This is a genomic window from Streptomyces sp. NPDC088733 (assembly GCF_044751185.1).
Taxonomy (GTDB): Bacteria; Actinomycetota; Actinomycetes; order Streptomycetales; family Streptomycetaceae; genus Actinacidiphila.
The window spans coordinates 680,097-729,452 of sequence record NZ_JBIVLH010000001.1 but is presented as its reverse complement, the minus strand read 5'-3'; the positions used below and the strand labels follow the sequence as shown (position 1 = coordinate 729,452).

Annotated in this window: 52 protein-coding genes and 1 pseudogene (1 of these 53 cut by a window edge); 27 read left to right on the top strand and 26 right to left on the bottom strand. The window is 73.0% G+C overall.

The window, feature by feature from the left end:
* Positions 1-316 precede the first annotated feature (316 nt).
* From ACIP64_RS03350 to ACIP64_RS03340, 3 genes are all read right to left on the bottom strand, one after another.
* Positions 317-1,021 carry a hypothetical protein gene (locus ACIP64_RS03350; protein WP_401581075.1) on the bottom strand — a complete coding sequence of 235 codons (705 nt, stop codon included), beginning with the start codon at positions 1,019-1,021 and terminating at the stop codon, positions 317-319.
* Positions 1,022-1,218: 197 nt separating this feature from the next.
* Positions 1,219-1,959 carry a hypothetical protein gene (locus ACIP64_RS03345; RefSeq protein ID WP_401581074.1) on the bottom strand — a complete coding sequence of 247 codons (741 nt, stop codon included), beginning with the start codon at positions 1,957-1,959 and terminating at the stop codon, positions 1,219-1,221.
* Complete coding sequence (locus ACIP64_RS03340; protein WP_401581071.1) at positions 1,956-2,507, bottom strand: RNA polymerase sigma factor; 552 nt, start codon at positions 2,505-2,507, stop codon at positions 1,956-1,958. Before ACIP64_RS03340 ends, ACIP64_RS03345 begins: the two co-directional genes overlap by 4 nt.
* 140 nt (positions 2,508-2,647) lie before the next feature.
* Between ACIP64_RS03340 and trpS the strand changes: the two genes are divergently transcribed.
* From trpS to ACIP64_RS03315, 5 genes are all read left to right on the top strand, one after another.
* The gene (gene trpS / locus ACIP64_RS03335) at positions 2,648-3,661 is read left to right on the top strand and encodes a tryptophan--tRNA ligase (protein WP_360902195.1); all 1,014 of its coding nucleotides are present in this window, start codon (positions 2,648-2,650) and stop codon (positions 3,659-3,661) included.
* Positions 3,662-3,878: 217 nt separating this feature from the next.
* Positions 3,879-4,481: a 2'-5' RNA ligase family protein gene (locus ACIP64_RS03330; RefSeq protein ID WP_401581068.1), complete on the top strand. Its 603-nt coding sequence runs from the start codon at positions 3,879-3,881 to the stop codon at positions 4,479-4,481.
* 96 nt (positions 4,482-4,577) lie between these two features.
* Positions 4,578-5,990, top strand: a complete 1,413-nt coding sequence (locus ACIP64_RS03325; RefSeq protein ID WP_401581066.1) for a pyridoxal phosphate-dependent decarboxylase family protein — start codon at positions 4,578-4,580, stop codon at positions 5,988-5,990.
* 33 nt (positions 5,991-6,023) lie between these two features.
* Entirely contained in the window at positions 6,024-6,911 is an 888-nt protein-coding gene (locus ACIP64_RS03320; protein ID WP_360902186.1) for a YihY/virulence factor BrkB family protein, read from the top strand.
* Positions 6,908-7,372 (top strand): hypothetical protein, encoded by a 465-nt coding sequence (locus ACIP64_RS03315; RefSeq protein ID WP_401581064.1) that lies wholly within the window; start codon positions 6,908-6,910, stop codon positions 7,370-7,372. Before ACIP64_RS03320 ends, ACIP64_RS03315 begins: the two co-directional genes overlap by 4 nt.
* 18 nt (positions 7,373-7,390) lie before the next feature.
* On the opposite strand, the gene ACIP64_RS03310 is transcribed toward ACIP64_RS03315, so the two are convergent.
* Together ACIP64_RS03310 and ACIP64_RS03305 are read right to left on the bottom strand one after the other, a co-directional pair.
* The gene (locus tag ACIP64_RS03310) at positions 7,391-7,963 is read right to left on the bottom strand and encodes an exonuclease domain-containing protein (protein WP_401581180.1); all 573 of its coding nucleotides are present in this window, start codon (positions 7,961-7,963) and stop codon (positions 7,391-7,393) included.
* A gap of 87 nt (positions 7,964-8,050) precedes the next feature.
* A pseudogene (locus ACIP64_RS03305) lies at positions 8,051-8,422 on the bottom strand (ATP-binding protein); the annotation flags it as partial.
* Between the two features lie 70 nt (positions 8,423-8,492).
* Between ACIP64_RS03305 and ACIP64_RS03300 the strand changes: the two are divergent.
* Positions 8,493-9,305: a Scr1 family TA system antitoxin-like transcriptional regulator gene (locus tag ACIP64_RS03300; protein ID WP_401581062.1), complete on the top strand. Its 813-nt coding sequence runs from the start codon at positions 8,493-8,495 to the stop codon at positions 9,303-9,305.
* Positions 9,302-9,505 carry a DUF397 domain-containing protein gene (locus tag ACIP64_RS03295; RefSeq protein WP_401581059.1) on the top strand — a complete coding sequence of 68 codons (204 nt, stop codon included), beginning with the start codon at positions 9,302-9,304 and terminating at the stop codon, positions 9,503-9,505. Before ACIP64_RS03300 ends, ACIP64_RS03295 begins: the two co-directional genes overlap by 4 nt.
* A gap of 19 nt (positions 9,506-9,524) precedes the next feature.
* Here the strand turns inward: ACIP64_RS03295 and ACIP64_RS03290 are convergent, their stop codons facing one another.
* On the bottom strand, positions 9,525-9,743 hold the full coding sequence (locus tag ACIP64_RS03290) for a hypothetical protein (protein ID WP_384294810.1): 219 nt from the start codon (positions 9,741-9,743) through the stop codon (positions 9,525-9,527).
* A 146-nt stretch (positions 9,744-9,889) separates the two neighbouring features.
* A complete protein-coding gene (locus ACIP64_RS03285; protein ID WP_401581057.1) occupies positions 9,890-11,194 on the bottom strand; it encodes a D-alanyl-D-alanine carboxypeptidase family protein in 1,305 nt (434 codons plus the stop codon).
* Between the two features lie 270 nt (positions 11,195-11,464).
* Between ACIP64_RS03285 and ACIP64_RS03280 the strand changes: the two genes are divergently transcribed.
* Positions 11,465-11,713, top strand: a complete 249-nt coding sequence (locus tag ACIP64_RS03280) for an SCO4848 family membrane protein (protein WP_401581054.1) — start codon at positions 11,465-11,467, stop codon at positions 11,711-11,713.
* 63 nt (positions 11,714-11,776) lie between these two features.
* On the opposite strand, the gene ACIP64_RS03275 is transcribed toward ACIP64_RS03280, so the two are convergent.
* Together ACIP64_RS03275 and ACIP64_RS03270 are read right to left on the bottom strand one after the other, a co-directional pair.
* Complete coding sequence (locus tag ACIP64_RS03275; RefSeq protein WP_401581052.1) at positions 11,777-12,802, bottom strand: UbiA prenyltransferase family protein; 1,026 nt, start codon at positions 12,800-12,802, stop codon at positions 11,777-11,779.
* Entirely contained in the window at positions 12,799-12,978 is a 180-nt protein-coding gene (locus tag ACIP64_RS03270; RefSeq protein ID WP_401581049.1) for a hypothetical protein, read from the bottom strand. Before ACIP64_RS03270 ends, ACIP64_RS03275 begins: the two co-directional genes overlap by 4 nt.
* Positions 12,979-13,217: 239 nt before the next feature.
* Here ACIP64_RS03270 and ACIP64_RS03265 point away from each other — a divergent pair, with 239 nt between their 5' ends.
* A complete protein-coding gene (locus tag ACIP64_RS03265; RefSeq protein ID WP_401581177.1) occupies positions 13,218-13,613 on the top strand; it encodes an ATP-binding protein in 396 nt (131 codons plus the stop codon).
* Between the two features lie 30 nt (positions 13,614-13,643).
* On the opposite strand, the gene ACIP64_RS03260 is transcribed toward ACIP64_RS03265, so the two are convergent.
* The 4 genes from ACIP64_RS03260 to ACIP64_RS03245 form a co-directional block, all read right to left on the bottom strand.
* On the bottom strand, positions 13,644-14,351 hold the full coding sequence (locus ACIP64_RS03260) for a TetR/AcrR family transcriptional regulator (RefSeq protein ID WP_401581047.1): 708 nt from the start codon (positions 14,349-14,351) through the stop codon (positions 13,644-13,646).
* 10 nt (positions 14,352-14,361) lie between these two features.
* Complete coding sequence (locus tag ACIP64_RS03255; RefSeq protein ID WP_401581045.1) at positions 14,362-14,928, bottom strand: thiol-disulfide oxidoreductase DCC family protein; 567 nt, start codon at positions 14,926-14,928, stop codon at positions 14,362-14,364.
* Positions 14,929-14,933: 5 nt separating this feature from the next.
* Positions 14,934-15,344, bottom strand: coding sequence for a hypothetical protein (locus ACIP64_RS03250; protein ID WP_401581043.1), 411 nt, complete (start codon positions 15,342-15,344; stop codon positions 14,934-14,936).
* Positions 15,345-15,415: 71 nt separating this feature from the next.
* Positions 15,416-16,699, bottom strand: coding sequence for an MFS transporter (locus ACIP64_RS03245; RefSeq protein WP_401581041.1), 1,284 nt, complete (start codon positions 16,697-16,699; stop codon positions 15,416-15,418).
* 68 nt (positions 16,700-16,767) lie between these two features.
* On the opposite strand from ACIP64_RS03245, the gene ACIP64_RS03240 reads away from it, so the two are divergent.
* Entirely contained in the window at positions 16,768-17,343 is a 576-nt protein-coding gene (locus ACIP64_RS03240) for a MarR family winged helix-turn-helix transcriptional regulator (RefSeq protein ID WP_401581039.1), read from the top strand.
* 159 nt (positions 17,344-17,502) lie between these two features.
* A complete protein-coding gene (locus tag ACIP64_RS03235; protein WP_401581038.1) occupies positions 17,503-17,940 on the top strand; it encodes a DUF4234 domain-containing protein in 438 nt (145 codons plus the stop codon).
* A gap of 28 nt (positions 17,941-17,968) precedes the next feature.
* On the opposite strand, the gene ACIP64_RS03230 is transcribed toward ACIP64_RS03235, so the two are convergent.
* Positions 17,969-19,195 carry a D-alanyl-D-alanine carboxypeptidase family protein gene (locus ACIP64_RS03230; RefSeq protein ID WP_401581036.1) on the bottom strand — a complete coding sequence of 409 codons (1,227 nt, stop codon included), beginning with the start codon at positions 19,193-19,195 and terminating at the stop codon, positions 17,969-17,971.
* 127 nt (positions 19,196-19,322) lie between these two features.
* Here ACIP64_RS03230 and ACIP64_RS03225 point away from each other — a divergent pair, with 127 nt between their 5' ends.
* Positions 19,323-20,570 carry a DUF4132 domain-containing protein gene (locus ACIP64_RS03225; protein WP_401581034.1) on the top strand — a complete coding sequence of 416 codons (1,248 nt, stop codon included), beginning with the start codon at positions 19,323-19,325 and terminating at the stop codon, positions 20,568-20,570.
* The gene (locus ACIP64_RS03220; RefSeq protein ID WP_401581033.1) at positions 20,567-21,565 is read left to right on the top strand and encodes a hypothetical protein; all 999 of its coding nucleotides are present in this window, start codon (positions 20,567-20,569) and stop codon (positions 21,563-21,565) included. The genes ACIP64_RS03225 and ACIP64_RS03220 overlap by 4 nt, the downstream gene beginning before the upstream one ends.
* A 65-nt stretch (positions 21,566-21,630) precedes the next feature.
* Here ACIP64_RS03220 and ACIP64_RS03215 read toward each other — a convergent pair whose 3' ends face one another.
* From ACIP64_RS03215 to ACIP64_RS03195, 5 genes are all read right to left on the bottom strand, one after another.
* Entirely contained in the window at positions 21,631-22,389 is a 759-nt protein-coding gene (locus tag ACIP64_RS03215; RefSeq protein WP_401581032.1) for a succinate dehydrogenase iron-sulfur subunit, read from the bottom strand.
* Entirely contained in the window at positions 22,389-24,143 is a 1,755-nt protein-coding gene (sdhA, locus tag ACIP64_RS03210) for a succinate dehydrogenase flavoprotein subunit (protein WP_401581030.1), read from the bottom strand. The genes ACIP64_RS03215 and sdhA overlap by 1 nt, the downstream gene beginning before the upstream one ends.
* A gap of 27 nt (positions 24,144-24,170) precedes the next feature.
* Positions 24,171-24,641, bottom strand: coding sequence for a succinate dehydrogenase hydrophobic membrane anchor subunit (locus ACIP64_RS03205; RefSeq protein WP_401581028.1), 471 nt, complete (start codon positions 24,639-24,641; stop codon positions 24,171-24,173).
* Positions 24,642-24,649: 8 nt separating this feature from the next.
* Positions 24,650-25,030 (bottom strand): succinate dehydrogenase, cytochrome b556 subunit, encoded by a 381-nt coding sequence (gene sdhC / locus ACIP64_RS03200; protein WP_319658631.1) that lies wholly within the window; start codon positions 25,028-25,030, stop codon positions 24,650-24,652.
* A gap of 128 nt (positions 25,031-25,158) precedes the next feature.
* Complete coding sequence (locus ACIP64_RS03195; protein WP_401581026.1) at positions 25,159-25,974, bottom strand: 2-oxo-4-hydroxy-4-carboxy-5-ureidoimidazoline decarboxylase; 816 nt, start codon at positions 25,972-25,974, stop codon at positions 25,159-25,161.
* A gap of 993 nt (positions 25,975-26,967) precedes the next feature.
* Between ACIP64_RS03195 and ACIP64_RS03190 the strand changes: the two genes are divergently transcribed.
* The 3 genes from ACIP64_RS03190 to ACIP64_RS03180 all read left to right on the top strand — a co-directional run bounded on the left by ACIP64_RS03190 (position 26,968) and on the right by ACIP64_RS03180 (position 29,212).
* Positions 26,968-27,600 (top strand): RNA polymerase sigma factor, encoded by a 633-nt coding sequence (locus ACIP64_RS03190; RefSeq protein WP_401581025.1) that lies wholly within the window; start codon positions 26,968-26,970, stop codon positions 27,598-27,600.
* A complete protein-coding gene (locus ACIP64_RS03185; protein ID WP_401581023.1) occupies positions 27,597-28,532 on the top strand; it encodes a hypothetical protein in 936 nt (311 codons plus the stop codon). The genes ACIP64_RS03190 and ACIP64_RS03185 overlap by 4 nt, the downstream gene beginning before the upstream one ends.
* Positions 28,533-28,774: 242 nt before the next feature.
* Positions 28,775-29,212 carry an SRPBCC family protein gene (locus ACIP64_RS03180; protein WP_401581174.1) on the top strand — a complete coding sequence of 146 codons (438 nt, stop codon included), beginning with the start codon at positions 28,775-28,777 and terminating at the stop codon, positions 29,210-29,212.
* Positions 29,213-29,229: 17 nt separating this feature from the next.
* On the opposite strand, the gene ACIP64_RS03175 is transcribed toward ACIP64_RS03180, so the two are convergent.
* Entirely contained in the window at positions 29,230-30,132 is a 903-nt protein-coding gene (locus ACIP64_RS03175) for a L,D-transpeptidase family protein (protein WP_401581021.1), read from the bottom strand.
* 124 nt (positions 30,133-30,256) lie between these two features.
* On the opposite strand from ACIP64_RS03175, the gene ACIP64_RS03170 reads away from it, so the two are divergent.
* The gene (locus tag ACIP64_RS03170) at positions 30,257-31,846 is read left to right on the top strand and encodes a methylmalonyl-CoA mutase (RefSeq protein ID WP_401581019.1); all 1,590 of its coding nucleotides are present in this window, start codon (positions 30,257-30,259) and stop codon (positions 31,844-31,846) included.
* Positions 31,847-31,853: 7 nt separating this feature from the next.
* Here ACIP64_RS03170 and ACIP64_RS03165 read toward each other — a convergent pair whose 3' ends face one another.
* A complete protein-coding gene (locus ACIP64_RS03165; protein ID WP_401581184.1) occupies positions 31,854-32,219 on the bottom strand; it encodes a hypothetical protein in 366 nt (121 codons plus the stop codon).
* On the opposite strand from ACIP64_RS03165, the gene ACIP64_RS03160 reads away from it, so the two are divergent.
* Positions 32,163-32,555, top strand: coding sequence for a TetR/AcrR family transcriptional regulator C-terminal domain-containing protein (locus ACIP64_RS03160; RefSeq protein WP_401581017.1), 393 nt, complete (start codon positions 32,163-32,165; stop codon positions 32,553-32,555). The two genes, ACIP64_RS03165 and ACIP64_RS03160, sit on opposite strands and share 57 nt — an antisense overlap.
* 19 nt (positions 32,556-32,574) lie before the next feature.
* Here ACIP64_RS03160 and ACIP64_RS03155 read toward each other — a convergent pair whose 3' ends face one another.
* Together ACIP64_RS03155 and ACIP64_RS03150 are read right to left on the bottom strand one after the other, a co-directional pair.
* Complete coding sequence (locus ACIP64_RS03155; RefSeq protein WP_401581015.1) at positions 32,575-33,924, bottom strand: polysialyltransferase family glycosyltransferase; 1,350 nt, start codon at positions 33,922-33,924, stop codon at positions 32,575-32,577.
* On the bottom strand, positions 33,924-34,904 hold the full coding sequence (locus ACIP64_RS03150; RefSeq protein WP_401581013.1) for a glycosyltransferase family 2 protein: 981 nt from the start codon (positions 34,902-34,904) through the stop codon (positions 33,924-33,926). The genes ACIP64_RS03155 and ACIP64_RS03150 overlap by 1 nt, the downstream gene beginning before the upstream one ends.
* A 186-nt stretch (positions 34,905-35,090) precedes the next feature.
* Here ACIP64_RS03150 and ACIP64_RS03145 point away from each other — a divergent pair, with 186 nt between their 5' ends.
* From ACIP64_RS03145 to ACIP64_RS03130, 4 genes are read left to right on the top strand one after another with little or no spacing between them, the layout of a single operon-like run.
* Positions 35,091-36,401: a DUF6716 putative glycosyltransferase gene (locus ACIP64_RS03145; RefSeq protein ID WP_401581011.1), complete on the top strand. Its 1,311-nt coding sequence runs from the start codon at positions 35,091-35,093 to the stop codon at positions 36,399-36,401.
* Between the two features lie 26 nt (positions 36,402-36,427).
* On the top strand, positions 36,428-37,744 hold the full coding sequence (locus ACIP64_RS03140) for a cytidylyltransferase domain-containing protein (RefSeq protein WP_401581009.1): 1,317 nt from the start codon (positions 36,428-36,430) through the stop codon (positions 37,742-37,744).
* Complete coding sequence (locus ACIP64_RS03135) at positions 37,741-38,694, top strand: N-acetylneuraminate synthase family protein (RefSeq protein WP_401581007.1); 954 nt, start codon at positions 37,741-37,743, stop codon at positions 38,692-38,694. Before ACIP64_RS03140 ends, ACIP64_RS03135 begins: the two co-directional genes overlap by 4 nt.
* 3 nt (positions 38,695-38,697) lie before the next feature.
* On the top strand, positions 38,698-39,819 hold the full coding sequence (locus ACIP64_RS03130; RefSeq protein ID WP_401581006.1) for a hypothetical protein: 1,122 nt from the start codon (positions 38,698-38,700) through the stop codon (positions 39,817-39,819).
* A gap of 35 nt (positions 39,820-39,854) precedes the next feature.
* Here the strand turns inward: ACIP64_RS03130 and ACIP64_RS03125 are convergent, their stop codons facing one another.
* Genes ACIP64_RS03125 through ACIP64_RS03115 form a run of 3 tightly spaced genes read right to left on the bottom strand, consistent with a single transcriptional unit; the run spans position 39,855 to position 42,974 of the window.
* Positions 39,855-40,709 carry a SecDF P1 head subdomain-containing protein gene (locus tag ACIP64_RS03125; RefSeq protein ID WP_401581004.1) on the bottom strand — a complete coding sequence of 285 codons (855 nt, stop codon included), beginning with the start codon at positions 40,707-40,709 and terminating at the stop codon, positions 39,855-39,857.
* On the bottom strand, positions 40,702-41,091 hold the full coding sequence (locus tag ACIP64_RS03120) for a hypothetical protein (protein WP_401581002.1): 390 nt from the start codon (positions 41,089-41,091) through the stop codon (positions 40,702-40,704). Before ACIP64_RS03120 ends, ACIP64_RS03125 begins: the two co-directional genes overlap by 8 nt.
* Positions 41,088-42,974 carry a hypothetical protein gene (locus tag ACIP64_RS03115; protein WP_401581000.1) on the bottom strand — a complete coding sequence of 629 codons (1,887 nt, stop codon included), beginning with the start codon at positions 42,972-42,974 and terminating at the stop codon, positions 41,088-41,090. The genes ACIP64_RS03120 and ACIP64_RS03115 overlap by 4 nt, the downstream gene beginning before the upstream one ends.
* 207 nt (positions 42,975-43,181) lie before the next feature.
* Here ACIP64_RS03115 and ACIP64_RS03110 point away from each other — a divergent pair, with 207 nt between their 5' ends.
* From ACIP64_RS03110 to ACIP64_RS03090, 5 genes are all read left to right on the top strand, one after another.
* Positions 43,182-44,756, top strand: coding sequence for a glycosyltransferase (locus ACIP64_RS03110; protein ID WP_401580998.1), 1,575 nt, complete (start codon positions 43,182-43,184; stop codon positions 44,754-44,756).
* A gap of 257 nt (positions 44,757-45,013) precedes the next feature.
* Complete coding sequence (locus tag ACIP64_RS03105; protein ID WP_360902068.1) at positions 45,014-46,216, top strand: amidohydrolase; 1,203 nt, start codon at positions 45,014-45,016, stop codon at positions 46,214-46,216.
* Positions 46,217-46,370: 154 nt separating this feature from the next.
* Complete coding sequence (locus ACIP64_RS03100) at positions 46,371-47,423, top strand: BMP family protein (protein WP_401580996.1); 1,053 nt, start codon at positions 46,371-46,373, stop codon at positions 47,421-47,423.
* 224 nt (positions 47,424-47,647) lie between these two features.
* On the top strand, positions 47,648-49,231 hold the full coding sequence (locus tag ACIP64_RS03095; protein WP_401581171.1) for an ABC transporter ATP-binding protein: 1,584 nt from the start codon (positions 47,648-47,650) through the stop codon (positions 49,229-49,231).
* Positions 49,228-49,356: the 5' portion of an ABC transporter permease gene (locus ACIP64_RS03090; protein WP_401580995.1), read on the top strand. Its footprint extends 987 nt past the window's final position; 129 of the gene's 1,116 nt are visible here — the first part of the coding sequence; its start codon is at positions 49,228-49,230; its stop codon lies off the right edge, out of view. Before ACIP64_RS03095 ends, ACIP64_RS03090 begins: the two co-directional genes overlap by 4 nt.

The following is a 49,356-nucleotide window of genomic DNA, read 5'->3' as shown; positions in this document are numbered from 1 at the left end:
TCCGGTGCGGTGCAGTCCTAGACAGCTCCACCACACCGGAGGTCTTCGCCGTGATCAAGACCCCGCAGATGTCAACAACGCTCGTGATCAATACAGCTAGGGCGTGTTTCGAAAGTCCCGCCTGTCCCGCGACGCTCCCCCAGCTTCGCTGGGAGGTGCCCCCAGGCACGGCACCTCGCTACGTTGTCGAATCGTCCGAGTAGCCCACTACGAGGACGACTCTCCGCCTTGCGATGCACCGCACCAGACCCCGCGGGACCCGCCCTCCGGGCGGCCGGCGCTACTTTCGAAACACGCCCCAGAGCGGGCCGGGGTCTCACACGTCGGCCAGTTCCTGCCGGGGGCCCGGCTCGCGGGGCGTGCGGCGGGATATGAGGCGTGAGGCGAGCAGGGTGCCGGCGCAGCCGAGGGCGAGGCCGGCGCCCAGCCCGGGGAAGGACCACCACCAGTCGCTGCTGCCGCCGTCGCCGCCGCTCGCGGCGGTGGCCGCCGGAGGTGCCGAGGCGGCGGCCGTGGCGGGGTCGTCGCCGAGGCCGAGCGGGTAGTCGGGGGCGCTGACGCCGAGGCCCTTGTCCGGGCCCATGAGCCCCATGCGGTCCAGCAGTGCGCTGAGGACCTTCGGCTGGGCGGCCCGGTGCCAGGCCCCCTGCTCCGGCAGGCCCGCGTCCCCCACCTGGCGGCTGTGCACCCACGGGCCTCCGGCGGCGTCCGGGTAGACGAAGTCCACGCGCCACACGGAGACGTCGTGGATCAGCCAGGTGACGGTGACTCGGCGCTGCCCGGCGGCCCCCGCATCCGACGGCGACGGCGGATCGGCGGCCTCGGCCACCGGCCCGATGGACGCGTCCAGCGCCGCGTAGTCCGGGGACGACGTGTAGATCGCCGCGGCCGTGCCGCTGCCCGGCGCGACCAGCATCACGCTGGTCGGCCCTCCGGCCGCGGCCGGTCCCGCGCCGGTGAGCACGGCGGCGAGTGCCGCGGCCGTGACACCCGCCCAGGTGACGAACCTTCTGATCCCCATGCGGTGGTCCCCCTCTCGCTCGGTCCTGCCCCTGATACACCGCCCGGACCGACCGGGTTCCCGCTCCTGGGCCTCCACCGCCTCGATGCCGAGATCATTGCGGCCCCGCTGGTCCTGCGGGCGGGCGGAAGGCCGGCACCCCAAGGGGGCGCCGGCCCCGCGGTGTTGCCGGGCCCGGCGGAAGGACCACCGGCAGGTCAGGCGGGCGGGCGGGGGGATTCCTGGGGCCGGGCCGACTCCGCGATCGCCAGCGCGCGTGCCCGGTCGGGGACGCCCTCCAGACGCAGCGTCACCTCGCCGCGCTGCCAGAGCAGGGTGGGCCCGGCCGCCCTGGGCGGTTCGCTGCGCGTCCGTCCCTCGGGATCGACGAGCCGGACGTAGTGCGGTTCGGCGAACCACACGGCGAATGCGCCGTCGACCTCCACCCATTCGGCCGCGGAGCCGGTCGTCTTGAGGAAGACCACGTCGATCGAGGCCCGGAACTGGTCGAGCCGGATCGTGCGGCCGTCGCGCCGCCAGCTCATCGACAGCACCCGCCCGCCGTCGGTGACCGCGACCCCGTCCGGCCCGCCCAGCGCCGCCGGGACGAACGCCCCGTCCAGCGGCGCGTGTCCGCGCACCGGCGGCGGGCTCCCCGCGCCCGGTGTCGCCGAGGGGTCGTGGCGCACGGCGACGCCGCCGAAGCCGAACCAGTCCGAGACCGCGGCCCGGACCGGCGGGGTGAGCACCAGCACGACCAGCACCCCGCAGAGCAACGCCACCAGGGCCCGCCACCGCGCCGCGATCCTGAACCGGGCGCGCCGCACCCGTCCCTCACCGGGCACCGCCTCGGCGAGCAGCCGGGCCAGCACCTGCTCGGCCACGGAGTCCGGCGACGGCGCCGGGATGTCCAGCCGCCGCCCCGCCTCGCGCAGTTCCTCCGGGAGCCGGTCGGTCATCGCAGCCCCCCGTCCCCCGCGGCCAGCAGCGGTTCGCCGAGCCCGGTCCGCAGCTTCGCCAGGGCGCGGTGCAGCCGGGACTTGACGGTGCCGCGCGGCCAGCCCAGCACCGCCGCCGTCTCCTCCTCGTCCAGGTCGAGCAGATAGCGGCAGGTGACCACCAGCCGGTGCGGCTCGCTCAGCCCTCCGACCGCGGCCAGCAGCGCGGCATGGCGTTCCCGGGTGACCGCCAGGGTCTGCGGGTCCTGGTCCGGCCCGGGCACGGCCTCCAGCACGGCGTTGCGCTCGACGGCCGAGCGCAGCCGGCGGGCGGCGCGTGCCGCGTTCCGCGCCTCGTTGGCGACGATGCGCAGCAGCCACGGCCGGAAGGCGGCGTCCTCCCGGAAGCCGCCGAGGGCCCGGTAGGCCTTGACGAACGAGTTCTGCACCACGTCCTCCGCGTCGGCACCGGCCCCGAGCAGCACCGCCGTGCGATGGGCGACGTCCGCGTGGACGCGCACCAGCTCCGCGTACGCCTCACGGTCCCCGGCGCGTACGCGTGCGATCACCGCCGCCTCCCCCTCCGTGGCGGCCCCCTTTCGCTCCCCGGCCGCCCCCGCGCGACCCCGTCACCCCTTCTACACCGCTCCCTCCCGCCCGGTTCCCGTTGAGGGCGGACAATCGCCGGGGACCTGAGAGAATGAGAGGCATGGCTCTCGAACGTCCCCGTGTGCTCTCCGGCATCCAGCCCACCGCAGGCTCGTTCCACCTGGGCAACTACCTGGGCGCGGTCCGCCAGTGGGTGGCCCTGCAGGAAACGCACGACGCCTTCTACATGGTCGTCGACCTGCACGCGATCACCGTGCCGCAGGACCCGGCGGAGCTGCGCGCCAACACCCGGCTGGCCGCCGCCCAGCTGCTCGCCGCCGGGCTCGACCCGGAGCGCTGCACGCTCTTCGTCCAGAGCCACGTCCCCGAACACGCGCAGCTCGGCTGGGTGTTCAACTGCCTCACCGGCTTCGGCGAGGCGTCGCGCATGACGCAGTTCAAGGACAAGTCCGCCAAGCAGGGCGCCGACCGCTCGACCGTGGGCCTGTTCACGTACCCGATCCTCCAGGTCGCGGACATCCTGCTGTACCAGGCGAACGCCGTCCCCGTCGGCGAGGACCAGCGCCAGCACATCGAGCTCACCCGGGACCTCGCCGAGCGCTTCAACGGCCGCTTCGGCGACACCTTCACCATCCCGGCCCCGTACATCGTCAAGGAGACGGCGAAGATCTACGACCTGCAGGACCCGCAGGCGAAGATGAGCAAGTCGGCGGCGTCCCCGAAGGGCCTCATCAACCTCCTGGACGAACCGAAGTCCTCGGCGAAGAAGATCAGGAGCGCGGTCACCGACACCGACACCGTGATCCGTTTCGACGAGCAGGGGAAGCCGGGCATCAGCAACCTGCTGACCATCTACTCCACCCTCACCGGGACCGCGATCCCCGAACTGGAGCAGCGGTTCGAGGGCAAGGGCTACGGCGCGCTGAAGACCGAGCTGGCGGACGTCTTCGTGGAGTGGGTCACCCCGTTCCGCGAGCGCACGCAGGAGTACCTCGGCGACCCGGAGAGCCTGGACTCCGTGCTGGCCAAGGGCGCCGAGAAGGCCCGCGCCGTGGCCGCCGAGACCCTGGCGAACGCGTACGAAAGGGTCGGTTTCCTGCCCGCCAAGCACTGAACGGGGGCATCCCGGCGTCCCGCGGCGCGGGCCTTTGGTCCCGCGTGAATGTGACGGACGACGCTCGCGCCCCGGGGTGCGAGCGCGTCACACTTGCTGCGGAGGCGCTGTGCCGCACACCGTGCGTACGATGCCTCCGGCCCGCCCGGGACCCGGACGGGAGCGGGCGGGAAACCGAGGGGCGACGACCGGGGTACGACCGGAAAGGGGTGAACTCGTGGGAAACCGCATGATCGGCGTGTCCATCGCGGTCCCGGAGCCTTACGGCAGCCTGCTCCAGCAGTGCCGCGCCGACTTCGGCGACCCACTGGCCTACTGCATCCCCACCCACGTCACACTGCTCCCGCCGACCGAGGTGGACACCGCCGTCCTCCCCGCCTTCCGCACGCACCTGGACGAGGTCGCGGCCGCCTGCCACCCCTTCCCGATGCGCCTGGAGGGCACGGCCAGCTTCCGGCCGCTGACCCCGGTGGTCTTCGTCGAGCTCGCGCAGGGCGGCCTGGACTGCGCCGAGCTCCAGGAGCGGGTGCGGTCCGGCCCGGTCCGCCGCGAGCTGCAGTTCCCGTACCACCCGCACGTCACCATCGGCCACGGCATCCCGGACGAGGCGCTGGACCGCGCGCAGCTGGAACTCGCCGACTTCACCGCCGCGTGGACGGCGAGCTGCTTCTCCCTGTACGAGCAGGACGACGAGGGCGTCTGGCGCCCCCTGCGCGACTACGCCTTCGGTGCCGCCACCGCCCACCCCCTGCTCCCGCAGCAGCCGGGGGCCTGCGAACCCCTCGGCACGGCTCCCGCGCGAGGTACGCAGCCGGCCTGAGGACCCCGTCCCGCCCCGCTGTGCGATGCCGCCGGCGGGCCACTTCCTCGCCCGTGGCCCCGGACATGCCCGTCGCGCCGTGCCTAATCTGCCGCCATGGATCCCTTCCTCGCCGCGGACCGCGACCGCTTCCCCGACCTCCTGCGCTCCGTCACGGAGTTCGCCGCCCGTGAACTGGCCGCCGTCGACGAGCGCCCGGTCGCCGCTCCCGGCCCGGTCCCCGCGCCGGAGCCGCTGCCGGACGCCGGGGCCGGGGCCGACGGCGCGCTGGAGCGCTTCGCACGGCGCTGGGCACCGGGGTTCTCGGGCAGCGCGGGGCCCCGCTACCTGGGCTTCGTCACCGGCGGCGCCACTCCCGCCGCCGTTGCGGGCGACTGGCTGACCGCCGCGTACGACCAGAACGGCTCGTCGGACATCGGCTCCTCGGCGGGCGCCCTGGAGCGCGAGACCCTGACCTGGCTGCGGGAGCTGTTCGGCCTGGGCGCCGCGCACAGCGGGGCGTTCGTCACCGGCGCGACGGTCTCCAACACCGTGGGCCTGGCCGTCGCCCGCGAGTGGCTCGGCGAGCGGCGGGGCGTGTCGGTGTCCCGGGACGGCGTCGCGGCGCTGGGCCCCGTGACGGTCCTGTCCGGCGCCCCGCACTCCAGCATCGACAAGGCCCTGTCGGTCCTCGGGCTCGGCCGCGCCTGCCTGACCCGGGTGCCGCTGCTGCCCGGCGGCCGTGAGGCGGTGGACGTCGCCCGGCTGGCGGAGGCTCTGGACGCCCTCGACGGCGCGCCCGCGATCGTCGTCGCGAACGCCGGAACCGTCGACACCGTCGACTTCGACGACCTGCGCGCCGTCGCGGCCCTGAAGGACCGTCACGACTTCTGGCTGCACGTCGACGCGGCCTTCGGCGGCTTCGCCGCGCTGTCGCCCCGCCACGCCCACCTCACGGCCGGCCTGGACGCCGCCGACTCCGTCTGCGTCGACCTCCACAAGTGGCTCAACGTCCCCTATGACGCCGCCGTGCAGTTCACCCGCCGCCAGGACCTTCAGGTGCGGGTCTTCCACAACGCCTCGCCCTACCTCGGCCTGCCGGCCCTGCCCGACCCCGACTTCCTGCACCTGACGCCCGAGAACTCCCGCCGCCTGCGCGCCCTGGCCACCTGGTTCTCGCTCACCGCCTACGGCCGGGAGGGCCACCGCGACATCGTCGAACGCAACGCCGCCCTCGCCCACCGCCTCGGGGACCGCGTCGCCGGCACCGCGCACCTGCGGCTGCTGGCACCCGTCCGGCTCAACGTGGTCTGCTTCACCTTCGCGGGCGACACCCCGGCGGACGAACTGCGGGAGCGCGTCGCCGCCGCGGCCCGCGCCGTGGCCGCCTCCGGCGAGGCCTTCCTCACCCCGACGGTCCACGCCGGGGTGCCCGCCCTGCGCGCCGCGTTCAGCAACTGGCGGACGTCCGAGGCCGACACGGACCGCGTCTTCGAGGCGGTCGTCGCCGCCACGGCGCCCGCCACTTAGAGTGCGGGGGGTGACGGAGGGTAGGCGCGCGGTATGGAATGGCTGACGAAAATCCCGGTGATCGGCCCGTGGATCGCGCGGCTCATGCGCACCCACGCCTGGCGCACCTATGAGCACCTGGAGAGCGTCCACTGGACGCGGCTGGCCGCCGCCATCACCTTCGTCAGTTTCGTCGCGCTCTTCCCGCTGCTCACCGTCGGCGCCGCCGTCGGCGCGGCCCTGCTGTCCCCGTCGCAGCTCAAGCAGCTCCAGGACAAGCTCGCGGAGCAGGTGCCGGGGATCGCCGACAAGCTCAACATCAACGGGCTGGTGGACAACGCCGGCACGGTCGGGGCCATCGCCGCGATCCTGCTGGTCCTCACCGGCGTCAGCTGGATCGCCGCGCTGCGGGACTGCCTGCGCGCCGTCTGGCACAAGGACGACGAGAACGGCAACCCCTTCCTGACCCGGCTCAAGGACCTCGGCGTCCTGATCGGCCTGGGCGCCGTGGCCCTGCTGTCCGTGGTCTGCTCGACCCTCGCGGGCACGGCCATCAACCGCCTCGGCGACGCCATCGGCCTGGACGAGAACGGCATCGGCCGGGTGCTGCTGTCCGTCGTGGGCTTCTGTGTCGCCGTCCTCATCGACGTCGGCATCTTCGCCTACCTGCTCACCCTCCTGCCGGGTGTCACCCCGAACCGGCGCGACGTCGTCGTGGCGAGCCTGATAGGAGCCATCGGCTTCGAGGTGCTGAAGCTGCTGATCAGCGGCTATCTGCAGAGCGTCGCCACCAAGAGCATGTACGGGGCCTTCGGTGTGCCCATCGCGCTCCTGTTGTGGATGAACTTCACGGCAAAGCTGCTGCTGTTCTGCGCGGCCTGGACGGCCACGCCGCACAGCGCCGAGCTGCGGGCCGCGGCCGGGACGAAGGAGCCGAGTTGACCGAGATCGCCCTGCACGAAGCCGTCGCCTGCCTCGTCCCCTACACGCTGACGGGGATCGACCGGGACGCGCTCACCGGTGTCTTCGCGTTCGCGGCCCGGGAGTCCCTCGCGCCCGGCGCCGTCCTCCAGGCCCACTGCCCGTTCCGGATCACGCACGGGGGCGACCTCGTGCTCGGCTCCGAGGACATGCGGTGGCCGCGGGTCCGCGGCGCCGACCCCGCGGCCGCCCTCGCCGACTTCACCACGCTCTACGACGAGCAGGCGCGCGAGCTGTGCGGCCGGCTGGGCGACAGCCCGCTCGACGTGGTGCGCTCCACGCTCGGGGACAGCGGGCGCCTCACGGTGGAGATGGCGGACGCCTGGGTCCTGGAGATCCTGCCGGTGACCTCCGAACGCGCCGAGTCCTGGCGCGTCTTCTTCCGCGGCGGCGACCACGTGAGCTACCGCGGCGCGCCCTGACGCGCCGGGCCGGAGCGGTCAGCGGCCGGGCAGGCCCGGCCAGGCGCCGCGGCGGGTCAGCGCCAGGGCGAGGGCGGCGATGTTCCAGGAGTCGTGCTCACCGCAGTGGTGACGGCCTTCGAGGGGGAGCCCGGCGATCTGCAGGGCCTCCAGCATGCCGGGGCGCTTGGCCAGGCCGTGGGCTTGAGTGAAAAGCGTCTTGACGTTGATGTGCCTGCTGCCGAAGGGGTACGTGGTCCCGGTGGCCCGGCACTGCCGGTTGAACTGGTGCCGGTCGTAGTCGCCCCAACTCGCCCACGCCCGGGGGCCGGCGCGGTGCTCGGCGGCCAGCAGCTTGCAGGCGTCGGAGAAGTCGAGGCCTTGGTCGACCTCGGCCTGCGTGAGCCCGGTCAACTCGGTGCAGAAGTCGCTCACCTGCGACCGCGTGGGCCGTACGAGAATGCGGTGCCGGGCGACGCGCTCGCCGCGGTGGAGGTCCACGACGGTCAGCCCGATCTCGATGATCTCGCTCACCGCGCCCGGTGGCGGCTCGCCGTCCCAGCACGTCGCTTCGACATCCACGACGTTCAGCAGTCCCTCATCACTCTCCATGACGGGAAACAGTACGTCTATTTCCGGCCACCGGTCACTACTCTTTGCGCAGGTATTTACCACTCTCAGTTCGAACCAGACCGTTTTGCCGATCCCGTACGGACGTGGCCGGACATCCCACGCGTCGGCCAGCGCCTCCACGAGCGCCAGCCCGCGCCCCGACTCGTCCTGCGGTGACGCGGCACGGGGACGCGGGTACGCGGTGCTCGCGTCGCACACCTCCACCCGCAGCCGGCCCCCGGCCAGTACCGCCCGCGCCGCCACATGGCGGTCCGGCGGCACCCGCGCATGGCGTACGGCATTGGTCACCAGCTCGCTCAGCAGCAGTACGGCGGTCTCGGTGGTCTCCGCGGGCAGCCCCCACACCGCGGCCTGCTCGCGCAACCGCGCCCGCGCCAGGCGCACACTGGCCGCCCGCCGCGGAAAGCGCCACTCCGTGGGGGGAGTTGTCTCGTTCATGGCTCCAAAGGTGCAGGTCACTGCGTAGCCTCGGAAGTGACCGGGCGTGTACGGAGGGTGGTTGTACCCCATGGCGAGTGAGACGTCCCCGCCCCCGATGGCGTGGCGCTACTGCGGCAACCAGGTCAAGCTCTGGCGCGAACAGGCGGGCGTCTCCCGCGAACAGCTCGCCGACGAGGCCGGCTACGGCCGCGAGACCGTCCGCTCCATGGAGCTCGGCCGCCGCCGCCCCACGATCCGGCTGCTCCAGGTCGCCGACCAGATGTGCGGCGCCGGCGGCAAACTCACGGCGGCGGAGGCCTTCTTGAAGCCGGAGCGGTTTCCGTCGTATTCGCAGGACTTCATGCGGTACGAGGCCGAGGCCATTGCGCTCGGCTGGTACGAGACCCAGTTCGTGCCTGGTTTGCTGCAGAGCGAGGAGTACGTCCGCGAACTGCTGGCGTCGCATTGGCCACCGCTCGGCACGGAGACCAGGGAGGAGCGCGTCGCCGGCCGGTTGGAACGGCAAGCACTGCTGCGCGAGCCGACGAAGTCGTTCAACTTCGTTGTCGAGGAAGGTGTCCTGCGCCGGCGGTGGGGTACGACCGAAGCGCGGGTTCGGCAGCTGCGGCACCTTCTGGAAGTCGGCGCCCAGCGCAACGTGACGATTCAGATCATGCCGACCTCAGGACGTTTCCACCCCGGACTGCAAGGGCCCTTCGTCCTGCTCGAGACTCCCGATCACGAACATCTGGCGTACGAGGAGGGGCAGGTGGCGGGTGTGCTCCACGCGGACCCGGCGAAGGTCAGCATCTTCATGCGACGCCATGACATGATCGCGCGGCTTGCACTCAGCCCGGAGGGTTCGGAACGGTTGATCGTTGAGCTGGCGGAGGAGCCATGAGCGGTGAACTGACCTGGTTCACGTCGAGCTACAGCAATTCGGACGGAGGCGCCTGCGTCGAGGTCGCGTTCGGCCCCGGGGCCGTCCTCGTGCGGGACTCCAAGGACAGGGCGGGGGCGCGGCTGGCGTTCAGGCCCGACGCGTGGCGCGCGTTCGTGGCCTTCGCGCTCACGCACGACGCGGACGGCGGCGGTCCGTGACCGCCGCCGACGCGTCGGTTCAGCGGAGGAAGTGCGCGACCGTGAACCAGGTGACGGCCAGGACGACCGCGGTGACCAGGATGAATCCCGCCAGGTACGTTCCCACGACGACCGCTCCCGGTGCGGCGGCGGCCCAGCCGAAGCGTGCGGCGGGGATCCTGGTGCGGAAGGCGGCGCGGACGCAGTAGACGGCGACCGCGAGCCCCATGACGAGCCCGATGACGGACAGTATGCCCATTGACCTGTTCCCTCCCTGTCCCCCCGTCCCTGTCACCAGGGTCATGTCCGGGCCGGGGGTCCGTACCACCTGGGCGGTGGGGGGCGGTCGGAGCGGGGTGGGCGCACGCGCCGCATGAGCGCCGTCGAGCGCCCCCGCGAAACGGGTCAGGACTGCTCGGCACCGGCCTCCGCGGTGGTCGTCCGCTTGGGCAGCGGCCACCGCTTGCGGACGAAGAACGCGACCGCGCCGACGACCAGGGCCGATCCGCCGGTGACGGCGATGGCGGTCCACAGGCCGCCGCCGGAGGACGTGGCGGCGGACGCGGACGTGGGCGCGGCCGGGTTGCCGGCCCGGGCGGTGCCGGCGGAGGCGGACGGCGGGGCCGCGGGGGAGGCGGTCGCGACCGACTTCGGGGGCACGAGGACGCCGACGGGGGTGACCTTGCCGTCCGCCTGGAAGCCCCAGTCGAAGAGCTTCGCGGCCTCCTTGTAGACCATGTTGTGGCCGTCGGCGGGGTGCATGACGGTCACGAGCAGCGTGCGGCCGCCGCGCTGGGCGACGCCGGTGTAGGTGTTGCCCGCGTTGCTGGTGTAGCCGTTCTTGACGCCGGCGATGCCCGGGTACGACGGCAGGTCGTAGTCGCCGGTGAGCAGGCGGTCGGTGTTCTGGATCTCGAAGGTCTCGCGCTTCTTCGTCGCCTTCTTGCCGCCCTTGGCCTTGATGGTCCGCCACTCGCCGGGGAACGAGGCCCGCACGGTCGAGCAGTAGGCGCGGAAGTCCTCGTTCTGCAGGCCGGAGCGTGCGAAGAGGGTGAGGTCGTAGGCGGAGGAGACCTGGCCCGGCATGTCGTACCCGTCGGGGGATATGACCTCGGTGTCGTCGGCCTGGAGGTCCTTGGCCTTGGCCTGCATCTCCAGGACGGTCGCGTCGACACCGCCGTTCATGGCGGACAGCACGTGGACCGCGTCGTTGCCGGAGCGGAGGAAGACGCCCAGCCACAGGTCCTTGACGGTGTAGGTCAGGTTCTCCTTGAGGCCGACCAGGCTGCTGCCCGCGCCGACGCCGTCGAAGTCGGAGACCGCGACCTTGTGCGTCTGCGTCTTGTCGAACTTCGGCAGCACAGTGTCCGCGAAGAGCATCTTGAGCGTGCTCGCGGGTGGCAGCTTCCAGTGCGCGTTGTGGGCGGCGAGCACCTGGCCGGACTCGGCGTCCGCGACGATCCAGGACCGCGCGGTGAGCTTGCCGGGCAGCGCAGGGGCGCCGCCGAGCGGGCTGACCTGTGTGCCCGGTGCTCCCAGCTGGTCGCCGCCCACGGTCGACATTCCCGCGGGCGGGGTCGGGGTGGGGGTCGACGACGGGCCCTTCGCGTACGCGAGAGGGGCGGTCGTCAGGGCCGCGGCGCAGGACAGTGCGAAGGCGGAGACGGCCAGGGCAGGGCGGCGCACGGAACGGCGGGAGGAGTTGGGCACGGGGAGAAGCTACAGGGCGAGGGTGACGCTCCGGCAGCGGCGGGGGTGGATCCTGGCCGTGACCGTTCCCACGCCCGCGGAGCGCAACCATCCGCCCCGCCCGGCCGTCTTGTGCTGTGTCGCAGTGTGCCGCCCGGCGTGAGCGGCGGGGGCGTCAAACGATGCCCAAAAGGTGCATAGCGGGGTGAACTTCGACGTTCGGGGCGGATGTGACCAGGGCCTCGCGGGCCCGCGTGCCGGGCTCCGGGAGGGGGCCCGCATACTGGTCGTATGAAGCTCAGCCGCCCCGTGTCCTGGTTCCTGACCGCCTTCGGGGTGTGGAGCTGGATCGTCTGGACCACGTTCGTCAAGAACCTGTGGAAGGACGCGAGCGGGCTTGCCTTCGACGGCGGTGACCACGGTTCGCCGACCACGTACTTCTGGGTCCATCTCACCCTCGCGATCACCTCGCTGGTGCTCGGCACCGCGATCGGCGTGCTCGGGGTCCGGGGACTGCGGGCGCTGCGCGCCGCGCGCTGATCCGGTCCCGGCCCGTCCGGGCGCTGCCGCGTACGGAACAGCGCCCGGTACCGGGCGGCGGTGCTAGGCCGGGCGCCGCGCGGAGGAGCCGGCCCCGGCCTTCGCCTCGGAGAACGGCACGGTCAGGCGGGTGACCGGACCGGACACGGCCATCGTGGCGGCCTGGCCGGCGGTCACCACCAGCAGGGCGGCCAAGGCGGCCGACTCCCCGAGCACCGTCCAGTGGGCCTGGAGCATCGACAGGTGCGCCAGCAGGAGCAGCACCATGCCGCGCCCGACGATGGCGATCGCGGAGATCAGCGCCTCCTCCCGCCGGTGGCCGGGCCCGGTCGCCAGGGCGCGCAGCAGCCACAGGGCCCCGGCCAGGCACAGGCCGGTGCTGACGGCGTACGCGGGCCCGGGGCGGGCGGCGGCGATCAGCACCGCCGTACCGGCCACCCAGCAGCAGGCGCTGAAGAGGCAGGTCGCGCGGCGTCCGTGGCGCACCAGGAACGTCCGCTTCCCGAACAGCGCGTCACCGCGCACGTCGCGGAAGTCCTTGAGCAGGATCCGGCCGATGAACCCGATGTACAGGCCGGCCAGCAGCAGCAGGTCGTCCGGCCGCACGAAGGGGCGCGCGGCGAGTACGCCCACCAGGTAGGGAACGGCGACGTAGCAGGCGGGCAGCACGAGCGCCGCGACCGCGCCCCGGTCCGCCAGGCGCACCGGGCGCAGCGAGTACCCGGCGCTGACCGCGAGACCGGCCGCGGTGACCGCGCCGGCCCACGGATCGAGGGCGAGGCTCGTCCCCAGGGCCAGGACACCCGACGTGGCCGCGACGACGACCATGTCCCGCCGCGCGGCGCTGCCCGTCACCAGTGGACGCCCGGCCGCGCCGGGGAGGTTGACCCGGTCGATGGCGACGTCGGCCAGGTCGTTGCAGGCCACCGAGAACAGCAGGAAGCCGAGGACCGCGACCAGTGATCCGGCCAGCAGGGCGGGGTCCTGGCCGTGGCCGGCCCGGCCCAGGCCGACGGCGGTGTAGAGGGCCAGGAGCAGGGCCACGGGGGGCCTGCTCAGCAGGACCAGCAGACGCAGACGGGCTGTCATTTGTTGCTCCCCCAGTTGGACAGTGCGACGGAGGCGAGGACGAACAGGCCGAGTACCGCGAGCCCCGCGACGGTCAGGACGACCGCGAGGACGATGCCCGCGGTGGCCCAGGGGGACCTCCGGGGCCGGCGGAGCGGCGGGTCGTGCGACATGTCGGAGGACGGCGTATCAGGCATGGGTCGGCCCCTCGTTGAGTTCTGCTCCCGACGCCACGATTATCGGGAGCGTGCGAACCCGGGCCATGAGTACGGATACTCAGGTTCCCCGCGGTGCGAGGGCGCCCGACCGGCGTTCGAGTTTGGCCGGAAAGCGCCCACCGGGAGCGGCAATTCCGTCGATCGGCGCTTCGGCGGCCCCGAATCCGGAAATGCATGCCGCAACGGCAAGGGGGAGGTTCGCTCATGGGGAGGGTGACCTGATGAGGCGGAGCACGTTCCGGCTGCCCAGACATCCCACGTCGGTGGGCCTGGCCCGGCACCGGGTGCGCGACCACCTGGAGGGCTGGGAGCGGGAGAACGAGACGGTGGAGTCCGTGGTGCTCGTCGTCTCCGAGCTGGCCACCAACGCCGTTCGCCACAGCCCGCTGCTGGAGCGGGAGTTCGAGGTGGCGGTGACGATCGAGGCGGACGGCTCGTGCACGGTGGAGGTGTCCGACGGCGCGGCGCACGTGCGGCCGGTGCCCCGCGAGGCCGCGGACGGCGACGAGTCGGGACGGGGCCTGCGCCTGGTCGAGGCGCTGTCGCGGAACTGGGGCGTACGCGAACGCGGCCGGGACGGCAAGACGGTGTGGGCCGTACTGGCCTCCGCGTAGCGCCCGGACCGGCGGCGGGCCGCACCGCGGCTAGCGCTCGAAGAGGAACTCCTTGAGCAGTTCGCGGACCTCGCGCACGATCGGCCGCAGCAGGCGGTAACGGGACAGTTTGAGGATGCGCGCGCCGAGCGGTGCGGTACGGGCCACCAGGCGGCGGGTGCGCTCGCAGTCGGGGGAGTGGTCGAAGACCCAGTAGACGACGATGCCCATCTGGTACATCCACATCAGTTCGGGCAGCACCTCGGCCAGCTCGGCGTCCAGCTTGATGTCCGCGCCGGAGAGCACCCGTTCGTGGATGGAGATCGCCGCGTCGCGGGCCGGGTGCGACTCGGGCGAGAACGGGCTGAGCGGACTGGCCGGGTCGGCGGCGTTCTTGAAGAACTGCGCCGCGAACTGGTGGTAGGGGCGGGCGACATCGAGCCAGGCGTCCATGACCGTGAGCAGCCGTCCGGCCAGGTCCGTGTCGCCGCCCCCGGCCAGCACCCCCTTGACCGCGGCCTCGTGGTCGGCGGCGAGCCGGTCGTAGAAGCCCTGGACGAGGTGTTCCTTGCCGGCGAAGTAGTAGTAGGCGTTGCCCACCGAGACCCCGGCCTCGTTGGCGATGGCGCGCATCGTCGTCTTGTCGTAGCCGCGTTCCTCGAAGAGCCGCAGGGCGGTTTCGAGGATCAGGGCCCGGGTCTGCTCGCTCTTGGCGGTGCGCGGGGTCCCGGTGGTCCTGCCGGGGGGTGCTTCGTCCACGGTCGAGAGCCTAACCGGGCGGCGCGCAGCCGCCCGCACAGGCGCCGGGTGCGGCAGGGACGGCGGAGTCCGGGCCGGCGGCGGTGCCGGTGTACGTCCAGCCGTCCTGGGTGTCGTACGTCCAGCCGTCGGCGGTCCCGTAGACCCGGCCGCCCCAGCCGGGCCCGGCCGCGGCCGTCCCGCGGTTCCACTGGGACTCGCGGTAGCGGGCGGCCATGAGCACGGCGGCCCGGGCGAGGGGCGCCCCGGAGCGGGTGCTGAGCCGGTGGGCGGTGGGCCGGTACTCCGACAGCGCCCACAGGCAGACGAGCCAGGCGGCGTCACCGCGGTAGACCTGGCCGGAGTCGCCGATGACGGTGATCTCGCGCAGCGTCGAGGCGTGGTCCAGCCGCGGGAAGCGGCGCCGCGCCTCGTCGGAGGCGGCCGGGACGGTCTCCAGCGGCACCAGTTGGCGCTGCCGGGAGAGCCAGCCGCGGACGAAGGAGCACAGCCCGCAGTCGGGGTCGTACAGCACGGTCAGCCGGCGGACCGGCACCGGGGCCGCCGTGGCGGCCCCGGTCGCCGGGGTGCGGTCCATCACCGTCACACCCCGGGGACGGCCGGGGGCGTCCAGCCCTGCGGCGCGACCGGCGGGATCTGCTCGCGGTCCATCACCCCGCGGCGGCGGATCCTGTTGAGGACCCAGACGTTGCCCAGGTGCAGCACGCCCAGCACCAGCAGGACGACGCCGAGCTTGACCGACAGGGCCTCGAAGAGGCCGCGGGCGTCGTCGACCGCGTCGGCGTTCTTCAGGTAGAGGGCGACGAAGCCCAGGTTGACGAGGTAGAAGCCGACCACCAGGAGGTGGTTGACGGCATCGGCGAGCTTCTCGTTGCCGTGGAGGACGTCTTCGAGGAAGACCTTGCCCGCCCTGCTGAGCGTCCGGGCCACCCACACCGTCAGCGCGATGCTGACCAGCAGGTAGATGACATACGCGACGACCGTGAGGTCCATGGGTCCCACCCTTGTTTGAACGTGTTCAAAACCCGTTGCGGGACTGACTGTAGACCTGTTTTTGAACACGTTCAAGTCGCTTGCGGGCCAGGCTTTCCGGCGGTTTCGGGGGTCACGGGGGAAGTGGAGGGAGCGGGTCCGGAAGTGCCGACCTCCCGTACGCCCGGCACCGCCGCCGTCGCCACGCAGGCGATCGCCACCAGCGCCGCGCACACCCACAGCGGCACCGCGCTGCCCCACGCCGCCGCGGCCGGCGGCGCGAGCGCGTAACCGGCCGGCATCGCGGCGAGCGACAGCAGCCAGTCGTACGAGGTGACCCGCGCCAGCGCGTGCGGCGGCACCTGCTGCTGGACGACGGTCTCCCAGACCGGGGTGAGGAAGCCGAGCGCCGCCAGCGCGATCCCGTAGGCCGCGATCAGCAGCGGCGCCGGGGCGGCCGCGGCCAGCAGCGCCAGCGGCAGCGCGTACGTCGCCAGCCCCAGGTTGGCGACCATCACGGGCCGGCGGGGCCGCAGCCGGGCGGCCGGCAGCGAGCCGAGCACCAGACCGATCGCGCCCGCCTCCAGCACCCAGAACCAGACGCCCTCGCCGCCGAGCCTGTTGATCACGACCGCCGGGCCGAGGGTGGTGAGCACGGCGGCGGCACCGTTCCACGTGGCGTGCGCCACCAGGCTCGTCCAGTACCAGTCGCGGGAACGCACCTCGCCCCAGCCCTCCTTGAGGTCCGTGAGCACCGAGGCCCGCGGCAGCGGGACGCGCTCGACCCGGACCGCGGTCAGCAGGGCCGCGCTCACCGCGAAGGAGGCCGCGTCCAGGACGAAGGCCAGGCCCGGCCCCGCGGCCCAGATCAGCGCCGCGGCCAGTCCGGGCCCGCACAGCCGGGTGGCGCTGTTGGCCACGCCCATCAGCGCGTTGGCCTTCCGGCGGGCCTCGCCCCCGCCGGACCCGGGCACGATGCCGGCCACCAGCGGCGCCTGCGTCGGCATGGCGAAGGCCGAGGCGGCACCGCCCACCGCCTCCGCGACGGCGATGTGCGCCAGGACCGGACCGTCGCCGAAGGCGCCGAGCAGTTCGGCCCCGACCAGGAACTGCGCCGCGCAGCGCACGAGATCGGTGGTGAGTGCCACCCGGCGGGCGTCGAACCGGTCGGCGACCACGCCGCCCAGGGGCAGGAGCAGCAGCCGGGGCACCATCGCGCAGCCCAGGACGAGCGCGAGGGCGGAGACGTCGCCGGTCACCCGGGTCACGGCGATGACCAGCGCGGCGGGCACGACCCCGTCCCCGAGGAGGGACAGGACGCGTCCGGTGAACAACAGGCGGAAGGCGCGGAGCCGGAGCGGGTGCGTGGGTGTCATGGGCCCGCAATGTATTTCGGCACCGAAAGATTCGCCACCGAAATTTACGGTGCCGTAGGATTTCGGCCATGACAGCCGAGCCACCGCGCACGACCCGGACGGAACGGGACTGGACCGACGGCCACGTCGAGCGCTGGCTGCCCGTCCTGCCGGACCTCGACCCCGACATCGAGGGCGCCGTCACGCGCATGAAGCTGGTCACCCGCCACCTGCACAGGGTCCGCGAGCAGTCGCTCGCCGACTTCGACCTCCAGGGGCACGAGTTCCACACCCTGCACGCCCTCGCCGGGCGCGGCGGCCGCGCCGCCCCCTCCGAACTCGCCGCCGACCTCGACCTCGCCCCCGCCTCCGTCACCGGCCGGGTCGACGGCCTCGAACGGCGCGGCTACGTCCGCCGCACCCACTCCACCACCGACCGCCGCCGCATCGACGTCGAGCTCACCGACGAGGGCCACGCCGCCTGGCTCGGCGCGATGGACGTCCTGGGACACGAGGAGTACCGGCTGCTCGGGGCCCTCGACGCGGGGGAGCGCAGACTGCTGTCCGACCTGCTGCGCCGCGTCATGGCCGTGGCCGAGGCGGGCGGCGAAGCGGGCGGCGGCGGGACGGGCGGCGGCGAGGCGGGCCGTACCGGGGCGAAGTGAGCGGGAGCGGCCGCCCCGTACATGTCGTACACGCCATCGCCATATCCTGACCCGGGAGTCTGTGCGGAATATGTCGCCGCCGACCCCTGACACTCGGCCGAACCGCCGAGTAGCTTTGCCTTCCACGCCACCTTCGCCGGCATATCGCTCGGGGGCAGCATGTACCACGAGGACCGCTACCGGACCCTGACCCGTCCGGTCATCGCGGCTTTCCCCGTCACCACCCGCAGGTACCTCGCCACGCCGTCGGGCGCGCTGCGCCGCCCCGGCCGGGTCTGGCTCCTGGGCACCGCGACCCTCGGCGTGTACTGGCTGATCTGGTACTACCGCGCCAACCGCGAACTGCGCGACTTCGACCCCGGCATCAGGGTCCGTCCCGCCCTCGCCGTCCTCGCGGTCTCCCTCGGCGCCCTGCTGCTGGTGCCCGCCGCGATCTCCCTCTACAACACCGGCTGCCGCATCGCCCGCGCCCAGCGGCGCGCCGGCCTCGCCGGCTCGGTCTCCGGCTTCAAGGGCGTCCTGCTCGCGCCGGCGCTCGCGCTGACGCCGTTCTACTACCAGGAACAGCTCAACCGGGTGTGGGTCGCCCGCAACTAGCGCGGGCCCGCGCCGCGCCCGGCGCCCCTCAGGAGGAGCGCCGTCGCCGTCCGCCGGCCCGCTCCGTGTCGCGTGCGGCGGTGCGCGCCCCGGTCCGCGGGTCGGCCTGGGTACCGCCGCCCGCTCGGCGGCGGCCGCCCCCCGCCGCGATCTTCGGCCGGGGCCGCCTGCGGATCGCCAGGACGAAGGCCGTGACCAGTGCCACCAGCCCCGCCCCTGCTCCCGGGCCGAACCACCCGGAGCCCTTCGCCGCCGTGCTCGCGCTCACCTCGCCGCCGCGCGGCCGGGGGGACGACTTCAGCTCGCTGAGCGGCGGCACCAGAGCCCCGACGGGCGTCACGCGGCCCGTCGCTCCGAAGCCCCAGTCCAGCAGCGCGGCGGCCTCCTTGTACACCTCGTCGTACCCCGACTCCGGGTGCATCACGGTGACGAGCAGCGTCCTGCCGTCGCGCTTCGCCGCACCGGTGAAGGTGTTGCCCGCGTTCGTCGTGTAGCCGTTCTTCACGCCGATCACGCCGGTGTAGCGGCCCAGCAGCCGGTTGGTGTTCTGGATCTCGAACGTGCTGCCGCGCTCCCCGGGGAAGTGCGCCACCTGCGTGCGGCAGTAGTCCCGGAAGTCCGGATCGCGCAGCCCGGCCCGCGCGAACAGCGTCAGGTCGTACGCCGACGACAGCTGCCCCGGCGTGTCGTAGCCGTCCGGGCTCACCACGTGCGTGTCGTTCGCCTGCAACTCCAGCGCGCGCGCCCGCATCTCCCGCACCGTCTTGTCCACGCCGCCGTTCATCGAGCACAGCACGTGGACCGCGTCGTTCCCCGACCGCAGGAACACCCCGAGCCACAACTGCTCGACGGTGTACGTGATCCCCGCCTCGATCCCGACCAGGCTGCTGCCCTCTCCTATGTCCGCGAGGTCCTCCGCCGTCACCTTGTGCCGCATGGCCCGGTCGAACTTCGGCAGCACCGTGTCCGCGAACAGCATTTTCAGCGTGCTCGCCGGCGGCATCCTGCGATGCGCGTTGTACGCGGCCAGGACCTCGCCGGAGCCGGCGTCCGCCACGACCCACGACAACGAGTTCGTCTCCGGCAGATCCGGCGCCCCGCCGTCGACCTGGACCCCGGAGAGGGCGAGGCGGGCGCCGCCGACCACGGATCTGGTGGCGGCCGCGGCGGGACGTGACGCCGCAAGGGCGGAGGGGAGGGCGGCCGCTGCCAAGCCGAGCGCGCCGCGACGTGAGATGTGGGGGAAGTCGCGCACCCGCAGACCGTACAAGCGATGCCGCCCCGAGGGGGAACAGGGGGCGGGTCCCGGCTGAAAGTGGCACTCGTTCGGACGGTGGCGGACCGGGGGGCCGCTGTCAGTCCCCCTCTCTACGCTCGCGGACATGGGGACTGGAACGGTCGTGGGGGAAGCGGAACGGGCCGTTCCCGCGTACGGGCTGAGCGGCCCGGGGCGGGGCGTGTGGCGGCTGGGCGGAGCGAGCGCCGAGCTCGTGGTGCGCGGCGGGAAGGTCGCGGTGGACTGGCGGGACACCGCGGGCAGGGCCGTGCGGGGGATCCCGTCGTGCGTACGGCGCGAGCAGGCGGGGGAGCTGGGACGGCTGCGGGCGGCCGTACGCGAGATCGAACAGGCACTGGCGGCCCAGGCCGCACAGCTGGAGCGCGCGTTCCTGCGGCGCCGCCCCTGGGAGTACGGCGACTGGCGGGAGCGGTATCTCGACCATCCGCTCGTGGGCACCCTCGCCCGGCGCCTGCTGTGGACCGTGGACGGGGTGGCGTGCGCCCACACGGACGGCGCCCTGTGCACGCTGACGGGGGCACCGGTCGGCGCGGGCGTCGCGGTGGAACTGTGGCATCCCCTCGGGCGGGACGACGCGGAGGTCGCCGCCTGGCGGGACCGGCTGGAGCGGCACGGCATCACGCAGCCCTTCCCGCAGGCCTACCGCGAGGTCGGCGGCGGTGAACCGCTCTCGGTGCACCTGGTGCGCGAGGACCTTTTGCACGACCGGGCCGCCGCCCTCGGCTGGCGGCCCACTCACGGCGGCGATCGCACCGCGCTCACGCGCGACCTGCCGCAGTGGGGCGTGCGCGCCGAACTGCCGGTCGACGTCGTCCGGTTCACGGGCGACCGGGTCGTAGGCCTCGGCGGGCCGCGGTTCCACCCGCTCGGGTCCGCCGGCGTGCCGCCGCTCGTCGTCAGCGAAGTGGCGCGCGACATCGGCCTGTTCGTGGAGGCCGCCGGTATCGGCGGTGCCGCCGCCCCTCCCGGCGGCCACGACCGGGCCCTGTGGGCCTCCAGCGCCTTCGGGGAGCTCGGCCCCGGCGCGGTGGCCCGCCGCGACGTACTGGCCCGCCTGCTGCCGCGCCTCGCCCTGGGCGACCGCTGCCGCACCGAGGGCCGCTTCCTGCACGTCCGCGGCGTCCGCCACACCTACCGGATCCACCTCGGTTCCGCCCAGGTGCTGCTGCCCGACGACCGCCACCTGCCCGTCGCCCCGGCCACCGCTCAGGGCACGCAGCCGAGTTGGCTGCCCCACGAGGGCGACCGCATGCTGTCGGCCGTCCTCGGCAAGGCCGCGCTGCTCGCCCACGACGACCGGATCACCGACCCCACGATCGTGAGGCAGCTGTGAGCCGCGTGCGGACCTACCACCCCTCGCCCTGGGAGGACCCGGGCCGGGTCGACCTCGTCTCCCGCCTCGCCGCGGAGGGAGAGCCGGCCGAGCTCGCCGGCCGGCTGCTGCACCGGAGCGACGGCGAGGGCCACCGGACAGCGGCCGTCCTGCGGGCCATGCCCGAGGAGCGGCGCCGGGCCCTGGCCGGGGTCGTCGTGGAGCACATCGGTGCGCACGGCCTCGGCGGTGACGCACGCAGGCAGGGCATGGTGCTGCTGGCCGTGATCTCGCGGGGCTTCCCGCGCACGGTGTGGTGCGAGGAGTGGAACACCCTCCTGGAGGGCTGGGCGCGGCGATGGTACTTCTCCGGCACCAGCGATGAACTGCCCGCTCTCGCCGAGGCCCTGCTCGACGCGGGGCGGCCGCTGTCCGGCGAGGTGGTCGGGCTGCTCCGCAGATCCGCGTACGACGGCTGCCTGGACTGGGCCGCCGTCCTCCTGGACCGGCTGCCCGAGCCGCCCCTCAACCCGGGCGAACCCTGGTCCGACCGCGTGCTGGCCGAACTGCCGCACCTCGGCGGGCCCTGGCGGCGGTTGATCCCGTGGTTGCGCGACGCCAAGGCGGCGCCCAGCGCGCGCTGGGACCGGGCCGCCGCGGCGATCCTGGACGGCATCGACCCCGAGACCGTACGCAGGACCGTCACCCCATGGCTCGCCCTGGCGACCCATGGCGGCAGCGCCGGGGACAGCGGCCACGACTCCTGGAACGTCACCGGCGTCCGAGGTCTGGCCTGGCTGCTGTCGTCCCCGGCGCTGCCGCCGCACCCGGAGACGGTCCGCGCCCTGGGCGCCCTGGTCGAACGGTCACCGGTCAAGAACGTCGTCGCCGGCGCCGGCGTGCGCGCTCTGGCCCGGCTCGCGGACGGCGCCGGGCAGGCCGAACTGCGCAGGCTCGCCGGGTGCGTCGGCCACACGGTCACCCGCAGGCAGATCGAGAACGCGCTGACCGCGTGAACGCCCGAGGGCCCCGCTCCCGGGAAACGGGTGCGGGGCCCTCGGGCGTGGCCGGGGAGGCGGGATCAGAAGCGGCGCGTGATGAGCGCGCGCTTCACCTCCTGGATGGCCTTGGTGACCTCGATGCCGCGCGGGCAGGCGTCCGTGCAGTTGAACGTCGTGCGGCAGCGCCAGACGCCGTCCTTGTCGTTCAGCACCTCGAGACGCTGCTCGCCCGCCTCGTCACGCGAGTCGAAGATGAAGCGGTGGGCGTTGACGATGGCCGCCGGACCGAAGTACTGGCCGTCGTTCCAGAACACCGGGCAGGACGACGTGCACGCCGCGCACAGGATGCACTTGGTGGTGTCGTCGAAGCGCGCGCGGTCCTCGGGGGACTGCAGGCGCTCGCGGGTCGGCTCGTTGCCCTTGGTGATCAGGAAGGGCATCACGTCCCGGTAGGCCTGGAAGAACGGGTCCATGTCCACGATCAGGTCCTTCAGGACCGTCAGGCCCTTGATGGGCTCGACCGTGATGGGCTTGTCCGGGTTGATGTCCTTGATCAGGGTCTTGCAGGCCAGGCGGTTGCGGCCGTTGATGCGCATGGCGTCGGAGCCGCAGATGCCGTGGGCGCAGGAGCGGCGGAACGTCAGCGTGCCGTCCAGGTCCCACTTGATCTTGTGGAGGCCGTCGAGGACCCGCTCCTTGGGGTCGATCTCGAGCTGGAAGTCCTGCCACGTGGGCTCCGCGGAGACCTCCGGGTTGAACCGGCGGATGCGGAAGGTGACGGTGATGTAGGGCGAGGCCTGGGCCTCGGCCTCGACCTTGTCGAGGGTCGCGGTGCTCATCAGTACTTACGCTCCATGGGCTGGTAGCGGGTCTGCACGACCGGCTTGTAGTCGAGACGGATCGCATCGGTGCCGTTGGCACCCACTTCGCGGTACGCCATCGTGTGCCGCATGAAGTTGACGTCGTCGCGGTTCGGGTAGTCCTCGCGGTAGTGGCCGCCGCGGGACTCCTTGCGGGCCAGGGCGGAGACCGCCATGACCTCGGCGAGGTCGAGCAGGTTGCCGAGCTCGATCGCCTCCAGCAGGTCGGTGTTGAAGCGCCGGCCCTTGTCCTGGATCGAGACGTTCTTGTACCGCGCGCGCAGCTCGCCGATCTTCTCGACCGCGGTCTTGATGGTCTGCTCGGTGCGGAAGACCATGACGTTGGCGTCCATGGTCTCCTGGAGCTCCTTGCGGAGCGTGGCGACCCGCTCGTTGCCGGTGGAGGCGCGCAGCGTCTCGACCTGGGTCTCGACCAGCTGGGCCGGGTTCTCGGGGAGCTCGACGTAGTCGGCGGTCGCCGAGTAGTCCGCGGCGGCGATGCCGGCGCGGCGCCCGAAGACGTTGATGTCGAGCAGCGAGTTGGTGCCGAGGCGGTTGGCGCCGTGCACGGAGACGCAGGCGACCTCGCCGGCGGCGTACAGGCCCGGGACGACCGTGGTGTTGTCCGAGAGGACCTCGCCCTGGACGTTGGTCGGGATGCCGCCCATGGCGTAGTGCGCGGTCGGCTGGATCGGGATCGGGTCCGTGTAGGGCTCGATGCCGAGGTAGGTGCGCGCGAACTCCGTGATGTCCGGGAGCTTGGCGTCCAGCTGCTCCGGCGGCAGGTGGGTCAGGTCGAGGTAGACGTGGTCGCCCTCGGGACCGCAGCCGCGGCCCTCGCGGATCTCGGTGTAGATCGCGCGGGAGACGACGTCGCGGGAGGCGAGGTCCTTCATGACCGGCGCGTACTTCTCCATGAAGCGCTCGCCGTCCTTGTTGCGGAGGATGCCGCCCTCACCGCGGGCGCCCTCCGTCAGCAGGATGCCCATGCGCCAGATGCCCGTCGGGTGGAACTGGAAGAACTCCATGTCCTCCAGCGGCAGACCGCGGCGGTAGACGGCGGCCTGGCCGTCACCGGTGAGGGTGTGCGCGTTGGAGGTGACCTTGAAGAACTTGCCGGTGCCGCCGGAGGCGTACACGACGGACTTTGCCTGGAAGACGTGGATCTCGCCGGTGGCCAGCTCGTAGGCGACCACACCGGCGGACTTCTGGACGCCGTCCTCCTCGACGAGGAGCTGGTCGAGGACGTAGAACTCGTTGAAGAACTCCACACCCTCCTTGACGCAGTTCTGGTACAGCGTCTGGAGGATCATGTGACCGGTGCGGTCGGCCGCGTAGCACGCGCGGCGGACCGGGGCCTCGCCGTGGTTGCGGGAGTGGCCGCCGAAGCGGCGCTGGTCGATCCGGCCCTCGGGGGTGCGGTTGAAGGGCAGGCCCATCTTCTCGAGGTCGAGGACCGCGTCGATGGCCTCCTTCGCCAGGATCTCGGCGGCGTCCTGGTCGACCAGGTAGTCACCGCCCTTGATCGTGTCGAAGGTGTGCCACTCCCAGTTGTCCTCCTCGACGTTCGCGAGGGCCGCGGCCATGCCGCCCTGGGCCGCGCCGGTGTGGGAGCGGGTGGGGTAGAGCTTCGTCAGCACGGCGGTGCGGCTGCGCTTCGTCGCCTCGATGGCGGCGCGCATGCCGGCGCCACCCGCGCCGACGATGACGGTGTCGTACTTGTGGATCTGCATGAGGGGTCGCTTCCCTGTCCAGCCCGGCTAGCGGATGTTCGGGTCGAAGGTGAAGATCACCAGCGTGCCGAGGATGATGGTGAACGCCGTCGCCGTGTACAGCAGCATCTTGAGCCAGAACCGGGTGTTGTCCCGCTCGGCGTAGTCGTTGATGACGGTGCGCAGGCCGTTGCCGCCGTGCAGCATCGCCAGCCACAGCATGATCAGGTCCCAGGTCTGCCAGAACGGGGACGCCCAGCGGCCCGCCACGAAGGCGAAGCCGACCTTGGTGACACCGCCGTCGAGGACGAGCTGGATCAGCAGGTGGCCGAGGACCAGGACCACGAGCACGATGCCGGACAGGCGCATGAACAGCCAGCCGTACAGCTCGAAGTTGGTCCGGGTGGCGCGCGGCGTGCGCTGGGAACGGGAGCGCGGCGCCTCGATGTACGGAGCCGGGTTCTCGGGGCTGTACGCGGCGCTGGAGGAGCTGAGCTCCACGTGGTCTGTTGCGGACATGAATGGACTCAGCTCCCGAACAGCACTCGAGCGGCGTGACCGAGGACGGGGTAGATGGCCCCGATCATCAGGACGACCCAGATTCCGACAACCGACCACAGCATCTGCTTCTGGTACTTCGGGCCCTTGGACCAGAAGTCGACGGCGATGACGCGCAGGCCGTTCAGAGCGTGGAAGAGGACAGCGGCGACCAGCCCGTACTCGAGAAGGCTGACGATGGGCTGCTTGTAGGTGTCGACGACCTTGTCGTAGTCCTCGGGGGAGACGCGCACCAGCGCGGTGTCGAGGACATGGACGAACAGGAAGAAGAAGATGAGGACACCGGTGACACGATGAGCCACCCATGACCACATGCCTTCCCGGCCGCGGTACAACGTTCCAGCCGGCACGGAAAAAAACCCTCCGGGAGCGGTGAAGGGCCTGCCGGCTTCGTTTGGTCGGTCGGGCCCGGCCGGGTACGGTCCTCCGGCCCTGGCCATCGTAGCGACGGCCTGTCGGCTACGTCCTGCCGGGTCCGTCAGGTGTGATCGATCCCGCACGGGTGGGTGTATCCACCGGGAACCCCTTGTCCCACCGGATCGTCCCCGCGCGCGAGGCGGGCCAGCCGCGCGCGGGTCACCCGGCGCAGTTCCTCGGCGGCGACCACCCGTTCCTCGTCGGGGTCGTGGCCCAGACGGCGGCGGAGCGAGGCGAGCAGCAGGCCGAGGGTCTCGTCGGGGTCGACGCCGTCCAGGCTGACGACGAAGACATGGCCGAACCGGGCCTCGTAGGCCGCCTGGGCGGCCCGCAGCGCGGTGTGCGCGGCGAGGCTGCCGCGGGTGGGGGCGATGTCCGGCGGCGCGCCCGCGGCCTCGCCCGCGAGGGCCTCGGCCAGGTCCGCGGGGGACAGGTCGTAGGCGGCCTCGTCGGCGGCGGCGAGCAGCGCGTCCACGTCCGGGTAGGGGCGGTGGGCGGCGACCCGGCGGGCCCAGCGCAGGCTGCCGCAGCAGTCGAGCAGGGCTGCCTCGGCGATCGCGGGCGGGGCGTCGTTGAAGCCGTCCAGTCCGCCGCGCGGGCGGCCGGGCTGCGGGGCCGGGCGGGACGTCCGGGCCGTCCGGTCGGCGCCGCCGCGGGACTGCGGCGGGAGCAGCGGCGGTGTCGCCGGCGGGACGGACGGAGTGTCGCTGGTCAGCGGTGCTCTCCTGGAACTGCGGGGGACTGCGGGGTGGGGGGACTGCGCGGTACTGCGGGCGGTGCGGGCGGTATGGGGACCGAGGGAACCGACGGTGACGCGTGGGGCGTCCGTGGGAATGGACGGCGCGTGAGCGCCACCGTATCGGCGTATGTTCGGCACTGTACGACGGATGCGCGAATTTCACCCGTACGGGAACGAAAGTGCACGTCCGTCGAGGGCCCGCACGGCGGGGTGCGCCATCCGGACACAACGTCAGGTCATATGGCACATGCGGGCGAAGCGGGCGGCGGCCCGGGCCGGCACGGCCGCGCTTGCCGCCGCGTCGCCCGCCGGTCCTGTGCGCGCCGCGGCCCCGGTCCCGCGGCCGGCGAGGGGGCGGCCGCACCGTATCCTCCGCTGCGATCCGCGTCTTCTGCCACCCCGCGCCCGTCGCCGGAGGGCGCCGGCCGGCGGACCTCGTACGGGCGGCGAGTCCGGCCCCGGCGGGATCGGCTTGCCGCTTTCACCCGAACGGAGGAGCAGTCACGTCCTCCAACGGGGGTGACGGTGCCTGCCGGCGCCGCCGGCGGGGGTTCCGCGCCACACGCGGGATTCCCGGGCTCCGTTCGGCCGGACGGGTGCCGGCCGAGTCCCCGGTGTCATGCCGCACACTGCCTTCGGCGGTTCGCGCCGCTCTGCCCCGCGGTGCCCGGCACTCGGGCGGCGGCGAGCGCGGGGCGCCGACCGGGCGCGGCCGGGAACGCCCCTTCCGCGCGCCGGTTTCCCACGCCCGGGGGTGCCGCGGCCGGCGCCGCCGTGCTGCGGTGCCTGCGACGAGGGCCGGGGTCGTGCCGGAAGCCGCGCGGCCCGCAGGCGCCTGCCATTGCGGGACCCGGGCCGGCCCGGAGGGAGCTGGCGGGAATTCGCGGCTCCGGCGGCAAGGGTGAGGGGGCCGGACGGTCGCCGTCGCAGGTGAAGCGGCCGAAGTCCGCCTCCCCCCACAGGAGCGTCTCCGGCCGCTTCTGTCTTGTTCAGCGTCCTGCGGGCCGAAAGTGTCACACCCCCTCCCGGGAACCGCGTCGGCCCGACGTGGTCCCGGCGGTGGCGCGGCTGTTTTCGTCAGCTTTGTGACCCGTGAGTAGCCGCCCCCCAGGGCCTGTCGGAACGCGCCGCATGGGGCAGTATGGTGCGCGATTCCAAGGGGGAGGCTCGAACGTGGATTTGGCGACCGCGGTACGCGCGGCGCAAGAGGGGGACGAGGACGGCTTCCGGTTCGTGTACCGAGCGGTGCAACCGCAACTGCTGCAGTACGTACGCTCGCTGGTCGGCGTGGGGGACGCCGAGGACGTGGCATCGGAGACGTGGCTGCAGATAGCCCGGGACCTGTCGTCGTTCCACGGCGACGGGGACGCGCTGCGCGGCTGGGCGGCGCGCATCGCCCGCAACCGCGCGCTGGACCACCTGCGGGCCGTGGGCCGCCGTCCGCTGACCGCCGCCGGGGTGGAGGAGCTCCTCGACCGGCCCGGCGGTTCCGACACCGCCGAGGAGGCGGTGGCCGCGGTGGGCACCGGGGCCGCGCTGGCCGCGATCGCGGCCCTTCCCCGGGACCAGGCGGAGGCGGTCCTGCTGCGCGTCGTGATGGGGCTGGACTCCCGCGCCGCCGCCGCGGTGGTGGGCAAACGGCCGGGGGCGATGCGGATGGCCACCAGCCGCGGCCTGCGGCGCCTCGCTGAACTGCTGGAATCCGACGACGGGTCGTCAAGTGTGACGTTTTCGGCGTCTCGAGCGCTTGAGGACATGAGATGAGCGATAACAAGGGACAGGACTGGCTCGACGACACCACCGCCGAAAGGCTGTTGCGCGGGGCGGCGAAGAACGACACCGCCGGCCCGGCATGGACGGACCCGCGGGCCGCGGCGCTGGCCCGGACGCTCGCCGCGGCCGCCGTACCCGCGGCGCTCGACCCCGCGCGCGAGGAGGCGGCCCTCGCCGCCTTCCGGGACGCGCGGGACGGCGGTCCCGAGCTGTCGCCCGTCGGCGGCGGCCGCGGCAACGAGGAGGGCGGCGGGGACGGAGGCCGCGACGCGGCGGGCCGGCGTTCCGGTGGGCCCAAGAGCCGTACCGCCAGGGCCTTCAGCGGCGCCCTGCTGGCCACCGCGGCCGTCGCCGGGGTGGCCCTCGCCGCCGCGGCGGGCGCGTTGCCGGTGCTGCTGGGCGGTGGGGACGAGGCGCCCGCCCCCGTGCACACCCAGGGCGCGGCGCCGCAGGCGACGGGCGGCACCCGTCCGGCGACCCCGGCCGTCTCCCCCCGCCCGCCCGCGCCCTCGCGGTCCGGACGCGGCGTCCCGGTGGGCACCGTGCCGGGTGGCGCGCCCGCCGCGCCCGGGGCGCCGAGGGTCTCCGTGCCGCCGCCCGGGGCGATGACCGGTCCGACGGCGCTGTGCCGTGCCTACGCGGCCGCCGGCTGGCGCCGGGGGAAGACGGACGAGCAGGTCTGGAAGCAGCTCCGCAAGGCCGCGGGCGGCGGCCAGCCCATGGTGCGGCGCTACTGCGCCGCGGTGCTCGGGCCGCACGGCCGCCGCGTCGGCAGGGCGGGCGACGCCGGCCCGAAGGTCGCCGGCCCGAAGGACGACGCCCCCGGCCGGCTGCACCACGCGGGAAAGGGGAACGGGAAGAACCGTTCCGGCGGCCATCACCGCTTCGGTGAGCGGCACTCGCCCCGCGCCGGCGGGCAGTGACACCTGCGGGCCGTCCCACGCGTCCCGGCGGAGCACGTGAGGCCTCCGCGGGGCGAGTGACACTTTCGGCCCCCTGGGCGCTTTAACGAGTAGACCGACTGGTCATCGGTCGAGGGGCAGCCCGGTCTCCCCGTACCGGGCCCCCAACGAGAGACGTGGGCGGGGCGCTTTCCCCCCGCCCTGCCCGCGTCCCCGCTCTCCGGCCCGCGGCGGCATAGATTGCCCTCGTGACCACGACCTCCGTGCCCGCCTTCCGCGTCGAGCGCGAGTCGCCGCTGCCGCCCGCCGAGGCCTGGCGCCGGGTCACCGACTGGGAACGGCACGCCGCCCACGTCCCCCTGACCACGGTCGAGGTCCGCGACGGCGGCACGGGCTTCATCGCGCGGACCGGTGTCGGCCCGCTGTCCTTTGCCGACCCGATGGAGATCGTGCGCTGGGAGCCGCCGGACGCCGGTGGCGGGCCGGGCCGGTGCCGGCTGGAGAAGCGCGGCGCGGTCGTGCTGGGCTGGGCCGAGATCGAGGTGTGGCCGCGGGACCCCGGGCCGGGGTCGCGGATCGTGTGGCGCGAGGAACTGCGGGTGCGCGGGCTTCCGAAGGCGTTCGGCCGGCCCACGGCGTGGGCCGGCCGACGGGTGTTCGGGCGCGCGCTGGACGCGCTGCTCGCCGGGGACCGGCCCTAGCGGCCGGCCGTGGGCGTTCACCAGTGGACGACGACCTTGTCGCCGATCCGGACCTGGTCGAAGAGTGCCGCGATCTTGCCGGCGTCCCGCACGTTGACGCAGCCGTGGGACGCGCCCGCGTAGCCGCGCGCCGCGAAGTCGGCGGAGTAGTGCACCGCCTGGCCGCCGCTGAAGAACATCGCGTACGGCATGGCCGTGTGGTAGATCGTCGACACGTGGTGGCGGCTCTTGGCGAAGACGCTGAAGGTGCCCTCGCGGGTGGGCGTGTACTGGGAGCCGAAGCGGACGTCCATCGCCGAGACGACCTTGCCGTCGATCACCCAGGCCAGGGTGCGGCTGGTCTTGCTGATGCACAGGACGCGGCCGTTCAGGCAGCGCGGGTCCAGCTTGGCGACCGGGTTGGTGGTCGGCGGGTACATCGCGGCGCGGGAGGGCTGCCGGGTGAGGGAACGGAGAGTGGTCCAGGTGGACTTGGTGACGGAGCCGGAGGCGGCGAGGCCGTGCTTGCCCTGGAAGGAGCGGACCGCGCTCGCGGTGACGCTGCCGTAGTAGCCGGTGGGGGCCCGGTCGAAGAGCCCGAGCTGCCGCAGGCGGGCCTGGAGTTCGCGTACGCGGGCGCTGCTGCTGCCGGGGCCCACGACCACGGCCGTGCGCGCGGTGTGCGGGGCCTTCGGCGTGCCGGACGGGCTGGGCTTCGCGGTGGACGGCGTCGAGCTCGGGGCCGGCGTCGGGGCCGGCGAGGTGCTCGTGCTCGTGGACGGTGCCGGGCTCGGGCTGTCCCCGCCGGCCGACGACGCGGACGGGCCCTGGGCTGCCACCGGCTGGGTGGCGTGGGCGGTGCAGCCGGCCAGCAGCGCCCCGGTGAGAAGTGCCGCGGCCACCGCGGCCGCGCGTGATCGCGCGATCGATATGAGTGCCATGTCTGTCATCCCCCTGTGAGAACCGGTATCCCCTTGGACTGATTTCCCTGGCATGTAGTTGCGCCAACATCGCGGGAAATCCGCGCACACTGGGACCAGGGGGCGATTCCCTGGAGGATGACGCATGGCACGCGAGTCCGAATCCGGTCTGCCGATCGATCCGGTCTACGGTCCCGCCGCACTGGACGGCTGGGATCCGGCGGAGAAGCTCGGCGAGCCGGGCGGTTACCCCTTCACCCGCGGCGTCCACCCGGCGATGTACACCACCCGCCCCTGGACGATGCGCCAGTACGCCGGCTTCGGCACCGCCGCGGAGTCCAACGCCCGCTACCGGCAGCTCATCGCCCACGGCACGACCGGCCTGTCCGTCGCCTTCGACCTGCCCACGCAGATGGGCCACGACAGCGACGCCCCGCTCGCGCACGGCGAGGTCGGCAGGGTCGGGGTGGCGATCGACTCGGTGGAGGACATGGAGGTGCTGTTCGGCGGCATCCCGCTCGGCGAGGTCTCCACGTCCATGACCATCAACGCGCCCGCCGCGCTGCTGCTCCTGATGTACCAGCTGGTGGGCGAAGAGCAGGGGGTCCGCGCGGACCGGCTCACCGGCACGGTCCAGAACGACGTGCTCAAGGAGTACATCGCCCGCGGGACTTACATCTTCCCGCCGGGTCCCTCCCTGCGGCTGGTGGCGGACCTCTTCCGCTACTGCCGTGCCGAGATCCCGCGCTGGAACACGATCTCCATCTCCGGCTACCACATGGCCGAGGCCGGGGCCTCGCCCGTGCAGGAGATCGCCTTCACCCTGGCCGACGGCATCGCCTACGTCCGCACCGCCGTCGCCGCCGGCATGGACGTGGACGACTTCGCGCCCCGGCTGTCGTTCTTCTTCGTCGCGCGGACGACGCTGCTGGAGGAGGTCGCCAAGTTCCGTGCCGCGCGCCGGATCTGGGCCCGCGTCATGCGCGAGGAGTTCGGGGCGCGGAACCCCAGGTCCTGGATGCTGCGCTTCCACACCCAGACGGCGGGCGTGCAACTGACCGCGCAGCAGCCCGAGATGAACCTGGTGCGGGTGGCCGTGCAGGGCTTGGCGGCGGTGCTCGGCGGCACGCAGTCGCTGCACACCAACGCCTTCGACGAGGCCATCGCACTGCCCACGGAGAAGTCGGCCCGGCTCGCGCTGCGCACCCAGCAGGTGCTGGCCTACGAGACCGACGTGACGGCGACGGTGGACCCGTTCGCCGGCTCGTACGTGGTGGAGACGATGACCGACGAGGTCGAGGCGGCGGCGCTGGACCTGATGCGCAGGGTGGAGGACATGGGCGGCGCGGTCGGCGCCATCGAGCGCGGTTTCCAGAAGTCGGAGATCGAGCGGAACGCCTACCGGATCGCGCGGGAGACCGACTCCGGCGAACGGGTCGTCGTCGGGGTGAACCGCTTCCGGCTCGACGAGGAGGATCCGTACCGGCCGTTGCGTGTCGACCCGGCGATCGAGGCCGCCCAGGCCGAGCGGCTCGCCGCCCTGCGCGCCCGGCGCGACCGGCGGGCCGTCGCGGCGGCACTGGGCGCGCTGCGCGCGGCCGCGGAGAGCGGGCCGGGCGGGGCGGGCGTGCTGTACCCGATGAAGGACGCGCTGCGCGCCCGGGCCACGGTCGGCGAGGTCTGCGACGCGCTGCGCGAGGTCTGGGGCACCTACGTCCCAGTCGACGCCTTCTGAGGCGGGCTCAGCCGCCGAAACGGGCCAGGTACCCGCCGACCTGCCGGGGATCGTCCGTGGCCGGCCCCACGTAACCGTCCGGGCGGACGACGAACAGGCCGTCGCCGTACGCCCGGTGGGCGGCGCCGCCGGACTCCTCGCGGTGCGCGCGGGTGAACCCCGGCAGCGCGGCGGGTGGTTCCGCGCCGATCGCCGGCACGGTGAAGTGCGGGCCGCGGAAGACGTCGAAGAGCCGGCCGCCGTCGGCGAGCGGCGCGTCCGGCGCGCGATCGCCGGCCAGGCCGTCGCGGGTCTCGGTGGTGAGCGGGCCCCCGCGGTGGCCGACGCCCAGCCGGCCCACCGCGACGGTGCCCGGGTCTTCAGCGGTACCCATCTGACCGACGACACGCACGCGGCGTCACTGGAGCGGTGGATGAGCGCTTTCGTGGCGCAGGGGTTCACCGTCGAGAACGCCCTCAACGCCTGGTTCACCGCCTACACCTTCACGGTGGGCTTCGTGATCGAGGAGCAGGCGGTGCAGCCGGTCCCCGGCGAGCGCGACGAACGTTACGACCCCGAGGAGCGCCGGGCGCGGCTCGGTGCCGAGTACCCGCTGCTGGGAGCGGTGAGCGGGGAGATGTTCGGCAATTACGAGGCCCGTTTCGAGACCGGCCTGCGGAACCTCGTCGCCGGTGTCGTACAGACCCTCGCACCGGACGGGGCGCGCTGACGCGCCCCGTCCGCGGGGGTCAGCGGCGTGCCACGTGCCGCAGCCGGCGGGCCGCCCGGCGCACGGCCGGGTTGTTCGGCAGGAAGGCCAGCTGGGCCGGAACCCCGCCGGGCAGGGCGAGCCTGCTGAGCCGGCGCCGGGTGAAGTAGCGCTGGCTGCCGGAGTTGAGGCGGTTGGACAGATAGGCGGCGGTCTCGTTGCGCAGGGACGCGTAGATCTGCGGTTGCATGCAGAAGGCGACGGCGCGCAGCAGCGGTCCGACCTCGGACGCGACGCGCTCGGCGGCCGGCGGGGTCCAGCCGGCCACCGCGGCGGCGTCGGCCAGGTCGGGCAGGAGGCGGTCGGCGATGGTGACGGGCACGCGGTTGCTGTCGGCGTAGACCGAGAAGCGCTCCAGCACCGTCTCGGTGCCGATCCGGGCGACCGGCAGCCCGTAGAGCGTGGACGCGGTGAACAGCGCCGCCGAGAAGCAGCCGGCGACCAGCTCGGGGCGGATGCTCTGGAAGAGCGCCTCGGCCGGCAGTGCCGGATCCGCCACGTGCAGCTCGGCGCCCAGCTCCGCCGCCTCGCGCTCCAGCTGCCCCGCGCGGTGCGCGGGAGCCGTCGGGTGCGGCTTGAAGACGATCGTGCGGTGCCCGGCGGCGACGGCCGCGCGCAGCATGCGCAGGTGGAGCTCCTCCTCCTGCCGGTCGCTGAGGATCTCCAGCCCCGACAGGTACTGGCCGAGCAGGAGCGCGCCGCCCCTGGCCGGCGTGCCGCCGTCCGCGGTGAGCTCCGCGGCCGTGGCGACCTCCGCGAGGACCTTGGTGAACGCCTCGGCGGGGACGACCTCCTCCGGCACGCCGTACTCCGTCAGCATCAGCGGGCGCAGTCCCGGCACGAGCCCCAGGTGCAGCAGCCGGCCGATACGCGTGGAGACCAGCGGCTCCAGCTTGTTGGGGGTCGGGCCGTAGGCCGTGAGCCCCTCCGCGTACGCCACGACCGGCGCGGCGGTGAACGCGGTGACCAGCGCGAGCGCCGGGTCGATGTGCACCGACTCGACGACCAGCTCCACGTCGTCGTCGCCGAGGTCCCACAGCCGCCGCAGATGGCGCTCCCACATCGGCACGTCGTCCGGACGCGGGGTCCAGCCGCGCGGGTGCAGCGGGGAGATCGCCTCGTTCCACGACAGCACGCGGTCGAAGCGGCCGCGCAGCGCCTCGAAGCCAGCCATCGCGTCCGCGGCGGGCGAGATCTCGGGCACCGGGGCGTTGTTGCTGATCACCAGCAGCCGCCGGTCGGCCGGGGTGAGCAGTCCCGCGTCCAGCGCGGCCGCCATCGCGGCCACGCCCGTCAGGCCCGCCGCCAGGAAGACCTGGGTACGGCCCATTACGCGGCCACCGCCCCGCCGCCGATACGCCGGCGCAGCAGCCGGCGCAGGCGCAGGCTGCGTTCCATGTCCATCGAGTCAAGGGCCTCGGCGAGGAGGTCCTGCGGCATCTGCCTCAGGGCGGCGGCGCTCATGGCCTTGAGTTTACGGGCCACCTGCGGCTCGTAGCGGCCCATGGCCCCGAGGTGGTGCGAGATCACCGCGCAGTAGGTGCGCACGGCCTTGGGCATGAAGCGGTCCGCCTCCGGGTCCGTCGCCGTCTCGGCGAGCACCTGGTCGAAGGAGCGGATGAAGTCCAGCTGCCGGACGTCGCCGATCTGCGTCAGCGAGGTGGCCACCCCGCGCCGGTAGAAGACGCCCAGCAGGCCGACGACCGCGAAGCTCTTGGCCTCGCGGTGCAGCCGCCAGATCCACGGCCGGTCCTCGGCGGTGCGCAGCCCGTCCGGGAAGTGCAGCAGCCCGGCGTCGACCAGCCGGCGGTGGTAGATCCCGGCCCAGGCGTACGGGTAGTCCACCGAGGTCGTGCGGTCGGGCGGCAGGATCGCCCCGCGGGGGTCGAGCGAGACCCCGCGGCGGCCGTGCGGGACGCGGGCGACGGTGCGCTTGCGGCCGTGGCAGACGACGTGGTCCGTGCGGACGAAGTCGGTGCCGAGGGTCTCGATGGCGTCCAGCAGCTGCGGCAGGTAGCCCTCGGCCAGCCAGTCGTCGCCGTCGAGGAAGGTCACGTACTCGCCCGTGGCGGCGTCGATGCCCGTGTTGCGGGCGGTGGCGAGGCCGCCGTTCTGCTCGTGCGAGATCAGTCTCGCCCCGGGGAGGTCCGGCAGGGCGCGCTCGAGGATCTTCGGCGTCTCATCCGTGGCGCAGTCGTTCACCAGGATGAATTCGAAATCCGGCCGGGCGTTCGCACGGAGACTTCTCAACATGTCAGGAGCAAACGCCTGCACGTTGTAGAACGGGACGATGACGGAAAGCTTACTCACGGGGCGCACCCTATGACTCCCGGTGCCCGTCGTGCTGACACGACGCAGGCTCTTTGGTGAACGTGGGGTGTCGGGTTTGTGAATGCGTCAGCCTGGCGTGCTGGTTCTTCATCCGGCGGCGTGTTGTTAACCGTCCGTTGGCGTGGCGTTGGGCGCCCGCTAGGAATGTCTTCCTAACTTTGCGGCGTGCCAGCAAGTACCACCACCGACCCGATCAAGGTCACCGTCCTCGCCGACTCGGACACCCGATGGAAATGGGGTGCGCTGACGGCTCGCCGTATCGCCCCCCACGCGCGGCTCGACGCGCGCCTCCTTCGCGGGCGTGCGACGCCGACCGAGCGCCAGCTCGCCGAGGTCGGCATCCCCGCCGACTCCATGCGCGAGGTCACGGCGGCGGACTTCCTGGCCACGACCACCCGCGAGAGCGCCGACGTGGTCGTCCTGTCCTGTGTCGGCGGCACCGTCCAGGCCATGCTGCACGGCCTGGCCCGCGCGTGGGAAGGCACCCCCCGCCGGCCCGTCGTCGTCACCGGCTACGTCGGCGTCGTCTACGAGAAGCTCGCCGACGGCCTGCTGCTGCGCTCCGGCGCCGACGCGGTCCTGGCGAACAGCGCGCACGACGCCGACCGCTTCCGCGCGGTGTACGAGGGCGTCGGGGCCGACGCGGGCTCCATCGTGGAGACCGCGCTGCCGTTCCTGGAGGGCAACCCGTACGAGGCCTCCGCGGACCGGCCGTTCACCGTCGTCTTCGCCGTCCAGCCGTCCGTCCCGGACAGCCGCAAGGACCGCATGTACCTGCTGCGCCGCGCGGTGGACCACGCCCGCTTCCACCCGGACCGCGAGGTACTGGTCAAGCTGCGCAGCAAGCCCGGTGAGCACACCACGCACATCGAGGAACAGCCGTACCAGAAGCTGGTCGCCCGGCTGGACCCGCCCAGGAACCTCAAGCTCGTCTACGGGAACATGGGCGAGGTGCTGGACCGCACCGACCTGCTGGTCACGGTCAGCTCCACGGCCGCGCTGGAGTCCATGCACCGCGGCATCCCGACCGCGATCCTCACCGATCTCGGCATCCGCGAGGCACTGGGCAACCACCACTTCCTGGGGTCCGGCGCCTACGCCTCCTGGGACCACATCGACGCGGGCCAGGTGCCCCGCGTGCGCCCCGCGTGGGCCCGCGCCCAGGGCATCGCCTCGGAGGGCGACCCGTTCCGCACCGTCCGTGAGCGCGTCACCGCGCTCGCCGGCGCGGCCGAGCTGCCCCCGCTCGCGCCGTACTACACCACCGCCACCGCGCCCGGTTACCTCCCCGGGGTCCTCGCCCGGCACAGCCTGGACCCGAAGGGCGAGCCGCTGCCCGGCGCCGCCGTGGAGCCCGCCGAGCCGAGCGCGCTGCGCCGCGCCGTCCGCGATTTCGCGCGCAACTCCGCGCGCACCGCGTACCGCCAGGGCGTTCAGCGCGTCGCGCCCGTGATCCGCCGATGGGGCCAGCTGTGAGTCCCCACAATTCGCAAGGAGCCCCCATGCCAACGGTGTTGGCCGTCATTCCCGCACGCGGCGGGTCGAAGGGCGTACCCGGCAAGAACCTCGCCCCCGTCGGCGGCGTCCCGCTGGTCGCCCGCGCCGTGCGCGCCTGCCGCGAGGCCGAGCTGATCACCGACGTGGTCGTCTCCACCGACGACCCCGAGATCGCCGACGCGGCCCGCGCCGCCGGCGCCGAGGTCGTGCTGCGCCCGGCCGCCATCGCCGGCGACACCGCGACCAGCGAGGCGGCGGTGCTGCACGCGATGGACGCGTACCAGGCGATGTCCGGGGTCAGCGCGGACGTCGTGCTGCTCGTGCAGTGCACCAGCCCGTTCATCTCCGTCGAGGACGTCAACGGCGTGGCCGCCGCGGTCGTCGAGGACGGCGCCGACACGGCGGTGACCGTGGCCCCGTTCCACGGCTTCATCTGGCGCGACGCCGCCGACGAGATGGGCGCCGCGGCCGCCGCGACGGACCGTTCCGGTGCCGCCGCCGTCACCGGCGAGGGCCGTACGGCCCTGGCCGCCACCACGACCGGCGGGTACGGTGTCAACCACGACAAGGCGCACCGGCCGCGTCGTCAGGACCGCCCGCAGGACCTGCTGGAGACCGGCGCCGCCTACGCGATGCACGTCGAGGGCTTCCGCGAGGCCAAGCACCGGTTCTTCGGCCACACCGCGCTGGTGCGCACCGACCCCGCACGGGTGCTGGAGATCGACGAGCCGGACGACCTGTCCCGTGCCCGCGCCCTGGCCCCGCTGCTCGACCCCGCGACCGGCTCCGCCGCCCGGACCGAGGAGTCCGCGGCACCGGCCGCACTGCCGACCCGCGCCGACATCGACGCGGTCGTACTCGACTTCGACGGCACCCAGACCGACGACACGGTGCTGGTCGACTCCGAGGGACGCGAGACCGTCACGGTGCACCGTGGTGACGGGCTCGGGATCGCCGCCCTGCGCGACAACGGACTTCCGGTCCTGATCCTGTCCACGGAGACCAACCCGGTCGTCGCCGCACGGGCCCGCAAGCTCAAGGTCCCCGTGCTCCACGGCATCGACCGCAAGGACCTCGCACTGAAGCAGTGGTGCAAGGAGCAAGGTATCGCCCCCGAGCGGGTCCTTTACGTCGGCAACGACGTCAACGACCTCGGCTGCTTCGCGCTCGTCGGCTGGCCGACCGCCGTCGCCAACGCGCACGACGTCGTCAAGGACGCGGCCCGTTCCATCACCGCAACGCCCGGAGGGCGCGGTGCGATCCGCGAGGTCGCCTCGTGGATCCTCGGCCCCTCTCTTTCCCGAAGGGAACTCTCCCAGTGACCACCACCCCCGCCCGCCTTCGTCCGATCGGCGACCGCCTGGTCGGCCCCGGCCAGCCCGTCTACGTCACCGGCGAGATCGGCATCAACCACAACGGCTCCCTCGAGGACGCCTTCGCCCTGATCGACTCGGCCGTCGAGGCCGGCGCCGACGCGGTGAAGTTCCAGAAGCGCACCCCGGAGATCTGCACCCCCCGCGACCAGTGGGAGATCGAGCGGGACACCCCCTGGGGCCGGATGACCTACATCGACTACCGCCACAAGGTGGAGTTCGGTGAGGAGCAGTACCGCGCCATCGACGAGTACTGCGTCAGCAAGGGCATCGACTGGTTCGCCTCCCCGTGGGACGTCCCCTCGGTCGAGTTCCTCGAGAAGTTCGAGAACGTCCGCGTCCACAAGGTCGCCTCGGCCTCGCTGACCGACGACGAGCTGCTGCGCGCCCTGCGCGCCACCGGCAAGACCGTGATCCTCTCCACGGGCATGTCCACGCCGAAGCAGATCCGCCACGCGGTGGAGGTCCTCGGCAGCGACAACATCATCCTGTGCCACGCCACGTCGACGTACCCGGCGAAGCACGAGGAGCTGAACCTGCGGATGATCAACACGCTGCAGCGTGAGTTCCCGAACGTGCCCGTCGGCTACTCCGGCCACGAGATCGGCCTGCAGACCACCCTCGCGGCGGTCGCCCTCGGCGCCGTCTTCGTCGAGCGCCACATCACCCTGGACCGCGCGAACTGGGGCTCCGACCAGGCCGCCTCCGTCGAGCCGCAGGGTCTGGACCGCCTGGTCCGCGACATCCGCATCATCGAGTCCGCGCTCGGCGACGGTGTCAAGAAGGTCTACGAGGGCGAGCTCGGCCCGATGAAGAAGCTGCGCCGCGTGCCCGGCGTCATCGCCGAGCAGGAGGCGGCCGCTGCCGCCGCCGCCGACGCCGAGTCGGTGTCGGCCTGATCCATGGGCGACAGCGGCACTCTGGCACTCGTAGAGAGCCCCGTTCAGCTGCTCAACGTGCTGGAGTGGGCGCATGTTCACCCGCCCGCGGTGCCCACACCGCGACCCGGGGCGGCTTCGGCCGCCCCGGGCCCGGTGGCACCCGGTCGACCGATCACCGTGGTGGCCCTCGCCCCGAGCGACCCCATGACGCGGGGACAGCTGCGCCGGATGGCGGAGTTGGCGATGGACGAGGGCATCACGGTCCGCTGGTGCGAGGCGCGCTCCTCCCGGGGCTCCCTGCTGCGCACCGCGGCAGAACTCACCCCGGCGCTGCGCTCCGCGGGCCGGGTCGTCCTCGGTGACCCCTTCTCCCGGCTGGTGCAGGTCCTCCTGCCGCTCACCCGGGCGCGGGAGATCATCGTCGTGGACGACGGCACGGCGACCATGGAGTTCACCGAGCTGCTGAGCAAGGGCGCCCGGCTGGTCCGCTGGCACCGCAGCGGCCGGCGGCCCTCCCCGTCGGACGCCGCCTTCGGCGTCTTCGCCTCGGCCGCCCGGCGGCGCCTCACCCCGGGCCGCGGCCGGCAGGTCGAGCTGTTCAGCTCGATGCCCGCCACCCCGCCGTCCGGGATGGCGCTGCGCGCCAACCGGTTCGCCTGGACGCGGGCCCGGTTCGGCCCGCCGACCATCAGCAGCGGCACCGACATCGTCGGCACCTCCCTGGTGGAGACCGGCGTCGTCGACCTGGAGCGGTATCTGACCGCGGTCGCCATCCTGGCCAGGAGCAACGGGGCCGCCCGCTACTTCGCGCACCGCCGTGAGAGCGTCGAGAAGCTGCACCGGCTCTCCGTCGAGACCGGTCTGCAGATCGTGCGTCCCGACCTGCCCCTGGAACTGGTCGCCCGGCGCGGTCCGATCGGCCACACGATCCTGAGCTTCCCCTCCACGGTCGTGCACACCCTCCCGCTCGCGCTGGAGGGCACCGGCGTCAAGATCCAGGTCTGCGACGTCGACCCGGAGTGGCTGACAGACTCGGCCTCGCCCCGGGCGCAGAGCTTCCTGTCCGGCATCACCGGCACTGCCCGCGACCTGCACGGCCTCGCGTCGGTGGTCTCCGGGCAGACCACGGTCCTCGCGCCCTGATCCCGCACCGCGGACGTCGTCGTCCATGAGGCGCCTCAGCGCGTCATGGACGACACGTCCATCGGTGTCGGCAGCGCGCCGCCGCTGATCTGCGCGGCCAGCAGACCGGCCGACGCGCGCGTGAAGTTGCCGGTGATGACGGCAATCCCACCGGGGATCGCGCTGTTCACCGCGGGCGCGGACAGCACCGCCCCGTCCAGCACCATCGCGAACTGGTTGTTCGGGCTCACCTGCGCGGCCAGCCGCCCGGTGACCTCCGTGAACGTCTTCGCCCCGGCGGAGGTCAGCCGCAACCGGATCTGCCATCCCGTGCTGTTCTCCTGGTCGAAGACCGCCTCGGCCTCGCTGATCTCGGTGCCGTTGAGGGCGACCGGGTCGAGCAGGTACTTCGCCCGGACCCCGCCCACCACTTCCGTCGCGCAGGCCACCGCCCGCTCACCGTCGCCCCGTTGGTGATCCGTGCGGCCGGCGGCCGACGAGCAGTCGAGCGCCTGGAACTCCGCGACCCCGGCCCCCGGTGAGGGGGCGGGCGCCCCGTCGCCGGACGGTGCGACGGCGACCACCGGCCGGAGCACCAGGACCGCCGGTTCGCCGAGCGAGGCGAGTTGCTCGGGGGTGGCCCCCGGCGCGGTGACGGTGACCTTGCCGTCGACCGTGCGCACCACGACGTCCCGCAGACCGAACCCCTCGGCGCGGCGGCGCATCAGGTCCGCGGTCTGCCCCAACCGCCTTTCACCCAGCGGCTCACGCGGGGTGAACACCGCCGTCGTACGATGACCGTCGCCGCCCTTGCCGGCGGCGGAGTGCCCGGCCGGTGAACAGGCGGCGGCCGCGCTCACACAGCCGAGCAGCAGGGCGAGCGCCGTCGTCCAGCGCAGGCGCTCAGCCACCGGTGACCGCCCGCACACTCGCGTGCACCGCGGTGACGAGGCCCGTCAGCGCGGTGGCGTCGCCGATGAGGGCGCGGAGCCGGGCGAGGCGCCGCTCGACGCGCTCGCCGTCCGCCTGCCCCGCGGCCAGTTCATCCGCCAGTTCCCCGGCCAGGGCGGCCGCCTCCGTGCGCGCGGCCCCGCCGACCCCCGGGTCCTCCAAGGCGTCGAGCCTGCGGCGCAGTTCACCGAGGGCGGCGAGCGCGCCGTCGGCGGCCGTCGACGCCGGTCCCGTGCGGTGGGCGACGGCGCCGGCCCCGGCGGCCAGCGCCGAGTCGCCGACCCTGGCGCTGCCGCCGATCACGATGCCGTGGTTGGTCCGCGGTTCGTCCGTGCCGCTCATCGCGTGCCACCCCCCTCGCCGGGGTCGGCGGCCCGCTGCGGCGCGGGGGCGGTGGAGAGCGCCGCCGCGCCGGCCCCGGCGGCGATGCTGCCGCTCATGGATCCTCCGGTCATCATGATCCCCTGGTTGAGGATGACGTTGCGGTGCCGTGTCAGGTCGCCGAGGTCCAGGCCGTGCTCGGCGAGGAACTCGGCGGCGGTGCCGAGGACTTGCAGCTCGATCTGCTTGCCGATGCGGTTGACGTCCACACGCTGGAAGAAGTCCCGGAAGGCGTGCGACGACGCGAGTTCGCGAAGGCTGAGCCGGGCCCCGAAGTCGTACCGCCGGTCGTCGGACATGGCCGCGCGCTGCGCCTGGAGGGCGCGCTGCCGCCGGGCGGGTGCGCGCAGCTCCGAGAAGGCGGCGGCCGGCGCCGCCTGCAGCACCGAGCGGCTGTGCAGGAGCGCGTCGGCGAGCCCCGGGACGGCGCTCCCCGGGTCCTGGAGGTCCCCGGGGCGCGCGAGCGAGTCGGCCACCCGGTACTCCTCCTTGACCGGCGTGAGCACCAGGGTGTTCGCCTGGAGGTAGAGCGTCGCCGCGCTCACGGCGACCTGGACGAAGACCGACAGCACCAGGTCGGTGCCCCAACTGCGCACCTGGGCGCACAGGCAGTGCCGCACGGGCCCGTCGACGCTGCCGCGGGCGGTGGCGATGCGCTCCGAGGAGAGCTGGTCGGCGGGCCTGCCCTCGGGCGGCCAGTGCCCGGCGGCGCCGGGCCAGAACACGGCCTCTCCGAACAGGGCGTTCTGCCGCAGCTCGGTGCCGTGGACGAAGACCTTCTCGGTGACCTCCAGACCGGGGACGCGGTCGGCCGCGAAGGCCGGGCCCGCACCGGCACCCGCGCGCAGTGCGTCCAGGTCGTCCGCCATCCGCCGGACCAGGCCCGCGGTGTCGAAGGGCACCGGGGGCGGTTCGGTGCCCGTGCCCGGCTCGTGCCCCTCGGGGGTCAGCCGCATGGCGAACGACCAGGACGTGACCTCGTCGCCGGCGCCGACGAAGGGGCGGTAGCCGCTGTAGACGACGAGGTTGGCGTCGCCGCCGACCGAGGACTGCGGCAGCCCGCCCGTGTGCCCGCCCGGCGGCGGGCCGTCCGCGGCGGAGCGGAACGCCTCGCGGGTCAGCTGCTCGCCGATGGCGCCCCACGCCCGGCCGCGCTGCTCCCAGGTGAACGCCCAGGGGCAGACGACCAGCAGGACGAGGGTGAGCAGGAACGTGGCGACCGGCACGTCGTTCAGCCACAGCGGTACCAGCGGGGTCAGCCAGGCGCCCGCGAGCAGCACGAGCACCTGGACGGCCAGGGCCCGCAGCACGGCCGGGACGGCCGGTTCGCGGGACCGCTCGCGGCCGCGCACCCACCGGGGCGCGGCGGGGCCCTGCGGGGGGCCGCCGGGCAGGAAGGCGGTGGCGAACCAGTACACGACGGTGGCGACCGGGGCCAGCAGCAGGGACACCAGGAAGGCGCCGCCGACGGCCAGGTCGCGCCTGCGCAGGTCCCGCAGGGTCTGCTCGGCGTGGGTGCCCACCCGGCCGAGGTCGACACCGTACGAGGGGGCGCAGGCCCGGTAGCGCTCGTGCCGCAGTTCGTGCACCACCCGGCGGGCGAAGCCCTCGTCGAGGCGGGCACCCGCGCACATGTAGCGGGTCGACGCGCTCCAGTCATCCTCGCCGGTGCCGGTGTTGCCACTGCCGCCCGGCGCGGCCGCCGGACGCGGGGGCGGCAGGCGCCTCGCGGCGGTCCCCGCGACGCGGGCGGCAGGCTCTTCCCCGCCGTCCCCCGTGCCGTCCTCGACGCCGGTCCCGGCCGTGTCCCCCGGGCTTCCGGCACCCGGGTGTCGCCATGTCACATCCCCCACCCCATTTCCCCCTGTTCCCATCAGTGTGGGCGCCCGCACAAGTCCCGAAAAGGCAGGGGATGTGCGAAAACCAGGCGCGCCGGGGCGCTTCGAGGCGCGAGGGGCGCGCAGGGGCGCGTGTTCCGGCTGCCGGGGGCGTTCCGCTCCGCGCAAGCCGTACGTAACCGATCAGTCACCCGAACCAGGTTGCCTTGCTCCATGGCAACGGCACCGAGGCCCGCGCGGCGCATCGCGGTCCTCGCGGACAGTGCGCTGGAGCGCGACTCACGGGCGCACCGCGTGGCGGCGGCCGCCGCCGGGGCGGGCTACGAGGTCACGATCATCGGCCGCGCCGCCGAGGGCCACGGTTGCCGGGACTGCCGGGACTGCCGGGATGACAGCGCCGGGATCGCGCCCGAAGGTGTGCGCCTGATCCGCGTCTCCGTCGCCGAGACCCTGCACCGCAGACGCCTGCAGCGCCCCCGTCCGGGCCTGCTGCGCGCCCTGGCCTACCGCAGCGCGGAGTCCTATGCGTACCGCAACGCCTTCGTGGCCGCCCATACGGCCCTGCTGGCCTCCCGCCAGGCCGAGCTGGACGTGATCTACAGCCCTTTACCGGTGAAGGCCGCCGCCCGGCTCGGCCACGGCGGCGCACGTCTCCAGCACGCGGTGCGCCGGGCCTGGAACGCCTTGCGCTCGGCGCAGTACCGGGCCGCCGTCCGCCGCAGGGCCACGCCCGACGGGCTGCTGGACCGGCTGTCCACCGCCACCACGCGCCTGCTGCTCGGCAAGCGCAGCTGGCGCAGGCTGGACCCGCTGCTGCTCGACCTGGAGATCGCCTACGGACCGGTCCTGGACGAGCTGCGCCCGCACCTGGTGCACGCCCTCGGGCACCGCACCCTGGGCACGGCCGTCCGCGCCGCGCTGCGGGCGGAGGGCACCGGGCACCGTGTCGAGGTCGTCTGGGACACCACGGCCAAGACCGAGCCCAGCCATCGGGCCGCCGTCGCCCGTGACGCCCACGAGCGCACCTATGTGCCGCTCGTCGACGGCGTCGTCACCGTCGCCGAGACCTACGCCGACCGGCTGCGCGAGCGCCACGGCCTCGCCGCCCGGCCGGCCGTGGCGCGCAACGCCCCGCCGTACGAGGCCCCGCCGGCTTCGGCCTCACCCTCACCCTCCTCCCATGCCGCGCCGCCGCGTTCCGGGGTCCGCGACCACTGCCATCTGGCCCCCGAGGTCCCCCTCCTGGTGCACAGCGGCGCGGTCGGGCCGGCCCGGGGGCTGCTGACGGTCATCGAGGCGCTGCCCAAGCTGTACGACCTGCACGCGGCGCTGGTCGTGCCCGACCCCGGCGACGCCTATGTGCGCGTCCTCACCGACCGTGCGGCGGAGCTCGGCGTCGAGGGCCGCCTGCATGTGCTGCCCTATGTGCCGCCCGCCGACATCCCGCGCTTCCTGTCCTCCGCGGACATCGGCGTCCTGCCCGTGCACCGCCTGCCCGCGCACCAGGTGGCCCTGCCGGCCCGCTACTTCGAGTACGCCCACGCCCGCCTGCCCGTGGTCGTCAGCGATGTGCGGGTGCTGGCCCGGCCGACGCTGGAGATCGGCAACGGCGAGGTGTTCCGCTCCCTGGACACCGCCGACTTCGTCCGCGCCGTCGGCGCCGTGCTGACCAACCCGCGGCGCTACCGGAAGGCGTACGACCGGGGCGACACGCTGCGTGAGTGGTCCTGGCAGACGCAGTCCGCCCCGCTCCTGGACCTCTACTCCCGGCTGCTCGGTCCGCGCTGACCGCCGCCCGCCACGCCGTGGTGACGCCGCTCACGGGGCGTTGCCGCGCGACGGCGCGATCGTTGAGCCACTATGGAGAGGCGAGGGGTAAACCGTGTTGATACCCCTGTACGGAGCCGGGTACGCGCCGAACGGGGGAGTTTTTCTTCCTCGCGCGGAATGAATTTACGGCGATCCAGCGATCGGGAGTGCAGATGCGGTCTAGCCTGTCGGAGGTGAACGACTCACCCTCCGAACCCTCCGGAACCCCTGTGTCAGTGGCCCCAACCGTTCCTGCCGCGCCGGACGACGCCCTTCTGGGTGTGCTCCCCGAGCGCCTGCGGACGGAGCTCGTGGCGTTCCGGCGGGATGTGCACATGCATCCCGAACTGGGCCGCCAGGAATTCCGTACGACGGCCGCGGTGAAGGCCCGCCTCGAGCAGGCCGGTCTCAAGCCGCGCGTGATGCCGGGCGGGACGGGCCTGATCTGCGACATCGGGGACACGGACCCGGAGCGGCCCCGGCTGGCCCTGCGCGCCGATCTGGACGCGCTGCCGATCCCGGACACCAAGCGGGTCGACTACCGGTCGACGGTCCCCGGCCGGGCGCACGCCTGCGGCCACGACGTGCACACCACGGTGGTGCTGGGCGCCGGCCTGGTGCTGGCGGAGCTGCTGCGCGAGGGCAAGCTGCGGCGGCCGGTGCGGCTGGTGTTCCAGCCGGCCGAGGAGGTCATGCCGGGCGGCGCGCTGGACGCCATCAAGGCGAACGCGCTGGACGGCGTGGGCCGCATCCTGGCCGTGCACTGCGACCCCAAGGTCGACGTGGGCCGGATCGGGCTGCGGCAGGGGCCGATCACCTCCGCGGTGGACCGCCTGGAGCTCTCCCTGGACGGCGCGGGCGGTCACACCGCCCGCCCCCACCTGACCACCGACCTGGTGACGGCCACCGCCAAGATGGCCACCGAGCTGCCGGCCGTGCTGGCCCGCCGGGTGGACCCGCGGTCCGGGATGAGCATCGTGTGGGGCCGTATCGAGGCCGGCCACGCCTGCAACGTCATCCCGCAGCACGCCGAGCTGGAGGGCACGGTCCGCTGCCTGGACCTGACCGCCTGGCACGAGGCCCCGGACCTGGTGCACGAGGTGATCGACCAGATCGCCGGCATGTATCGCGCCAAGTGGGAGCTGACGTACCACCGCGGGGTCCCGCCGGTGGTCAACGAGCACGACTCGACGGAGCTGCTGCGCGACGCCATGACGGCCCGCTACGGCGCGCACACGGTGGAGGACACCGAGCAGAGCCTCGGCGGGGAGGATTTCTCCTGGTACCTGGAGCAGGTGCCGGGCGCCCTCGCGCGGCTCGGGGTGCGTCCGGTGGGGGACAATTCCAAGCGTGATCTGCATCAGGGTGATTTCGACGTCGACGAGGGCGCGATCAAGGTCGGGGTGGAGCTGTTCACCTCCGCTGCGCTGCTGGCATGACGGTGGGTGACCCGGCTGACACGGCCGGGTCACCTGGCCGAAATGCGTCGATCCGATAACGGGCCGCCAACCCCCCTTTACCTGACATCTACGCGCGTTAAGCTCCGGGTTAAGCCAGCGCCGGACGGGGCGCTTCTAGTGAAGGGGTACCCTCTTGCGCCGGGTAACCAAGTTCGCCGCCGCGGGTATAGCCTCCGCGGCCCTCGCGCTCACCGCGACCGCATGCGGCAGCAGCTCCAAGGACAGCGACAGCGACAGCGCCAAGAGCGGTGCGCTCAAGGTCGGCGTCGCCTACGACGTGGGCGGCCGTGGCGACCACTCGTTCAACGACTCCGCCGCCGCGGGCCTGGACAAGGCCAAGACGGACTTCGGCATCGAGATCAAGGAGCTCACCGCGAAGACCTCGGACACCGAGGCCGACCGCGAGCAGCGCCTCGAGGACCTCGCGGACGCGGGCTACAACCCGGTCATCGGTGTCGGCTTCGCCTACGGCGACTCGATCAAGGCCGCCGCCGCCAAGTACCCCAAGACCACCTTCGCGATCGTCGACTCCGTCGTGGACGCCAAGAACGTCGACAGCATCACCTTCACCGAGGAGCAGAGCTCCTACCTCGCCGGTGTCGCCGCGGCCCTGAAGACCAAGGACAACAAGGTCGGTTTCATCGGCGGCGTCGACATCCCGCTGATCAACAAGTTCGAGGCCGGCTTCCGCCAGGGCGTCACGGAGACCAACCCGAAGGTCACGGTCACCACCCAGTACCTGACGAGCGGTTCCGACCTGTCCGGCTTCTCCGACCCGGCCAAGGGCAAGGCGGCCGCGCAGGGCATGCTCGACAAGGGCATCGACGTCGTCTACGCCGCGGCCGGCTCCTCCGGCAACGGCGCGATCGAGGCCGTCGCCGGCAAGACCGGCGCCTGGGCGATCGGTGTCGACTCCGACCAGTACGCGCAGACCGGCCTGGTCAAGTACCAGAAGTCGATCCTGACCTCCGCGCTCAAGAACGTGGACGTCGCGGTCTACGACGCGGTCAAGTCCGTCAAGGACGGCTCCCCGCTCACCGGCACCCAGACCTACGACCTCGCCAAGGACGGCGTGGGCCTGGCCACCAGCGGCGGCTTCATCGACGACATCAAGTCGCAGCTGGACGCGGCCAAGCAGAAGATCGTGAGCGGCGACATCAAGGTCGACACGACCGTCAAGAAGTGACGCCCGGTCTCCTCTGAGTCACGGTCGCGAGGCTCGGTGGGGGATAGCCCAGGCTCTCCCTCACCGGGCCTCTCGCCTGCGTTCCGCCCGATTTCGGTCCCTGTGGTTTCTGTTCTGACTCGCACCACTATGGATCTGGCAACGCTACGCGCATAGAGCTTTTTCCTCGCGGTACGTTCGCCACACCCGCCCCGCCCCGCTCTTTTCCGCGAGGAGAGTGCGTCATCAACGCGTCCAGCCCCCCCAGTCCCCATGCCGTCGAACTGCGCGGCATCACCAAGCGATTTCCGGGTGTCGTGGCCAACCACGACATCGACATCACCGTCCGCCGAGGCACCGTGCACGCCCTCGTGGGTGAGAACGGCGCCGGCAAGTCGACCCTGATGAAGATCCTCTACGGCATGCAGAAGCCGGATGAGGGCACCATCACCGTCGACGGCGAGAACGTCACCTTCCACGACCCGGGCGACGCCATCGCCCGCGGCATCGGCATGGTGCACCAGCACTTCATGCTCGCCGACAACCTGACGGTCCTCGAGAACGTCGTGCTCGGCAGCGAGAAGCTCCACGGCATCGGCGGCCGCGCCCGTGCCAGGATCAAGGAGATCTCGGACGCCTACGGCCTCGGAGTGCGGCCGGACGTCCTGGTGGAGGACCTCGGTGTCGCCGACCGTCAGCGTGTCGAGATCCTCAAGGTCCTCTTCCGAGGCGCCCGTACGCTCATCCTCGACGAGCCGACGGCGGTCCTGGTCCCGCAGGAGGTCGACGCGCTCTTCGACAACCTGCGCGGTCTGAAGGCCGAGGGCCTCACCGTCATCTTCATCTCGCACAAGCTCGGCGAGGTGCTCTCCGTCGCGGACGAGATCACGGTCATCCGGCGCGGCACCACGGTCGGTTCGGCCGACCCGAAGAGCACCACGCCCAAGCAGCTCGCGGAGCTCATGGTGGGCAGCGAGCTGCCGTCGCCGGAGACCCGCGAGTCCACGGTCACGGACGTCCCGATGCTGACCCTGGACGGTCTGCACCTGTCGGAGACCGACCTGGAGGGCGTCGAGCGTGTCGTCCTGGACCGGATCTCCCTGACCATCCACAAGGGCGAGGTCCTGGGCATCGCCGGTGTCGAGGGCAACGGCCAGGCGGAACTGGTCGAGGCGATCATGGGCATCCTCCCGCCCGACGCGGGCCGGATCACCCTCGGCACCACCGACATCACCGGCCTCCCGACGCGCAAGCGCCGCGAGGACGGCATCGGCTACATCCCCGAGGACCGCCACCGGCACGCGCTGCTGCTGGAGGCCCCGCTCTGGGAGAACCGCATCCTCGGCCACGTCACCGAGCGCCCCAACAGCAAGGGCGGCCTGCTGGACCCGGCCGCGGCCCGCCGCGACACCGAGCGGATCGTGCGCGAGTACGACGTCCGCACCCCCGGTATCGAGGTCACCGCCGCGTCGCTGTCCGGCGGCAACCAGCAGAAGCTGATCGTCGGCCGGGAGATGAGCCACCAGCCGCGGCTGCTGATCGCCGCGCACCCCACCCGGGGTGTGGACGTCGGTGCCCAGGCCCAGATCTGGGACCAGATCCGCGAGGCCCGCCGCGAGGGCCTGGCCGTGCTGCTGATCTCCGCGGACCTGGACGAGCTGATCGGCCTGTCCGACACCCTGCGCGTCATGTACCGCGGCCGCCTGGTCGCCGACGCCGACCCCGCCACCATCACCCCGGAGGAGCTGGGCTCCGCGATGACCGGCGCCGCCGCCGGCCATCTCGAGCACGAGAACGGCGACGCCGCGCACGGGGGAGAGGACCGATGAAGAAGATCGACAAGGAGCGGCTGCTCCTCGGTGTCGCCGCCCCCGTGCTGGCGATCGTCGCCTCGTTCGTGATCACCGCGCTCGTGCTGCTGGCCACCGGCAAGGAGCCCTTCGGGGCCTTCGGC

Coding starts and splice junctions, on each gene's coding strand:
- ACIP64_RS03175 (WP_401581021.1), bottom strand. CDS start 30,132: ATGGCACTCATATCGATCGCGCGATCACGCGCGGCCGCGGTGGCCGCG.
- ACIP64_RS03190 (WP_401581025.1), top strand. CDS start 26,968: ATGGGGCAGTATGGTGCGCGATTCCAAGGGGGAGGCTCGAACGTGGAT.
- ACIP64_RS03290 (WP_384294810.1), bottom strand. CDS start 9,743: ATGGGCATACTGTCCGTCATCGGGCTCGTCATGGGGCTCGCGGTCGCC.
- ACIP64_RS03240 (WP_401581039.1), top strand. CDS start 16,768: ATGACAGCCGAGCCACCGCGCACGACCCGGACGGAACGGGACTGGACC.
- ACIP64_RS03140 (WP_401581009.1), top strand. CDS start 36,428: ATGCCAACGGTGTTGGCCGTCATTCCCGCACGCGGCGGGTCGAAGGGC.
- ACIP64_RS03310 (WP_401581180.1), bottom strand. CDS start 7,963: ATGGAGAGTGATGAGGGACTGCTGAACGTCGTGGATGTCGAAGCGACG.
- ACIP64_RS03320 (WP_360902186.1), top strand. CDS start 6,024: ATGGAATGGCTGACGAAAATCCCGGTGATCGGCCCGTGGATCGCGCGG.
- ACIP64_RS03205 (WP_401581028.1), bottom strand. CDS start 24,641: ATGTCCGCAACAGACCACGTGGAGCTCAGCTCCTCCAGCGCCGCGTAC.
- ACIP64_RS03170 (WP_401581019.1), top strand. CDS start 30,257: ATGGCACGCGAGTCCGAATCCGGTCTGCCGATCGATCCGGTCTACGGT.
- ACIP64_RS03165 (WP_401581184.1), bottom strand. CDS start 32,219: ATGGGTACCGCTGAAGACCCGGGCACCGTCGCGGTGGGCCGGCTGGGC.
- ACIP64_RS03235 (WP_401581038.1), top strand. CDS start 17,503: ATGTACCACGAGGACCGCTACCGGACCCTGACCCGTCCGGTCATCGCG.
- ACIP64_RS03255 (WP_401581045.1), bottom strand. CDS start 14,928: ATGGACCGCACCCCGGCGACCGGGGCCGCCACGGCGGCCCCGGTGCCG.
- ACIP64_RS03350 (WP_401581075.1), bottom strand. CDS start 1,021: ATGGGGATCAGAAGGTTCGTCACCTGGGCGGGTGTCACGGCCGCGGCA.
- ACIP64_RS03275 (WP_401581052.1), bottom strand. CDS start 12,802: ATGACAGCCCGTCTGCGTCTGCTGGTCCTGCTGAGCAGGCCCCCCGTG.
- ACIP64_RS03270 (WP_401581049.1), bottom strand. CDS start 12,978: ATGCCTGATACGCCGTCCTCCGACATGTCGCACGACCCGCCGCTCCGC.
- ACIP64_RS03155 (WP_401581015.1), bottom strand. CDS start 33,924: ATGGGCCGTACCCAGGTCTTCCTGGCGGCGGGCCTGACGGGCGTGGCC.
- ACIP64_RS03110 (WP_401580998.1), top strand. CDS start 43,182: ATGGCAACGGCACCGAGGCCCGCGCGGCGCATCGCGGTCCTCGCGGAC.
- sdhA (WP_401581030.1), bottom strand. CDS start 24,143: ATGCAGATCCACAAGTACGACACCGTCATCGTCGGCGCGGGTGGCGCC.
- ACIP64_RS03245 (WP_401581041.1), bottom strand. CDS start 16,699: ATGACACCCACGCACCCGCTCCGGCTCCGCGCCTTCCGCCTGTTGTTC.
- ACIP64_RS03185 (WP_401581023.1), top strand. CDS start 27,597: ATGAGCGATAACAAGGGACAGGACTGGCTCGACGACACCACCGCCGAA.
- ACIP64_RS03120 (WP_401581002.1), bottom strand. CDS start 41,091: ATGAGCGGCACGGACGAACCGCGGACCAACCACGGCATCGTGATCGGC.
- ACIP64_RS03325 (WP_401581066.1), top strand. CDS start 4,578: ATGGATCCCTTCCTCGCCGCGGACCGCGACCGCTTCCCCGACCTCCTG.
- ACIP64_RS03345 (WP_401581074.1), bottom strand. CDS start 1,959: ATGACCGACCGGCTCCCGGAGGAACTGCGCGAGGCGGGGCGGCGGCTG.
- ACIP64_RS03215 (WP_401581032.1), bottom strand. CDS start 22,389: ATGAGCACCGCGACCCTCGACAAGGTCGAGGCCGAGGCCCAGGCCTCG.
- ACIP64_RS03225 (WP_401581034.1), top strand. CDS start 19,323: ATGGGGACTGGAACGGTCGTGGGGGAAGCGGAACGGGCCGTTCCCGCG.
- ACIP64_RS03295 (WP_401581059.1), top strand. CDS start 9,302: ATGAGCGGTGAACTGACCTGGTTCACGTCGAGCTACAGCAATTCGGAC.
- trpS (WP_360902195.1), top strand. CDS start 2,648: ATGGCTCTCGAACGTCCCCGTGTGCTCTCCGGCATCCAGCCCACCGCA.
- ACIP64_RS03250 (WP_401581043.1), bottom strand. CDS start 15,344: ATGGACCTCACGGTCGTCGCGTATGTCATCTACCTGCTGGTCAGCATC.
- ACIP64_RS03280 (WP_401581054.1), top strand. CDS start 11,465: ATGAAGCTCAGCCGCCCCGTGTCCTGGTTCCTGACCGCCTTCGGGGTG.
- ACIP64_RS03130 (WP_401581006.1), top strand. CDS start 38,698: ATGGGCGACAGCGGCACTCTGGCACTCGTAGAGAGCCCCGTTCAGCTG.
- ACIP64_RS03300 (WP_401581062.1), top strand. CDS start 8,493: ATGGCGAGTGAGACGTCCCCGCCCCCGATGGCGTGGCGCTACTGCGGC.